Below are 57,450 nucleotides of genomic sequence, written 5' to 3'. Positions count from 1 at the left end.
GATGTGCTTCTCCGTGAGGCCCTTGAGTTTCATCTCCGGCGGCAGCTTGGCGGCAAACTCGACAAGCCGATGGTCGAGGAATGGAAAACGGCCCTCGATACCGTGGGCCATCGCCATCCTGTCGCCCTGGCTCGATAGAATGTAGCCGGGCAACAGGAAACGGCTTTCGAGATACTGCGCCTGGTGCAGCGGGTGCCATCGGCCGAATTCCGGCGGCATCCGTTCGTTGAGTTCGGCAACGGCATCGTAGTCCTTCAGTTGCGCACGCAGGTCGCCGGAGAAGAACAGTTTCGTCGCAGCCGTCCCCTTGAAACGGGGGCGATGCGAGAAGAGCGGGTCGTCGAGCGGCTCGTCGCCGGCGCCGAAGAAGGCGGCGAGATATTCCGGCGACTGCTGCTTGAGGCCCGGCAGATAAGGATAGAGCTTGCGGAAGAGATGCGGCCGGATGCGCGAGCCCGGCTGGCGCCCGCAGAAACGGCGGACGCGCGCTTCCTTGAAGATGTCGTAGCCGGCGAAGACCTCGTCGGCCCCCTCGCCGGTCAGCACGACCTTCAGCCCGGCCTCCCGCACCAGCCCCGACAATTGGTAGAGCGGGGCCGGCGCCGTGCGGATGATCGGTCTTTCGGTGAAGCGGATGACGTCTGGAAAGACCTTGGCGATGTCGCCCTCGCGGCAGGCGATCGCATTGTGCTCGGTCCCGAGCGCCGCGGCCATTTCCAGCTGAAATGCGCTTTCGTCATGCTCGGCACTGTCGAAGGTGACGGAGAAGGTGCGAAGCCCCTGCGGTGCGATGCCGGCCGCAAGGGCCGACACGATCGAGGAATCGAGGCCGCCGGAGAGATAGGCGCCGACCGGTACGTCGGCCCGCATGCGGATGCGGGTCGCGTCCATCAGGAGCGCCCGCAACTCCTCGGCAGCACGTCGTTCGTCCACATGGCCGGGCGGCTGGCTCCGGTCCGGATATTGAAGCTGCCAGTAGGGCCGCGTCGTGACGCCACGCCGATCGACGATCATCAGGTGGGCCGGCTCGAGTTCGAGGATATTGCGGAAGGGCGTGCGGGGTGCGATCGGTGCCCAGAGGGTGAAGATCTGGTCGAGCGCGATCGGATCGATCTCCGCCTCGACGCCTGGCACCTTGAGAAGCGCCTTGATCTCGGAGGCGAAGTATAACGTGTTCCCCTGCATCGTATAGAAGAGCGGCCGCACCCCCATGCGGTCGCGCGCGAGCATCATCCGTTGGCGGCGGGCATCCCAGATGGCGAAAGCGAAATCGCCATTGAGCAACGACAAACATTCCTCGCCCATCTCGTCATAGAGATGGAGAATGACCTCGGTATCGCTCGAGGTGCGGAACCGGCGCCCCCTGGCGCGCAGCTGCTCCCTGAGCTCCACATAGTTGAAGATTTCACCGTTGAAGGCGATCGTCAGCTCGCCGCTCGCATCCGACATCGGCTGCTGCCCGTCGCCGAGCCCGACGATGGAGAGCCGCACATGGCCGAGACCGGCTTCGGGAACGGTGAAAATACCCTGCTCGTCCGGCCCCCGATGCGCGATCGCGGCCGTCATCGTCTCGAGAAGCGCCCTTCCGTCCCGTATCGAGCCAAAATAGCCGCTGAAGCCACACATGCAAAAATCGCTCTCACCGCCCCGCAATCGGGCTGAATGTATAGACCGAATGCCACGAGCAAGAGTTAACCCGCGTAAGGTTTCTCCGATGATGGTAAATTATTCAGAATCAGGAATATCGAAGGCGAGACTAATGGAGTAGTAGTAAGCAACAAGGCTCTCTGTGCGTTCAATTACTATTTTACGAAAATTTTATTGAATCTATACTTGTTGTCAGGCGCCAAGCTGACGACACCAAGGGTTTCGGCTGAGTCCGGTAAATTGCCGCGGAAGACGTGGTTTCCTCTTTGTTAAGAAAATCAGTTCAATCTTGAGGTTCGAAGCGCAATATCGCTCGGAGCGCATGATGAGCTACGACTGGACCGGCGAACGCACGCGCCGGATGAAAATGATGAGATATGGCATCGCCATCGTGCTGACGGTTGGCCTGATCCTCGGCGCCGCATCCTGGACTGTCCATTCCCTATAGAACTTTCCGCGCCGGCGATGCGGCGAGCGCCGCTGCTTGGACACGTCCCCTCTGCCTGATGTAACCTGTAGCTCGAATTGAGTAAATTTTAAACCTTGACGAGTGGCCGCGCCAGGAGTGGAATCCGAGCGAGGCGCAGTGCCTGAGGCCGTCGATCTCGCTGTTCCCCGCGCGGCGGCCTCACCAGCTCGAGGGGCGATAGGTGGACCCCGCCGCATAACCGATCAGCAGCTGCGCGGTTCACCTATTTGGCTGGCATCGTCGCCACTGGCGTAGGTCCACGCCTATCCGCCGTATCCGGAGATGGCATCGGAACTACAATTGCCTTTGCGTGTTTCGGGACACGGCGCAAGGAGGTCATATGCAGCCAAGATTCATGTCGACGGAGGCGTTCCTTCGCATCGAGAAGGAATGGCAGCGCGTACGGCGCGCGGTGCACCAGCTGGAGATCGAGACCAAGCGGCCCGAGGGGCAGAGTGTCAAAGACATCGCCGACTCCGATCTCGCCGACTTGCGATCAGGCCGGATTAAATCTTCGTAACCTATTGAAATAACACTGGACGCGGCCCCCGCTTATTCTCAATGCTGGTTGCGCTATCGGCGGCCATGGGGCCCCGATGCTCTTTGTGGACGAGATCACGACGATCCCGAGCCCACGAAAAGGAGCGCAATTGATGTCTGGCCGGGTCGTCATCGCTGCGGTTGCTGTGGGCTGTACGCTGGCTGGTATTGCCATGGCGCCGCTCGTGACGAGAATCGCGGGGATCGACCTGCTCGATACGGCCGCCGACGCCCATGTGGGCCGCCTCTCCGGCGAAAACAGCGGCAAGGCGACCCGCGGCTCCGGCCCGCAGCCCGTCGCAGTTGAAATTGCCGACGTCGAGCAGCAGGACTTCCCCGTCGTCATCAGCACCTTCGCCAATGTTCAGGCGCCGGATACGGTTGAAGTGAACGCACGCATTTCGAGCCAGATCGCCGGCATTCACGTGAAAGACGGCGACAGGGTCAAGGCGGGGGATCTCCTGTTCTCCCTCGACGACCGCGCCCTGCAGGCCGACCTCAGCCGCGACGAGGCGATACTGGCGAAGGACACGGCGCTCCTTGCCGACGCCACGGTCGAGCTCGACAGGGCCAAAACGCTACGCGACGACAACACAGGCACGCAGCAGGCCTATGACAGTGCCCTCTCGGCGCAGCAATCCGCCAAGGCCACGGTCGCAGCCGATCAGGCGACAGTCGAAGCGGACAAGGTGTCGATCGACCTGACGCGGATTCGCGCCCCGATCGGTGGGCGTCTCGGCGCCGTCCAGGTGACGGTCGGCGATCTCGTCGGCGCCACCGGCAGCGCTTCCACGACAAGCCTGGTCACCATTACCGCCATCGATCCGATCGAGGTCGCCTTTCATTTGCCCGAGAACCATCTGCAGGCGCTCAAGGCTCGGCTCGAATCCGGCGCCCCGCCCCACGTCACCGCGCGGCTCAGCGGCACTCAGGAGACCATCGGCACGGGCGTGCTCGACTTCATCGATTCCGCCGTCGATACGGCGACCGCGACGGTGTTGATGCGCGCCCGCTTCTCCAATGCCGAAGAGAAGCTTTGGCCGGGTCAATATGTTGACGTCGATATCGAGGCAAAGACCCTCACGAATGCGCCCGTCATTCCCGCCGTCGCGGTCCAGGTCAGCCAGAAAGGCGACTTCGTCTATCGGCTGAACGCCGATGATACGGTCGAGCTCCGTCCGGTGGTCGTCGCCGCCAACGACGGGCAGGAGGCAGCGATCAGTTCGGGGCTCGCGGCCGGCGACAGGGTCGTGACGGAAGGACAGTTGCATCTCAAGGCCGGCGACAAGGCGCGCGTCGTCCGACAGAGCGGATGCGCCCACGATGTTCGCGCCGCCGCTCTATCTGTTTGTTTTTGCCGCATTTGTGCGGCGTCAGGTGATTCCACCTGACTGCAAAATGCTGTAGCTGTCAGGTCATGGGAAACGGTCATGTCGATTTCCGAATTCTGCATTCGCCGTCCCGTCGCAACGCTGTTGATGTCGCTTGCGCTCGTCTTCGCCGGGCTCTTCGCCTATGCGGCACTGCCCGTTGCGGCGCTGCCGCGCACCGAATTTCCGGTGATCAATGTCTCCGCGACCCTGCCCGGCGCATCGCCCGAGACGATGGCGACCTCGGTCGCAACCCCGCTCATCAAGCAATTCAATACCATTGCGGGGATCGACAGCATATCGACGAACAATTCCCTCGGCGCGACGTCGATCTCCATCCAGTTCGCGCTCGACCGCGATATCGAGGCGGCGGCGGCCGACGTCCAGGCGGCGATTACCCGTACGCTGCGAACCCTGCCGCAGGACATGCCTTCCCCGCCGAGCTTCCGCAAGGTCAACCCGGCCGATGCGCCGGTGCTGCTTCTGGCCTTGAAGAGCGATACCGTGCCGCTCACCAAGCTCGATGCCTTTGCCCAGCAGGTGATCTCGCCGTCGCTTTCGACCCTCGAAGGCGTTGCGGAAGTCTCGATCTTCGGCAGCCAGCAATTTGCCGTGCGCATCGAGATCGATCCCGACGCCCTTGCCGCGCGCGGCATCTCGCTCACGCAGCTGCAGACCGCGATCGCCGCGGCAAACGACAATTCGCCGCTCGGCACGGTGCAGTCGACCGGGCGGCAGGTGACCATCGTCGCCGACACGCAATTGGAGAATGCCGCCGCCTTCTCGAAGGTGATCATCAAGACTGCGGACGGCAAGGCAGTCCGACTTGGCGACGTGACCAAGGTGATCGACTCGGTCGCCAACACCCAGACCGCAAGCTGGCATGACGGCGCGCGGGCGATCATCCTCGCCATCCAGCGCCAGCCGGATGCCAATACGGTGGCGGTCGTCGACAAGGTCAAGGCGATGCTGCCGACGTTCCGCCAGTCCCTGCCGGCGGGAGCGTCGCTGGAGACGCTCAACGACCGCTCCGTCTCCGTCCGGGGCGCCGTCGACGACGTCGAATTCACGCTGGGCCTGACGATCGCACTGGTGATCCTGGTGATCTTCATCTTCGTGCGCCGCCTGTGGGCAACGCTCATTCCGGCGCTCGCCGTGCCGATCTCGATCATCGCCACGTTCGCGGTCATGTATGCCCTCGGCTTCTCGATCGACAACATTTCCCTGTTGGCGCTGACGCTCTCCGTCGGCCTCGTCGTCGACGATGCCATCGTCATGCTGGAGAACATCGTCCGGTATATGGAGGAGAAGGGACAGGGCGCCTTCGAGGCAGCGATCGCCGCCTCGCGCGAAATCGGCTTCACCATCATCGCGATTTCGCTCTCTCTGGTCGCAGTCTTCATTCCGGTTCTGTTGATGGGCGGCGTGATCGGCAAAATCTTCAACGAGTTCGCCATCGTCGTCACCATTTCCATCCTCGCCTCCGCTTTCGTGTCCCTGACGCTGACGCCGATGCTGGCAGCGCGCCTGCCCGATAAATCCGCCGACGCCGACGACAGGCATGGCCTCGACGCGCGGCTCGAGCGCGGTTTCGAAGCACTCCTGCGTGGATACGAGCGGCTGCTGACCTTGTGCATCCGCGCTCGACTTGCGGTCCTCGTCCTGTTCCTGGCGAGCATCGGCGTGACCGCCTATCAGGCCGGCGCCACGCCGAAGGGATTCTTTCCGCAGGAAGATATCGGCCAGCTTCAGGTGACGACGCAGGCGCGAACGGACATTTCCTTCGCCGCCATGTCGGCGCTGCAGGCCAAGGTCGAAGACGTCTTCGCCCGCTCGCCCTATGTGGCGCATGTGGCAAGCTCGATCGGCTCGGGCGGGGCAGGCTCCTCCGCGCTGAACTCTGGCAGGCTCTTCGTCGAATTGAAGCCGAAGAACGCGCGGCCGGCGCTCCCTCAGGTGCTTTCCGAATTGCGTGTGGCACTCGCGAGTATCGCCGGCATCAGGGCTTATATCACGCCGGTGCAGAACCTCTCGGTCGGCGCGCGCAGCTCCGCCAGCCAGTATCAGCTTGTCGTCCAAAGCCTCGACCCGGCGGCCATGAACCAGTGGGCGGACAAGCTGACGGAGGCGATGCGCGACGACCGCGCCTTCTTCACCGATGTCAGCACAGACCTCGAGAACAATGCCCCGCAGGCACGTTTCGTCGTCGACCGCGACAAGGCCGCGGCACTCGGCATTTCGACGGACGTGCTGCGCTCGACGCTCTATGGTGGCTTCGGCTCGGAGCAGATCTCGACCATCTACACTTCCGGCGACAGCTACAAGGTCATCATGGAGGTCGATCCGGCAAGACGCTGGTCCGCCGCCACGCTTGCCGAACTGCAGGTGCCGACGGCCGACAACAGGCTGGTGCCGCTCGGCACCTTCGCGCGGGTCGATACGGTCGCCGGGCCGCTGACGGTCAACCAGCTCGGACAATTGCCGGCCGTGACGATCTCCTACAACCTGCCGGCCGGTGTGGCGCTCGGCAACAGCGTCGACGAAATCGGCCGCCTGAAGGCCGAGATCGGCATGCCGTCGGATGTGACGACCCGCTTCTACGGCACGGCGCAGCTTTTCCAGGATGCCGTCGCCAACCAGGCCTGGCTGATCCTCGGCGCGATCCTGACGATCTATATCGTGCTCGGCATTCTCTACGAGAGCTTCATTCATCCGCTGACGATCCTGTCCGGTCTGCCATCGGCAGCGTCCGGAGCGCTCATCGCGATCAGCCTTGGCGGCTTCGACCTGTCGATCATCGCCGTCATCGGGCTGTTGATGCTGATCGGCATCGTCAAGAAAAATGCGATCATGATGATCGACGTGGCGCTCTCACTGCAGCGCGAGGGCCTGCCCGCCGAGCAGGCGATCCACCGGGCGTGCCTGATGCGGTTCCGGCCGATCCTGATGACGTCCCTCGCCGCGCTCATGGGCACGCTGCCGGTCGCACTCGGCAGCGGCGCCAGCGCAGAACTGCGCCAGCCGCTGGGCGTCGCAGTCGTCGGCGGCCTGCTCGTCTCGCAGCCGCTGACGCTCTTCGTGACGCCGGTGATCTACCTCTACATGGAAGGCCTCGCCCGCGGCGTCAAGCAACTGTTCGGCAGGCGAACGCCGCGTCAGGCCGTGGTTCGGTGATCACGGCAGTCCATAGGTGGCGTGAGACAGGGCCCGTTCGATGCCGCGCAGTTCCGCCAATCCCTTCAGCCGCCCGATCGCCGGGTAGCCGGGCTGGGCGCCGCGGGTGAGATCGTCGAGGATCTCCTGGCCGTGATCCGGCCGCATCGGGATCTGGTGATCCGCCCGTCCGGCGGCGCGCCGGCGCTTCTCCTCGGTGAGCAGTTCGGCGATCACCGCCACCATGTCGGTGTGGCCTTCCAGATGCTCGTCCTCATAGAAGGAGCACGGTGTCCGTTCCTCCTCGCGGCGAACATTGCGCAGATGGATGAAATGGATGCGCGGCGCGAACTGGCGTACCATCGCCGGAAGGTCGTTGGCGGCCTGGGCACCGAGCGAGCCGGTGCAGAAGGTGACGCCGTTCGCCGGACTGTCGACCTCCTTGAGCATGAAGGCATAGTCCTCGGCGGTCGAGAGAATGCGCGGCAGGCCGAGCAGCGGCCATGGCGGATCGTCCGGATGGGCGCAGATATTGATGCCGACGCGTTCGGCAACCGGCGTCACCTCGGCAAGAAAATCGACGAGGTGGCGCTGCAGCCTGTCGCGGCCGATACCGGCATAGGTCTGCAGATGGTCGCGAAGCTGCACCAGGCTGTAACCATCGGCAGAGCCTGGAAGCCCGGCGCCGATATTGCGGGAGAGACTTGAGCGCCGCTCCTCGGTCATCTCGCGAAACCGTCGTTCCGCCGCCTCACGCGTCTCCGCGTCGTAGTCTTCGGCAGCCCCCGGCCGCTGCAGCAGATAGAGGTCGAAGGCAACGAAGTCGATCCGGTCAAAGCGCATGGCCTTGGCGCCGTGACGTGCGGTCCAGCGCAGATCGGTGCGCGTCCAGTCGAGCACCGGCATGAAATTGTAGCACACCGTGCGGATGCCGGCCGCGGCAAGGCGGCGCAATGTCTCCTGCCAGTTCAAAACGTGCTCGCGCCAGTCGCCGGTCTGCGTCTTGATTCTCTCCGAAACCGGAACGCTTTCGACCACCTCCCATTCCAGACCGCCGTCACGGACCTCGCTCTGCCGCTTCTCGATCTCCTCAAGCGGCCAGACGTCGCCGGTCGGGATGTGATGCAGCGCGCTGACGATGCCGTGCGCGCCGGCCTGCGCCGCGTCCTCAACGCTGACCCGGTCCACCGGTCCGAACCACCGCCACGTATGTCGCATGTCAACTCCTTCCAGGCGGGGCGAAAAGGCCGCCCGTATCCCGCTTCTCAAATTATCTCGGACGTGAATGTCAGCTGCACCTTGCAGGCAGCCGAACGGTCGCCCGCCTGCTCGAAAGCGATCACCGCATCCTCAATCGGAAACGCATGCGAAATGATCGGCCGAACGTCGATCCGACGTTCGCCGATCAGTTCGACGGCACGGGCGAATTCATCGTCGAACCGCTGCGACCCGATCCACCGCAGCTCCTTGCCGACCAGCGCGTTGAGCGGCAGGGTGATGTCGCCGGTCACGCCGACCTGGACGATCAGGCCGCGGGGTCTGACCGCTGCGATCGCGCCGCGTAGCGCCGGTTCGGCGGCGGAGCACTCGAAGACGACGTCGAACTCGCCCTTGTCGACCTCATACCCGGCGAGGCCCTGCGGATCGTTGCGGATATTGACCGCACGCATCGCGCCCATGGCCTTGGCCCGCTCGAGTGCCGCGTCGGCGAGGTCGGTCACGACGATCGCTTCCGCACCCGCGTGGCGGGCGGCCGCGACGACGAGTGCGCCGATCGGCCCGGCACCGGTGACGAGCACCTGCTTGCCGGTGAGGTCCCCCGCCTGCGCAACTGCATGGAGACAGACCGCCAGCGGTTCGGCGCAGGCCGCTTCGCCGGCGCTGACGAGCGTTCCCGCCGCGAAACACTGGGCGGCCGGAACGACGAGCCAGTCGCGGAACATGCCCTGCGTATGGGGCAGGCGCATGGCGCTGCCCATGAACTGCATGTTCAGGCAGTGAATGTTGAGCCCTTCCCGGCAAAAGCGGCAGGTGCCGCAGGGCTGGCTCGGGTTCACCACCACCAGTTCGCCGAGTGCCAACCCGGAGACCCCTGCGCCGAGTGCCGCGACATGTCCAGCGGCTTCATGGCCGGGTATGATCGGCTCCTGCACCCGGACGGGGCCGAAGCCGCCGTCCTGGTAGTAGTGGAGATCCGACCCGCAGATGCCGCCGGCCGCCATCTTCAAAAGGACCTCGCCTTCGCCGGGCTCGGCCACATCCGTCATTTCCAGCCGCAGGTCGCGTCCGCCGTAAAGCCGGGCGACTCGCGCTTGCCTGACTGCTCCTGCCATCATCGGATCAACCCGACCGCGCTCGGCAGCCATAGCGTCACCGCCGGAACGAAGGTGATCAGGATGAGCGCGATGAAGAGCGGCAAAAGCCAGGGCAGGATCGCCATGGTCGTCCGCTCGACCGAGAGCTTGGCCACCCTGGACAGCACGAAAAGCACCATGCCGAGCGGCGGGTGAAGCAGGCCGATCATCAGGTTGAGGGTCATGATCAGACCGAAATGCACCGGATCGATGCCGAACTGGGCCGTCAGCGGCAAGAGGATCGGCACGAGAATGGTGATCGCAGCAATGGTGTCCAGGAAGCAGCCGACGAAAAGCATGAGGATGTTCACCAGGATCAGGAACACCCACTTGTTGTCGGTGATCGTCAAGATCGCGCCGGAGAGCAACTGTGCGGCCTGACTGACCGTCAGCAGCCAGGCGAAGATCGAGGCGGCCGTGACGATGAACAGCACCGAGGCGGTCGTCTCGATCGTATCGAAGGTCGCCCGCGCCAGCGTCGACATCGTCATTGTCCGATAGCGGACCAGGCCCAGGAACAGCGACCAGAGGACGGCGGCGACGGCCGCTTCCGTCGGCGTGAACCAGCCCATCGTCATGCCGCCGATCAGGATCACCGGCGTCATCAGCGCCATGACCGCGGAGAAATCGAAATACCAGTCGAGCGCGAGCAGCACGACGAGCGCGATGCCGACAGCGACGTTCATCGACAGGCCCACCGACATCAGGAGATAGATCAGGATCGGCACGGACAGCACGACGACGATCTCGAGCGAAGCCGAAAGCAATCGCTTGATTTCGAAGGGCGTATCCGACCCCCAGCCGCGCCGGTAAGCGAAAATGGCGACCGTCACCATCATCAGCACCGTCATCACCACGCCCGGCACGATGCCGGCCATGAACAGCGCGCCGATCGAAACGTTTGCCATCATGCCGTAGATGACGAAGGGGAGCGACGGCGGAAAGATCGGCCCGAGCGTCGCCGATGCGGCGGTGACGCCGACGGCCGTTTCCACCGGATAGCCGTGATCCTTCATCGCCTTGATCTCGATCGTGCCGATGCCGGCGGCGTCGGCGAGCGCCGTGCCCGACATGCCGGAAAAGATCACCGAGCCGATGATGTTGACTTGCGCCAGTCCGCCCTTCATCCAGCCGACGAGCGCGACGGCGAAGGAATAGATGCGGCCGGTGACGCCGGCGGAGTTCATCAGGTTGCCGGCGAGGATGAAGAACGGCACCGCCAAGAGCGGAAAGCTCTCGACGCCGGCGATCATCCGTTGCGCCGCGATGATGTCGGGCGCGACGTTGTAGAACACCAGATAGAGGACCGACGCGACGGCCATCGAGATGGCGACGGGAACGCCGACCACCATCAATATCAGAAACGAACCAACGAGCAGGAGCATGGATCAGTCCTCGACCTTCTGGAATTCCTCGGGCTTTTCGAGAACCGAATAGCCGCGGCGTTGATTGGCGATGAAGACCTGGACTGAGCGGACAAGCATCATGACGAAACCGGCCAGGACGCTGTAGAAGACGATGTTGCGCGGCAGGTCGACGGTCACCATGCGTTCATGGGCGACGATCGCCACATACCGCCACATCAGCCAGCAGGCATAGGCAAAGAAACCGATGCGCACGAGATCGACGAAAATCGCCATCGCCCGCGCCACCGGTCGCGGGAAATAGTGGTAGAGCACGTCGACCTGGATGTGCCGGGAGACGCGCACGCACATGACGGAGCCGAGGAACACCACGCCGATCAGGCAGTTGGTGGCGATCTCCTCCGTCCAAGCGTAGGAATCGTTGAGGACGTAGCGGGTGAAGAACTGCAGGAACACGCATCCCGTCATCACCCAGAAGACGGCGAGCGTCACCCAGTCCTCGAAGGCATAGCTGGAAATATCCGCGGCGGGCGGAGCCTCGTCGAAGGAATGGGCGATTTCCTCCGGCGTCACTTGCAGATGGACTTCCTGTGACATGGCGATCATCCGGCATTTAAGAAACGGAATGTCGGCCCGCCATGCAGCGAGCCGACAAAGGCGGTTCACTTGACGGCGCGAATAGCCTCCCAGTCCTCCTTCTTGTAGCCGAAGTCCTCGAGGGCGACCTTCTCCATGACGGTCGACTCGAAATCGGCCTTGTCGACTTCGGCCACATCGAGACCGCGCTCCTTGAAGGTCGAGACGAGCGCCTTCTCGCGCTCCTCGATGATCTTGGTGGCGCGCTCCGCGGCCTCCTGCATCACCTCGGTGAAAATCTGCTTGTCGGCGTCGGAGAGCTGCGACCACAGGTTCTTCGAAACGACCGTATTCAGATGGTCGACGATATGGCCGGTCAGCACGATGTGCTTCTGCACTTCGAAGAACTTCTTCGCCTCGATCGTCGTCAGCGGATTTTCCTGGGCCTCGACCGTGCCGTTCTGAAGCGCGAGATAGACTTCGGCGAAGGCGATCGGCGTCGTATTGGCGCCGCAGGCGCGCGGCATGGCGAGATAGGCCGGGACGTCGGGGACGCGCATCTTCAGCCCCTGCATGTCCGCGCATTTGGCAATCGGCTTGTTCGACGTGGTGTGGCGCGTGCCGTAATAGGTGACCGCCGTGATGTGGTTGCCGGAAGCTTCCTCATAGCCCGCCGCCAGGCGCTTGAAGACGTCGCTCTTGGTGTAGGCGATCAGATGGGCGGGATCGCGGAACGTGTAGGGGAAATAGGTGACGCCGATCGGCGCATATTCACGCGCGGCAAAGCTCGAACCGGAAATGATGATATCGACAGTGCCGAGCTTCAGGCCCTGGTTCAGATCCGCTTCCTTACCGAGCTGCGAGGCCGGAAAGACATCGACCTTGTAACGCCCGTCGGTGCGCTTGCCGATCTCCTCGGCCGCCCAGACGGATTCGGTGTGGAACGGCTCCGAGGTTTCGTAGACATGCGCCCATTTCAGCGCCGTCTGAGCCTGCGCGGTCAGGGCCGAGCCCAGGATGGCCGCGGTTGCGCCGAGTAGCGTTAACAGTCTGACTTTCATCTTCTTTCTCCTCCCAAAGTGAAGTCACTGCATGCTTTACTGACTGCTGCTTCCGGCACGCCTCCATGCGGCCGGTATCGTGCTGTCGGACGGCTCCTCCCCAAAGCTGGCCGACAGGCGAAGCTGAGATTGATCGAGATGGGCGCGCATCGCGGCCCGTGCGGCGGCCGGATCGCCAGCCGCGATCGCGTCACGGATGGCGCGATGTTCCTCCATCGCCGCCCGCCACGTGTCGGTGTTCTCGAAATAGCTGGCGAGCTTCTCGAAATAGGGCGTCATGCGCATGTCGTGGATGCTGCCGACGAAGCGGTTCAGCGTCTGGTTGGCGATTATGCTCGAGACGATGACATGGAACTCGCGATCGATCGCCAGCGCCTGGCGCCGATCCTCAAGCGCGGCGGCCATGCGCGCCAGGTTGTCGTCGAGGATTTCTATATGTTCGGGCCGCGCCAGCCGCGCCGCCTCCTCGGCGATCGCACATTCGACCACCGCCCGCGCCCTCAACAATTCGAACGGTCCTTCGAAGTCCTCCGGCGGCACATCGGCTGCCGGCACGTTGCGCGCCGTGACATAGATGCCCGACCCCATGCGGATATCGATGAAGCCTTCGACTTCGAGCACGATCAATGCTTCCCGAACGGTCGGGCGGGAAACGCCCAGCTTCTGCGCAAGCTCCCGCTCGGCCGGAAGCCGCGAACCGGGCACCAATTCGCCCCGCTCGATCAGGCCTCGCATCTGGTCCGCCACCTGCCGATACAGGCGGCGCGATTCCACGGCAGAGAACATCCGCATCCTCGTTGCGGGCCATCCGGTCGCGTTACGGCTGGTGGCCAGGTGGTCATACCAATTTCGACAGAATACGCGCAACGCTGCCGATGTCAACTACTACAGCTACCGCGCATCCCCACTGCCCGTGGAAGATCTCGCCGCTGCTGAAGCGCCAAAGGCCCGCGGCGCGGATCATGCGGACCGGCTTCCCGCGCGCACGCGCCCTTCCCTTGTTTGAGATAGGACAAAGACGGAAATCGCCGTCTCCTGTTCGAATAGTCCGGAACACCAATTCTCAGAGGGCCACCGATGACAGCAATCAACCTCGACAACATCGTCGCAACGATCGCAGCAGAGCTGCCGGGCGCCGCGGAAGTCTTCCGCCGGCATCGCATCAGTTTCTGTTATGGCGGCGACGTGCCGCTTTCAGAAGCCGCCGTCAAAGCCGGGCTTGCGCCATCGGCGCTGCTGGCGGAACTGGAGACCCTGGTGCAGGCGGCGGAGCGAGCCGCGCCGGAGGGGACCGCGGATCTCATTGCCCACCTCCTGGACAGATACCACCAGACGCACCGTCAGGAGCTTGCCTGGCTCATTCCGCTCGCCCAGAAGGTGGAGCGGGTGCACGGCGACCACCCGTCCGCGCCGATCGGGCTTTCGCAGGTGCTGGAGCGGCTCCGCGACGAGCTCGAAAGCCACATGATGAAGGAGCAGCAGGTCCTCTTCCCGATGATGCGGCGCGGTGGCAGCGCGATGATTGCCCATCCCAGCGCCCAGATGCGCCACGAACACGAAGAGGAACCGGAGTATCTGCGGGCTATCGAGCACGTAACCCATGGGCTGTCGCTGCCGCCGGGCGCCCGCGGCTCCTGGACCGCGCTCTACACGGGACTACGGAAGTTCACCGACGATCTGGTGACCCATATGCATCTCGAGAACGCCGTGCTATTTCCGCGCTTCGAGGCTCAGCCGCAAGCGGCCGATTGAGACACGTGGATCTGGTGGGCTGGAGATCCGTCTGGCAGGCGCCCTACCGGCCCCTGTTCTTTCTTGCGGGGCTATGGGCGCTTGTCGTGCCGATGGCCTGGCTGCTTCCCGAGGGAACCGGTCCCGACTCGGTCGCATGGCATCGCTATGAGCTGGTGTTCGGCATGGCTGGCGCTGCGGGTGGAGGCTATCTGCTGACCGCCCTGCCCGCCTGGACGAAGCGCGGTCCCGTTTCTCCGGCCGTGACCGTGGTTGCCGCTTGCCTCTGGTGTGCCGCCCGATTGACGAGCGCGCTCTCGAGCGATCTGCCGTTTCCCGCTGTTGCGATCGGGGCCTCCACCTATTTCGCCTGGTTGACGGCGATTCTCGCTCATGGGGTGCTCTCCTCGGCCGCCTGGCACCGCTTTTGGGCGCCGCTCGGTACCGCGGCGCTTGGCGTAAACGCTTCGCTGTTTCTCGCGAAGGTCCCAAGCACGGCAAGCATGCCGCTGCCATACGTCGTTCTGATCATCCTGATCGGCGGGCGTGCCGCACCCGCCTTCACCCGTCGCTGGCTCGCCGGGACACGCCCCGGAGACGCCGTTCGCGATCGGCCAGCCCTGTCTTGCCTTGCGATCGCCGGTGTCCTTTGTTCCAGATTCCTAGACGTTGCTGCATGGCAGCATGTGGCCTCGGGCCTTGTGCTCGTTCTGTCGGCTGCCCTGCTGGTGCTGCAGATGTGTGGCTGGCATAGCTTCAGGACCCGCCACTACCCGGCGCTGTTCATCCTCCACCTGGCCTTCGCCTGGACACCGGCCGGGCTTGCTCTGAGCGGCCTTGCGACCCTGTTTCCCGACCTAATCCCGCCTACCGCCGCCCTGCATGCGCTGACCATGGGTGCTATGGGAGCAATGATGGCAGCCTTGATGATGCGATCGGCAATGGTTCGCAGCTGCGAGCGCCTGGTGCTTACGCCGACCATGGCTTGGGCCTTCGCGCTCGTGTCGCTGGCCGCGCTGCTGCGCGTCTGCGCCAATTGGACAGGCGGGACGAACTTCGATCCCATCGGCGCGGCCGCCGCGTGCTGGATGACGGCCTGGGCGCTCTTCCTGGCGGCCTATTGGCCGGCCCTGCGCGGCCCCGTACCAAGACCCGTGTTCAGCGCCGCTATCGGCAACCGGACCGCGCCTCGACCGGAGGCCGGCCGGCATCAAGAAGGCAGATAGTCAACGCAGTCAAAATGGGGATTTCGTGCTGAATCCGTCCGAGCTTGCCGCCCGGTTCGGACTGTCGGACGATGACTTCCGCCGGAACATCCGAAGGGGCCTGATCAGAAGCACGGTCGAGCGTGGCGAGGCCGAGGACGCAGGCACCTGCCGTCTCAGCGTGAAATTCGGAATCCGGATGTGGCGCGCCGTCCTCGACGCCGAGGGCCGGATCGCCACCGAGGAGATGGCCTTCCTTCGCACGAGCCTGTGACCACCATCTGTGCCGCGCGCTCCCAGTTGCCGGAGCCGCTGGTCTGGTGGACGGCATGGGCACGGGCCCTGGCCGGATCATCGTCGCCATGATCGGCGCGTTCCTCCTTGCCGACCGTGATCCTGACCATGGGCGACATCCAGGAGACCATCGATCTTGACGAACGGCCTTCGTAAGGATCGAACTTCAAGAACCGCGTGAATTGCTTCTGCCGAGTGGGGCAAACTCTCGCTACGGCGCCGACCGGCGTCAGCAGATGATCACGTCCGTCATCGCTTCACGGATGCGCTGATGAATTCGAACGAGGCGGCGACATCGCGCGCGAAGGTCGGGCTCGCTGGAATCGACGGGCTGGTGCATTCGAAAGAGAACGCGCCCTCGTAACCTGCATCGAGAAAGTTCTCGATCTGCGCGATTGTGCCGCAACGATCCTTGCGATCAACGAATACACGGTGGGCATCGAGCCTTCCGTCCAAGGCAGGGGCCGGATCGGAAATCCCCGAGATATGGACGATCGCTGTGTATTCCGGGAAGATGGGACCATCCCCGGCGATCGCATGCTGAAACGTATCGTGCACCAGCTTGAATTTCGTCGGCCCGCCCATCGCCTCGATCGCGTCGACCAGTTCTGCCTTGTCCTTGAGAGAGGAAGTGGCGAATCCTATGGGCTCGATGAGCGCGACGACCTTACGCCCGTCGAGCATTGGCAGCACCTCGCGCATCGCGTGCCGCAGCGCTTGTTGGCGCACCCCATCTTCCGTTGCACGACCATCGACACGCGGGATCAGGCTGATCGTTTCCGCCCCGCTTTCATCGGCGGCGTCGATCAGTGACTGAACGGCGTTCGCCCGCTCATCCGACCAGTCATTGAACGGATAGACCTCGCTAAGGCCGAGCAGCCGCAGGCCCCTTTCTCTCGCCATGGATCCTGCACGAGGCGCGGAAATCCCGTCAAACAGTGGACGACCGAGATCGTTTCGCGGCTCGACGCCCACGCAGCCGAGCTCTTTCGCCAGGTCCAGAAAGTCCTCGTAGGACAGGTGCCGGGCGGTCTTCTGATTGAGTGCGCGATTGATCATTTTGCATCGCGCTCCATGATCCATGTCACCTCGGGCGCCAGCACGAAGCGCCACTTGCGCAACGGCCCGGCCATGACGTTGAGATAGTACATCTCGAATCCGTAGGGCGCGCCGCAGGGGTGGTGTCCGCGCGGTACCAGCACGACGTCGTGGTCTTTTACCGGCATGGTTTCGTCGAGGAGGCCGTCGTCGGTATAGACGCGCTGGATGCCGAAGCCGGAGGCCGGGCTGATCCGATGATAATAAGTCTCTTCAAGATAGGTGATGCGAGGGTAATCGTCCTCGTCGTGGCGATGACTGGGGTAGCTCGACCAGTGACCTGCGGGCGTGAAGACCTCGGTGACCAGCAGACTGTCGCAATAATCCTCGTTCTCCATGGCGATATTGTTGATGTAGCGCGTGTTCGTGCCCTTGCCGCGTTCCGTAAGAACGATGCCGTCGGGCCCGATCCGGCGTGCCTTGTGTCCGCCCTTCCCCGGAGCGGAGCAAACCGCAATGGTGCAGTCGGTCTGCGCAAAGGCTTCCCAAGTCTCACCGTTGGGCACGTAGAGGCAATGGGGCGGGGTCTTCTCGAAGACGTCCATCCGCTCGCCCAGTACGCCCCAATCCTGGCCAGCGGCGGTCACGGCGGCCTTGCCCTCGACGATCACGAGAATGACCTCGCAGTCAGCGGTAGCTTCGGCCGCGCGTTCGCCCTTGCGCAGCCGATACAGTGAAAAGCCGACATAACGCCAACCGGCATCGGTTGGGGTGATCTGATGGATCTTTCCATGCGTGCCATAGGGTTTGCGCAGCAGGTCGGTCATTTCTCGTCCTCGGGTTCGGCCATCCAGATCAATCGAAAACGCGTTGGTTCGCGGCATTGCGGTTGTAGTGTTCGCGCGCCGTCTCGAGCCGTTCGGGACCGCCCGCTTGCGGCACGGCGACATCCCACCAGGACCCGCCGGCACCGGTGCCGGGCACGGCGTCCGTGTCGATCACGATGACACTGGGAACGTTGCGGCCACGTGCTTCGACGATCTTCGCCTCGAGTTCTGCGATGCTGGCGACCTTTTCCGCGTGGGCCCCCATCGAACGGGCATGCCAGACGAAATCGATCTCCGGCTGCACCTCGATATTGGAGTCCTTGTACATGTTGTTGAATTCCGCCCCGCCGCATTCGATCTGCAGCCGGTTGATGCACCCGTAGCCGCGGTTGTCGGTGAGCACCACGGTGAACGGAACGCGGCGTATGACGGCGGTCGTCAATTCGGAATTCGCCATCATGTAGGAGCCGTCGCCGACGAAGCAGACGACCTCCTTGCCCGGTGAGGCGAGCTTGATGCCCATCGCGCCCGCCACCTCATAGCCCATGCACGAATAGCCATATTCCATGTGGTAACCGTCCTTGGCGGACTGCCAGAGCACCTGCAGCGCGCCCGGCATGGTCCCGGCGGCACACATGACCACTGTGTTGTCCCGCGCCACCCGCTGCACCGCACCAATCACCTGCGCGTCGGTGGGCAAGTCGTTGCTGGGCGTGTCCTGCGGCGCCGCGGTGACCCGCTTCACCGTCTCGTGCCAGGCGAGCCGCGACTTGCCATCGAAAGCGGGAGCCTTGTGATCGCCCAACAGTACCGAGATCTTCTCCAAGGTCACCCGCGCATCGCCCACACACGGCGTGGCGCCATGCTTGGCGGCGTCATAGCCGTGCAGATTGATCGAGACGAGTTTGCGCCTGCCGTTCCTGAACAGCGCCCAGGACCCCGTGGTGAAGTCCTGAAAGCGCGTGCCGACGCCGATGACGAGGTCGGCCTGTTCGCACAGGCGGTTGGCGCATTCTGAGCCGGTAACGCCGGGCGAGCCGAAGTTGAAACCATTCTCCCAGGAATTCGCGCCCTTGCCGGCCTGCGTTTCGACAAAGGGAATATTGTGCCGCTCAGAGAAGCGGGCCAGCACGTCCTCCGCGCCCGAATAAAGCACGCCGCCACCCGACACGATCACCGGGCTCGCCGCCGCCCGGATCATCCCGGCAATTTCAGCCAGTTCGCGCGGATCGGCCTCCGGCCGGCGGATGTGCCATGTCTTCCGATCGAAGAAACTTTCCGGATAATCGTAGGCTTCCGCCTGCACGTCCTGGCAGAAGGCAAGGCACACCGGCCCGCAATTGGCGGGATCGGTCATGACGGCGAGGGCGCGCGGCAGTGCGGTCAGCAGATGCTCGGGCCGGGCGATGCGGTCGAAATAGCGGACCACCGGCCGGAAGGCGTCATTGGCGCTGACCGTACCGTCGTCGAAATCCTCGATCTGCTGCAGCACCGGATCGGGACGGCGGTTGGCAAAGACATCGCCTGGGATAAACAAGACCGGCAGGCGGTTGACATGCGCCAGCGCCGCCGCCGTCACCATATTGGTCGCACCGGGCCCGATGGAAGACGTCACGGCGTGGGCACGCCGCCGCCGTCTCGTCTTGGCAAAGGCGATCGCCGCGTGCGCCATGGTCTGCTCGTTCTGGCCGCGCCAGGTCGGCAGCTTGTCGCCGATCCCATGCAGCGCCTCGCCAAGCCCTGCGACGTTGCCGTGCCCGAAAATCGCCCACACACCCTCGATGAATCGTTCGCCGTCCTCGGTCATCTGCAGCGAAAGCCAGCGCACCATCGCCTGCGCGGCGGTCAGTCTTACCGTCTTCGTCATGCCACTTTCTCCCGCGCCGTGCGCCGCGCCTCGTCCCAGATTTCGCAAAGTCGTGCATAGCGCCTGGCCATTTCGGTGACGGCGGCGTCATCGCCGATCTCGCATTTCATCCAGGCCCGCGCCACGTCGCCAAAGATCGTCCTGCCCACGGCAAAGCCCTTGACCAGCTCGAAGCCGGCGGCAACCTCGAAGCTTGCCGCAAGCTCGGCCTCGGGCGCATCGAGCCCCAACACCACGACGCCGCGCGTATGAGGATCGTGTTCCCCTATCGCCGATATCGCATTGTCCCATGCGCGCCGCGTCCGCATCGGCTCGAGCTTCCACCAATCGGGATAGATGCCCGCATCGTAGAATTGGCGGATGAGCGTGGCCGTCGTCTCGTCATCGACCTTGCCGACCTTGGAGGGGATGATCTCCAGCAGAAACTCCAGATTGTTGCGCCTCGATGCTTCGAACAGGCGCTTGACCGTCGCCTCCTGATCCGCGCGCCTGGCGGCGTCATCGTCCGGGTGGCAGAAACACAGCACCTTGACGACATTCTCTCGCGCCCATTCGGAGAGTCCGCCATAATCCGAGCCCAGTTCCGGCTCGAGCGACAGCGGACGTGATCCCGGCCATTCGCAGGGGCGCCCGATCCACAGGCCCGTGCCGGACGCGGCATGGAGCGCCTTACGGCCGATGCGGTTGTCGCACAGGATGCCGTAGCCCGGCCGCCCGTCTTGAACCTGCAAGGCCGCCGCGAGGCAGAGCTCCTTGAACGCCCCGCCCTTTTCGAGCGTATAGCCCGCCATTTCCTCGAGCTGCAGACGGTGATCAAAGGCGAAGACGCGGCATTCGGACCAGTCACTGCCGTGATTGCGGTGGCGGTTGGTCGACCAGTGGATTTGCTCGAGCTCTCGATCATTGCGCAGATCGGGCCGCTTGATTCCGCGCTCGAGGAAGAACTCCAGTTCCTCCAGCGACGGATAGGCCGGTGTGCAGCCGTGGCGAGACACGGCAAAGGCGCCGCAGGCGTTGGCGTATTTGAGGGCCGTCGGCCAGTCTGCGTCTTCGAGCCAGCCTTTCAGGAGCCCGGCGAAGAAGCCGTCGCCGGCCCCCAGCACATTGAACACGTCGATCGGGAAGCCGGGCCCCGTCTGCCCTTCGTCCAGACTGGCCGGAATGGCCCCTTCGAAAGCCACCGCTCCCATCGCACCACGTTTACAGATCAGCGTCGCGCTGGAGACGGCGCGCACGGCGCGCAGGGCCTTGAGCGTTTCTGTCGATCCGCCAGCGATATGAAATTCCTCTTCGGTTCCGACGATCAGATCGAACAGATGCAGGTTCGATTGCAGCTTTGCCGTCACCTTGGTACTTTCCACGAAGCGGCTTTCACCCGCGCCGTGCCCGGCCACGCCCCACAGATTCGGGCGGTAGTCGATGTCGAGCGCGGTGCGCAGTCCGTGCTTGCGGGCGAGATCCAGCGCCTTCAGGACGGCCGCCTCGGTTCGAGGATGGCTCAGATGGGTTCCCGTCACCACGACCGCGCGGGCCGAAGCGATATAGTCCTCATCGATGTCGTCCTCGGAGAGTGCCATGTCGGCGCAGTTCTCGCGATAGAAGATCAGGGGGAATTGCTCTTGATCGCGGATACCCAGAAGGACGAGTGCCGTCAGTCTTTCCGGGTCGGTCAACACGCCACCCACGTCGACCCCCTCGCGGACGAGCTGATCCCGGATGAAACGCCCCATATGCTCGTCACCCACCCGCGTGATGAGTCCCGATTTCAAGCCCAGCCGGGCCGCACCGGAGGCGATGTTGGTGGGCGAGCCGCCGATATATTTGTTGAACGATCCCATGTCCTCCAGGCGCCCGCCAACCTGCGCGCCATAGAGATCGACCGAGGACCGGCCGATGGTGATCACGTCGAGTGTCTTCATTTCAAAACTCCTTGCGCACCAGAAACCGCCGCGGGCGAGGAAAGACCGGCTGGCGGCCAAATCGTCGAGAATGCTGCCGGTCTTGCGCGGGTCTCGTCCTCATGCGGCATGGCCGGGCCGCGCGGGGCGGCCCGGACCAAGTTCAGCGGCTGATGGTCGCCTGCAGCGCGTCGATCGAGGACTGGATGCCGGCCTCGGTAGACATGGTGAAGTCTTCCATCTCGAGGCTGACCCAACCGTTGTAGCCGACCATGCGGACGACCGAGAAGAATTCCTTCCACCACTGCAGGTCATGGCCCGCGCCGACGGCGACGTAGTTCCACGTGCGGTTGGCGACATCGGTGACATCCTTCAATTCGAGAAGGCCGTTCACATCCGCAAGCCCCCGCTCGATGCGGGTATCCTTGCCGTGGCAATGGTGGATAGCATCGCCGAGCGCACGCGCGGAGGCGATCGGGTCGGCGCCCATCCACATCAAGTGCGACGGATCGAGGTTCATGCCGACCGTCGGGCCAACCTCGTCGCGCAGACGAAAAAGCGTCTCGGGATTCCACACGAGCATGGCCGAGAAGTTTTCGAGCGCGTATTTTTCGACGCCGGCTTCCTTGCCCAGCTTCACCAGATCGTGCCAGAGCGGGAAAGCGCGGTCTTCCCACTGGTAGCGATCGCGCTCCGGCATCTCGTCGGGCCAGCTCTTGGTGTAGACCAGCCAGTTTGGCACCATGTCGCCCGGCGCAGCTTCCGGCAGACCGGACATGGTCACGATGGTCTTGACGCCGATTTCACCCGCAAGGCGAATGGTGTCCTCCATCTCCTTGCGGTGACGCTTGCCCATCGCACCCGGATCGAGCGGATTTGCCGAGCAGTTGAGTGCCGCGATTTCGAGGCCACGCGCCTCGATCTCTTTCAGCTTCGTTCTCAACAGCGCCTTGTCGGCCAGGAGCTCGTCGGCCCGGAAATGCGGCCCGCGGGACCAACCGCCGCCGGTCATCTCGATGCCTTCGACACCGAGTTTGACGCATTTGTCGAGCATATCGGTGAAGGAGAGATTTCCCATCACATCGGTGCAGATCGATAGTTTCATGTGTCTCTATCCAAAAAAAGGGGGCGCCCGAAAGCGCCCCAGTCAGGGAGGAACTTATCGGAAATCAACCCAGGCGGAGCCGGCGTCGGCCGAGCGAACGCAATTCTCCAGCCAGCGGACGCCTTCGGTGCCGGCCTTGATGCCGGGATAGTGGTGCGTCTTCAGGAAGACCTCGTCGCCGCGCTTCTTCGCGTCGATTGCTTGCGCGATCCAGAGGTAGATGTTCGACCAGCTGTCGCCGAGGCCTTCGGTATGCAGCGCGCCCATGCGGTCGACGGCGAGACTCTCTTCCTCGAGATAGGGCATGCCGTGATGCAGCGTGCGGTTCGGTTCGCCCTGAACCTCATAGATCAACTGGTCGGGATGGCTGTCGCTCCATTCGACGGAGGCCCTGGAGCCGACGAAACGGTAGCGCTGCGAGCCCATGTTCCCCGCATTGACCGACGACACCCAGAGACGGCCCCGCGCCCCGTTGTCGTAGTGCATCAGCACCGTGGCATGATCTTCAAGCGGCGCACGGGTCAGGATGAATGCCTTGCGGTCGCAGAGCAACTTGTCGATCTTCAGGTGCGGCAGCACGACTTCGGAGAGGTAGTAGAGATGCGTGCCGATATCCCCGAGGACAAAGGTCGGCCCGGCCGTTTTCGGGTTCGTGCGCCATTTCACGGCTTCGCCGGCGCCCACATCGTCCCCCGAGTTGAAGCCGTGGGTATATTGCATGTCGACGATGCGGATATCGCCGAGCATGCCCTTCTTGACCATAGCGGCCATCTGGTGAACCAGCGGGTGGCCGGTGAAGCCGTAGGTCACACCGACGATCAGGCCCTTTTCCGCGGCAAGCTTTTCGACCTCCTCGCATTCGGCCACGGTGAAGAACAGCGGCTTTTCGCAGATGACGTGCAGCCCGGCCTCGAGGCAGGCCTTGGTGATCTCGTAATGGGTGAAGTTCGGGGTCGCGATCGAGACGACTTCGACGCCATCTTTGCGTGCCGTTTCCCTGGCGATCAGTTCGTTGTAGTCGGCATAGCAGCGGTCCGCCTCAACGCCGAGTTTCGCGCCGAAGTCGCGGCCGCGCTCGGCGTCGAGATCGAAGGCGCCGGCCACCAGCCGATAGGTGCCGTCACGCAGCGCGCCGGTGCGATGCTTGTAGCCAACCTGGCCGGTGCGGCCGCCGCCGACCATGGCCCAGCGCAGCGGCCGTTCGATAAGTCTTTCTCCATTCAGCATTATTTGACCTTTCGGGAATGTTGTCTTTTTGGGGAGTCGCCCGGGAACGTCAGTTGCCGGGGGCCTCCAAAGTCGTGTCGTAAAGCGAGGGGCGATTACGCATGCGGACCGGCTCGAGCGCGCCGCTTTCCACTGCTCTCAGCGCCGCGTCGGCGACCAGCGTGGCGGCATAGCCGTCCCAGGTGGAGGGCCCGGTCGCCGTCCCCCGCGCAGCCGCGGCAATCCACTCGCGAAATTCCTGGTCATAGGCTTCGATGAAGCGCTCGCGCCAATCCGCGGGGATCGCTTGGCGGATGCCGTTCGCATCCGAAATCACGGTTGCCGGTCGGTTCGGAAGTGCGGCTACCCCCGCCTCGCAGCTTACCTCGCCGCGGATATCGTAGCCGTAGGCGATGTTGACCGAGATCTCGACATCGACCAGCGCCCCCGAACCCATGTGCAGCAGCACTACCACCGGATCGCGCAAGTCCTTGCCACGGCGTGAGCGCCGAGGCACGCGGACCTCGACCCCCGTCACCTCGTCGTTTAGAAGCCAGCGCGAAATATCGGCGTCATGGACGAGCGTGTCGTTGAGCGGCATGTCCGAGGTATAGAGCCCCTCGGGAACGGCCGCATTGCGGTGCGTCGAATGGTACATCAGCGGCGCACCAAGCATGCCGGAGTCCAGCGTTGCCTTGAGGCGGCGGTAGTCCGCATCGAAGCGGCGCATGAAGCCCACCTGTACCAGGCGTCGGCCGAACGCCACCTCGGCCTCCATGACCCTCAGAGCCGCGGCCGCGGTCGTGACCAGCGGCTTTTCGCAGAAGACCGGTTTGCCGGCGGCGATGCAGTCGAGGAGCTGCTCCTCATGGGCGGGGCCCCAGGAGCAGACGACCACCGCCTCGACCGTCTCGCAGCGGATGAGCTCGCCCGCCGTGGCAAAGACCGTCGCCCCCTCAGGCGCGACCGCGGCAGCGCGAGCGCCCTCGATATCGCTCACTGCGACCACCTCGACGCCCGACAGAACCTGGGTCAGACGGCGGATGTGATCCTGGCCGATCATGCCCGTGCCGATGACACCGACCTTGAGGGTCATTTTGCCCCCCAGTACTTGTCGATGTAACGCTGCATCTCGGTGCGCATGAACGTACCGGAGTGGTCCGCCTTGTCCTCCCAGGCGAAGACGCAGGCGGTCATGATGCCGTCGAAGCCCACTTCGGCGAGGGTGGCGAAGAAATCGTCCCAAGGAACCTCGCCCTGGCCAATGTTCAGGTGTTGATGCACGCGGGCCTGAGCGCCCGGAGGATTGAGAATGTAACGCAGGCCTGAAGAGGCCTTGTGGTTGAACGTGTCGCCCACGTGGACGTGGGCGAGAACATCTGCGGCCTCCCGCAGCATCGCCTTCGTGTCGTCCCCGAAATAGAACGTATGCGGTGCGCAGTAGAGGAACTTGACGTTCTTCGAATTGACCGTGCGGATGATGTCGAGGGCGGGCTGCAGCGTCTCGCACCAATCTTCCGGATGGGGCTCGACGTTAAGCCTGATGCCTTCGCGCTCGAAGATCGGGACGAGCTCTTCCATCGATCGCCACCAGGCTTCTTCGCAGGCTTCGATCATCGAGCCGGTGTGGCAGCAGTAGCAGGAACCCTTGTCCGGGTGCGGACCGCGCCCGAACTCCGAGTTCATCGTATCCACGCCCAGTTCGACGCAGATCTCGATTGCCCGCTTCCAATGTTTCACCGCGGACTGGCGCTCGGTCTCGTCATTGGAGGCCCAACGATACATCGGGAGCAGCGAGGCGATCCCGACATTAGCGTCGGAAAGCGCCTTCTTGAACGACTTCACCCGATCGGGGAAGACGCGGGGCGCCTTGAACCATTCCAGAAAGTCCGCCCGCGGGCTGAGCTCGATCCACTCATAGCCGAGCTCCGCCACTTTCGAGGGGAGTTTCTCCAGCGAGAGATGGCGATGCATGAAGGGGTCGATCGCGATTTTCATTTTAACCTCCAGATTCCGGACGCAACTCTACCTCCAGCTCCGACGACGACCTTTTTCAGCCGCCTCCGAAGCTGCGCGTGTTGCGCAATTTTCGTTTGTGGTGCCGTCAGCGACTACTGGGCTGGCGGCGGTGGCTGCCCTTCGTGGGCATCCATGTAACTCTCGATCTGAGCCTCGAGATCAGCCATGGTTTCCCCACCCGCCATCAGGTCGGTGATCTCCTCACGGGTCTTCTCGCCCCTTCGGAAATCGGCAGCGATGGCTCCGCGGATCAGGACTGCGAAATGGTCCCCGACGGTCATGGCGTGCATGACCTGATGGGTGATGAAAACCACTGCCAGGCCCCGCCGCTTCGCCTCGTTGACGATACGGAGCACATGGGCGGCCTGCTTGACGCCGAGCGCGGCGGTTGGTTCGTCCAGGATCAATACCCGGGCTCCGAAATGTACCGCTCTTGCAATCGCAAGCGACTGGCGTTCGCCGCCTGAAAGCCCCCCGACTAGTCGATCGCCATCGTCGATGCGGGTGATGCCGAAGTCCTGCACGGCCTTGACGGCAATCTCGTTGGCCGTCTTGCGGTCATAGACCTTGAACGGGCCCCAGCCCTTGGTCGGTTCGACGCCGACGAAGAAGGAACGGCCGATCGACATCAGCGGAAAGGTGCCGCCGAATTGATGCACCGTGGAGATACCCATTTCCTGGGCTTCTCGCGGGCCGCTGAACTCGACCGGGTTGCCGTCCATCAGGATCGTGCCGCGCGTCGGTTTGTGCACGCCCGCAAGGGTCTTGATGAGGGTCGATTTGCCGGCGCCGTTGTCGCCGAGCAGGCAGAGCACCTCGCCCGCCCGGACCTTGAGCGAAATGTTATGCAGGACGTCGATCGGCCCGAAGCTCTTGTCGACATTTTGGAGTTCAAGGATCGGAGTATTGTCAGACATGATCGAACCCTCACTTCTTTTTCTTCGGCGCGTAGCTCAATGCCATCTGCCGGAAGGTATTGTTCATCAGAACTGCAGCCATGAGCATCACGCCGATAATGAGGTTGGACCAGTTGCGGTCGATGTCGGTGAAATAGATGCCCTGGTTGACGACAGCGAAGGTCAGCGCACCGAGGAATATCCCGACGACCGAACCGAAGCCGCCAGTGAGCAGCACGCCACCCACGACGATCGAGACGATCGTGTTGAAGATATAGTTCATGCCGCCCGAGACCTGTGCGGAGTTGAACTGGATCGCCCCGCACATGCCGACGAAGGAAGCGGCCGTGCTCGATAGAACGAAGAGAGCAATCTTGAGCCTCTTGGTCGGGATCCCGGCATTGCGGGCGCTGACCTCGTCTCCGCCCATCGCAAAGATCCAGTTGCCGTAGCGCGTCGCATGAAGCACGAAAGCGAAGACGATCGTCAACGCGAACCACCACAGGATAATCACCTGGAACTTGCCGAGGATGAGTTGGCCGAAGACCGCCTTGGCCCAGGTCGGCGCCTCCAGCGGAACCGAGGCGGCCCCGGTCAGAATGACGGATCCTGCGAGGACGAGACCCTGCACCGCAACCAGCGTACCTAGCGTGATGATCAGCGAGGGCACGCTCGTGCGCACCGCCAGGAAGCCATTCGCCAGCCCCACCAGAACGCCCAGGCCGAGCGCGCCGAGCATGCCGACTACGATCGGCAAGTCATAATAACCCGACAGAATGGCGATCGACATCGATCCCGCCGGGATCATTGCGCCGATCGAAATGTCAAGCTCGCCAGCGATCATCAGAAGGCCGACCGGCAAGGCGACGATACCGAGATTGGCCGCGAAATTGACCCAGCTCGCCGCGCCGAAAAGCGTACCGAGGCTCACGCCGCCGAAGGCTACATAGAAGGTAATCACGGCGACGAAGCTCAGCACGGCTCCAAATTCCGGGCGGCGTAGAATTTGTCCGAGGGATAAGCTGTTCATTTCCGCGCCCTCATTTCTTCTTCGTTGCATAGGACATCGCCAGGACCCGGAACTTGTCGTTCATCATCACGGCGAGCAGCAGGAGCGCGCCGATGATCACACTGCCAAGGTTCGGATCGATGCCCGTGAAATAGATGTCCTGATTGACGATCGCGAAGGTGAGCGTACCCAAGACGATGCCCACCACCGACCCTGCGCCTCCGGTCAGGAGCACACCGCCAATGACCACGCACATGATCGAATTGAAGATGAACGATTGCCCCGCGAGCACCTGCGCACTTTGGTAGACAAGCACCTGGCTGACGCCGACGAAGGCCGCAGAGAAACCCGACAACATGTAGAGTGCGATGGTCAGTCTTTCCGTCGGAATACCGGCGTTGCGGGCCGAGATCTTGTCGCCACCCAGAGCAAAGATCCAGTTGCCCAGAGTCGAGACGTGCAGCAGATAGAAGAACGCCGCAACGAACAGGAGCCACCAGAAGATCGTCACCTGAAACATGCCGCCGACGAAATCGCCGAGGATCGCCTTGACGGTCGGACTTGGTACGAGCGACACGCCGGTGCTGCCGGCGATGAGCACGGTGAAGCCCAGGGTCAGTCCCATGACGCCGAACATGGAGCCGATGGTGACAATCAAGGATGGCACCCCGGTGCGGTTGACCAGGTAGCCGTTGAAAAATCCAACGATGAGCCCGACACCCAGACCGGCGAAAATGCCGACAAATTCGGGAAGGCCGTAATGGCCGGAAATAATGGCGACCGTCAGGGATGATGCCGGAATCACCGCGCCGATCGAGAGATCCATTTCCCCGGCGATCATCAAGAGGCCCACCGGGAGCGCGACGAGACCTATCTCGGCGGCAATGTTGAGCCAGCTGGCATAGCCCGCAGGGGACAGGAAAGCTTGGCCGCCCACCAGAGCGAAGAAGACGAACACCGCGATCAAGCCCAGCAACGAACCTGCTTCAGGGCGACGAGTAAGCTGACCGATGGTCGCTTTGATATGGTGGCCACCTGAAGGAACCGAGGAGGCCTGAACCGTATTTGTCGTGTTCATTTTGATACCACCAATGAAGCCGCAAGACCGATGACGACCGGCACTATTGGAAGATTGGAAGCTACCTGCCTCAAACGGCAGGCAGCTTCGCGAGGTTCAGCCGAAGCTCAGCGGGCGCCCGCCTTCACACCCTCCAGGGTGGCATCGACGTTCGATTTGTCGATCACGCCTGGGCCGGTCAGGATTTCCCGGGTCGGCACCGTAAGGCCGTAATTGACTTTGCCGTTCAGGATCGAGACCGCGAGGTAACCCTGCAGATAGCCCTGCTGGTCGACCGCGCAGAGCTGGGTGCCGCTTTTGATGTTGTTCAGGATCGTTTCATCCATGTTCATGCCGCAGACCTGCACCTGGCCCTGCTTGCCGGCCTGCGTCACCCCATTGACCGCCGAGTTCGTGTCGACGTTGCCGATAGCGAACACGGCCTTGATGTCCGGGTTCTGTAGAAGGTGCGCCTTGAGGGCCTGCGCCACGGCCGTGGCCGAACCGAAGGACGTTGCCGGCAGCGGCAGTGCGGAGCCGACGCCGCCACCCTCGGTGACCCCGTCGATCATGCCCTTGCAGAAGGCTTCGATGTTCGCCGCACCAGGCAAGGTGTTGAGACAGACCGCATTCTTCAGGTCATGCTCGGCGAAGTAGGTGCCGGCAGCCTTGCCGGACAGGTAGTCGTTGGATCCGATATAGTTCATCGCACCCAGGCGGTCGGCAGCTTCGATGCCGCCGGCGTTGTAAATGACCAGCGGAATGCCGGCGTCGACGACCGCCTTGAATGCGGGATCCATGGCCTCCGGCACCCAGTTCGGGCCTACGATCGCATCGGCGCCCTGATCAATGGCCTGGCGTATCAGTTCCGCCGCGTCGACACCGAGGTTGTCGTAGTTCTGCGGCCCGAGCCAGGTTACCGACCCACCCTGCGCCTCCACGACTTTGCCGGCGTCCTCGGCACCCTTCTTCACGATCGACCAGAACGGGTCGTCCGGCTTGCCGCCGACGACAAAGATATTTGCGGCCATGACCGACGATGCGCCGATGGCAATAGCAGTACCTGCCAGCAGCCCGCGCAGGGCATGCTTCGAAAAATTCATCAGATTGTCCTCCCTAGAGTTTGCGATCGCGAGGCCACCTCCCAAGGGCGCTTCTCGAATTCGCTGGAATGTTTGTACCAAATGGCTCAGCCCGTTGGAATAGTTGTTGCAGAATTTGAAAATTTTTGTATCATTTAGTCTCATTCCAATTTGGTGTGAAATATGCCATGAAAAAGCGCCCGACCATTGCCGATCTCGCCGAGGCGTCCGGCGTCAGCGTTTCGACGATCAACCGAATCCTTGGTGGCTCGGGTTCGGTGCGCGCGGATACAATCGAGAGAGTGCAGAACGCTGCGGAAGAGATCGGATTTTACGGGATAGGCGTGATCGAGGATCGTAAGAGGCGCGCGCTGCCGACCTACCGTTTCGGTTTTCTCCTTCAGCAATCGACGCGCGAACTGTACCGGCTGTTCGGCGCGAAGATCATCGAGGCGGCGGCAAGACGACAGTATGAGAAGATTGAGCCCCTGGTGGATTTCGTCGATCTTCTCGAGCCCCAGAATATCGCCGACCGCCTGGAAGTGCTCGGCAGACGCTGTGACGCGGTTGCCATCATCGCCGGCGACCACCCTCTGATAAGCCAGACGATCCACTCGCTCAAAGTCCGCGGCAAACCCGTCATCGCCTATGTCACCGACCAATCCGCGCCGGATCGGGCAGGCTATGTCGGAACCGACAATTGGAAGCTTGGCCGGACCGCAGCCTGGTTTCTCGCGCAGACGACCGGCACCCCGGGTCGCGTCGCGGTCTTCATCGGAAATCACCGCTATCAGTGTCAGGATGTCTCGGACGCAAGCTTCCGGTCCTATATGCGGGAACACGCGCCGCATCTAAGGGTGGACGACAGCCGGCCGACCCACGAAGAGCCGCAGGAAGCCTATCGGATCGTGACCGAATTGCTCTCCGGCCTCGACGACCTCCGAGGCATCTATATCGCCGGGGGCGGCATCTCCGGCGTTTTACGCGCGCTGCGCGAAGCCCCGGACGAGAAGCGAAACAAGGTCAGGATCGTCTGCCGCGACATTGGCCCCGAAACCCGCAAAGGATTGACCGAAGGGCTGATCACCGCCGCTCTCTGCCATCCCCTCGACCGGAGCTCGGACGAATTGATCGCGACCATGGTCGCCTCGCTGGAGCACCGTAACAGCACGACGATCCTGCAACGCGTGGTTCCGTTCGAGATCATTACCCCCGAAAGCGTATAGCCGTCAGCCGGTTCGGCACGGCGATCGCCAGGATCGAGAGGCGGCGCTCCTTCTCGCCTGCCCTCTTAGGACTAGGAGCGATGAACTGGCCCCGTCGTCGTCCTCGTCGTTTTTTGATGCCTTCAAACTGACAACAGCCCTTGACCTTCCCATCGTTGGAAGCCTCATGTTGTCGGCAGACATATTGCAAGGACTATCAGTATGGCATCTCCGAGTGCTGCCGCAACCCGACGTGCAGAGCATACGCAAAGGGTCAGTCTTTCCGTGGGGGGGATGAACTGCGCCTCCTGCGTAGCACGTGTCGAGAAAGCAATCACCGCCGTGCCGGGCGTGGTATCAGCGTCCGTCAATCTGGCTACGGAGCGCGCCGACGTTCGCTTCGATCAGACGACGAAGCCGTTCGACATCATCAGGGCGATCGAGAATGTCGGCTACGGAGCGGTCGAAGACACGCTCGAACTTGGCATCGAGGGAATGAGCTGCGCGTCCTGCGTGGGGCGTGTCGAGAAGGTGCTGAAGACCGTTCCCGGTGTTGTCGAGGCCCACGTCAATCTTGCGAGCGAGCGAGCCTCGATCCGTCTGGTCAGGGGGCTTGCGACCACGGATATGCTGTTGGAGGCGGTTCGCAGCGCCGGTTACGAGGCACATCAGCTTGGCGATGACCGGGACGTCGACCGCGAGGCAGGAAGGCGCGACGAGGAACTCAGGCACCTGCAGCGGGACTTCCTGATCGCCGCCCTGCTGGCGTTTCCTGTCTTCGTCCTCGAAATGGGGTCGCACCTGGTGCCGGCGATCCATGATTTCGTGATGACCCGTATCGGCATGGAGCAGAGCTGGTACCTGCAGTTCGCTCTCGCGACGATCGTTCTCTTTGGCCCCGGCCGTCGCTTCTTCGCAAAGGGCGTGCCGGCGCTGCTGCGCGCCGCTCCCGACATGAATTCGCTTGTAGCGATCGGCACGGTCGCCGCCTGGGGTTATTCCGTCGTGGTGACCTTCGCGTCAGGGCTTCTGCCGGCCGGGACGGCCAATGTCTATTACGAAGCGGCAGCGGTGATCGTCACGCTGATCCTGCTCGGACGGCTGCTCGAAGCGCGCGCTAAGGGCCGCACGTCTGAGGCGATCAAGCATCTGATGGGGCTGCAGCCAAAGACGGCGCGCGTCCGGCGCGGTGACGAGACGCTGGAGATTCCGATTGCCGAGGTGCGCGCCGGCGACCTGGTGCTGGTGCGTCCCGGCGAGAAGGTTGCCGTCGACGGCTTGGTCGTCGAGGGTGATTCCCATGTCGATGAATCGATGATCACCGGCGAGCCCCTGCCGGTTGCAAAGACGAGTGGGTCGGACGTCGTCGGCAGCACGATCAACAGGACCGGCGCCTTCACCTTCCGCGCCACCAAGGTCGGTGCCAACACGGTCCTTGCCCAGATCATCCGGATGGTCGAGCAGGCGCAAGGCGCGAAACTGCCGATCCAGGCGCTCGTCGATCGCGTCACCGCCTGGTTCGTACCGGTCGTCATGGCAGTCGCCTTGGCGACTTTCCTGGTCTGGCTCACCTTCGGACCGGACCCGGCCCTGACATTCGCCCTCATCAACGGCGTTGCGGTGCTGATCATCGCCTGCCCCTGTGCCATGGGCCTTGCCACGCCGACGTCGATTATGGTGGGCATGGGGCGCGCCGCCGAAATGAGCGTCCTGTTCCGCAAGGGGGATGCCTTGCAGACCTTGCGCAGCGCCGAAATCATCGCGGTCGACAAGACCGGAACGCTGACGAAGGGGCGGCCGGAACTGACCGACCTCGAGACCGCCCCGGACTTCGATCGCAATACCGTACTGGCTCTTGTCGCCACCGCAGAAGCCCGCTCCGAGCACCCGATCGCCGAGGCGATCGTTTCCGCCGCCAAAGCAGCGCGCCTCGCAATGAGCGAGCCCGACACGTTCGAAGCGATTACGGGCTTCGGCACCAGAGCCGAGGTCGCCGGAAGAACGGTCCACGTCGGCGCCGACCGACTGATGACGCGCCTCGGGCTCGACGTCTCGCACTTTGCCTCGGACGCCGCCCGGCTCGGCGACGAAGGCAAGAGCCCGCTCTACGCCGCAATCGACGGAAAACTGGCTGCGATCATTGCGGTTGCCGATCCGTTGAAGGAGACGACGCCACAGGCGATCCGGGACTTGCACGATCTCGGCCTGAAGATCGCGATCATCACCGGCGACAACCGCCGGACCGCGGAAGCCATTGCGCGCAAGCTCGGCATCGACGAGGTTCTCGCCGAGGTGTTGCCGGACGGCAAGGTCGCGGCGGTAAGGCGCCTGCAGGCAGATGGCCGCAACGTCGCCTTCGTCGGGGACGGGATCAACGACGCACCGGCGCTTGCCGCCGCCGACGTCGGCATTGCGATCGGCACGGGAACGGACATCGCAATCGAAAGCGCCGACGTGGTCTTGATGTCCGGCGACCTCGTCGGTGTGCCGAAGGCGATTGCACTTTCCAAGGCGACGATCCGCAACATCGGGGAGAACCTGTTCTGGGCCTTTGCCTATAACGTGGTGCTGATTCCGGTCGCCGCCGGGGCGCTCTATCCCGGCTATGGCGTGCTGCTTTCGCCGGTCTTTGCCGCCGGGGCAATGGCACTTTCCAGCGTCTTCGTGGTCGGCAATGCGTTGCGCCTCAAACGACTCGGAGGTCTCGAGCGACAGGAAAACGGGGAGCGTTGAGCAGGCTCTGTTGGCACCCGCTCAGGGGAAGTCCTATATTTCGGTGTATCCGCCGCTAGTTGAACGAGGATGTCATGAATATCGGCGATCTGGCGCACGCGTCGGGCGTCTCGGCGAAGATGATCCGCTACTACGAAAAGATCGGTCTCATCCCGGCAGCCGACAGAAGCCAATCCGGCTATCGCAATTACGGCGCCAACGATGTCCATACGCTGCGCTTCATCCGGCGGGCGCGCGATCTCGGCTTTACCGTCGAGCAGATGGCAGACCTGCTGGCGCTGTGGCGCGACCGTTCCCGTGCCAGCAGCGAGGTCAAGAAAATCGCGCTCGATCAAGTGGCGATGCTCGACCGCAAGGCGGAGGAGCTGAAGGCGATGAGCCGGACCCTCAAGCACCTCGCCGCCCATTGTCACGGCGATACGCGGCCGGATTGCCCGATCATCGACGATCTTGCCGATGCCGGAAGCGTCCCGGAGAAGCCGCTTGAGCCTGCCCGGTTCGGCCGCGGCGGCGTCGAACCGGTGCGGGGCGTGCGGCGATCTGGTGTATCGACACGCTGAGCGTCCCGGCGTCTAATTTCATGCTCCGGCGGCGGATTACGCTGCGGAACAGCGCCAGGAAAGGAGTGCTCCCCATGACCATCCAACGCAGAGATTTCCTGGCCGGCGCTCTGGCAGGCGCCTTTCTCGTTTTACTTCGGTCCCCGGACGCGCTCGCAACTGCCGGGCGCATGGTGATCTACAAGGACCCGCTCTGCGGCTGCTGTGAAAGCTGGGCGGCAGCCATGAGGGCGGCAGGCTTCGCGGTCGAAGTCCACCACGAGAGCGACATGACGGCGATCAAGCGCCGCTTCGCCGTTCCGGCGGACATGGAGGCCTGTCACACGGCCGTGCTCGACGGCTATCTGCTTGAAGGGCACGTGCCGCTCGAGGCGATCCGGAAGCTGATCGCGGAGCGTCCGGACATCGTTGGCCTCGCCGTACCCGGCATGCCAGCGGGTTCGCTTGGGATGGGAGACGACCCGCAAGCCGCCTATGAAGTTTATGCGCTAAGCAGGATACCCGGCGCAGCGCCGACGGTTTTCCATAGCGTTCGCCCGCCGGCGTAAGACCGCCGTCCTTCGCGGCTCACTTCGCCAGGAAGAGCAGATCGAAGCCTTTGAGTTCGCGCCGAGCGATCGACTTGCGCAGAGCCGCCCAGATCGCCGACGGGTTCTCCAGGCGAAATCCGCGAAAGCTTCGGATGAGCCGAACGGTCGCTGACATGGTCCGGATCGCGCGCAGCAGCGAGGGACCGGAAAGCGAGGCCGCCAGGATCTGCGGGTGTACGGCGAGCAAGACGCCCGCCGTCCTCTTCCGGTCGATTGTCCGGAATTGGTCGAGCGCCTTGTATTCGTAGCCTTCGATGTCGATCTTGAAGCAGAGACGCTCGGTCTTCGCCATCGCCTGGAGCTTCGGGATCGTTATGGTTTCGGCGGCAATCGCCATGCCCGTGTCGTCGGCGATCAGCGCCGAGGTTTCCGAACTGCCGAAGCCGCCGCCGACGGAGTTGAGCACTAGGCGCTCGTCCTGCGAGAGTGCTGCGTTGACGAGCGTCACCTCGCCGGCGTTGTCGGCCCGCATCTGCGTCAGGATGCCGAAACATACCGGGTCGGGCTCGACGACAATGACATTGTTTGCGGTCTGGGCCGCCCAATAGGGCGTAACGCCGATCCAGCCACCAATGTCGATGAAGGTCGTCTTTTCGTCGACCAAGCGAGCGATGTTTCGAAAGGTGCCGGGCTCCCACTGCCCTGCTTGCAGGCGGGCGAAAAAGCGTTTCTTTTCCGGCTTGTCGGGGAAGTAAACGGTCTTGTCGAAATAGGTTATGGCGCGCATCGCGCCTCTCTACTGCATGATTCCGAAAATCGGAACCGGAATAAATTCACGCGGCCGCCACAGCGCGGCGAACCGGCAATCGTGAACGTCTGAACCCTATGCCTCCACCCGCTGGGCGCGGCTGCGGGCTTCGGTGAGTTCGGAGGTCGTTTGGCTGAGACGGTCGGCGAGGACACGCATGATCTCCACGGCCATTTCGGGAAAATCGGCCAGCAGTTTCAGGAAATCGTCCTTGCGAATGCGCAGGGCCTCGAGCGAAGTGGTCGTCTTGATGGTTGCAGTGCGCGGCGTGTTGCAGAGGATGGCGATCTCGCCGACGATCGAATTCTGCTCCACCTCGGCAACCTTCAACTGCCCCGTGGGCGTCGAGACCAGCACGTCTGCCTTTCCGGAAAGGATGACATAGGCTGCGTCGCCGATATCGCCTTGGTGGAACAGGTCTTCGCCGGCGCTGTACATCACCCGGTCGGAGGTGAAAGCGAGAAGTTTGAGTTTCGCAGGCGGCAGGCCGGAAAAAAGCGTAATCCGGCGCAACATTTCCACTTCGTCTTTTAGGAGCATATCAGTCCGCTTCTCCGAATGTGTCGCGGTCGCGAAGACGTCCGTTCCCGACCGGCCGGGAAATTACGCCTGCCACCCTATGCTAATATTACATCAAGACGCCAGTTCCTTGTAGTCGCTGTCTTTTGACGGCGTTTCCACGGTTTCCTCATGCACCAACCGGCCGTTCTCGAAATGCACCACCCGGTCGAAGAGTTCCGAAAGAGCCGGATTGGAAAGCACCCAGACGATCGCCGGATTGCGGTTCTCGTCATGCAGGAAGGCGAAGACGTTACGGGTGATCTGGTCCTGCGTGCGCTGATCGAGTGCCAGCAGCGGCTGATTGACGATATAGAAATCGGAAAGCCGGATCAGGGCACGTGCCAGGTTGAGCTTCTGGCGCTGGCCGGCGGTCAGTCGCTTGCCACCGGCGCCGACATCGAAATCGAGCCCGAAGGCGAGCACCTTGTTGTAGAGGCCGAGCGATTCGAAGAGATCGCGGACGATCGCCCGAATCTTGTCCGACCCGTCCGTGTGCTTATGGCCGATACGGCCGAAGAGCACGTTGTCGAGGATGCTGGACGAAGCCATGTAGCGGTTCGGCTGGTAGTGCTCGATGATGCCAGCGAGATCGGCAGGCAGGCCGTCGCTGAATTCTCGCCGCGCCTCGACGATCTTCTGCATCAGGTCGTCCGTCAGGAGACCGAAGCGATGCCGCGGCTCGATATAGCCGAAGCATAGCCGGATGATCCGGATCGCGTCCTCCTCCGAGACTTCGTCGAGCGGCCGGCCCCTGAGCCTCTGAAGCAGTGCCTCATAGGCCGGAATTTCCTCACTGGTCATGAAGGTAAGCTGCTGGAAGAACGGGTGATCCGGCGGCAGGTCGCGGAACAGTTCGACGACGTTTTCGGCGATTTCGAGCCCCATGCCGTAGAAAGTCTCGTGAAGGCCGGCCCGCTTCAGGACGGTCTTGAAGAAGGGGTGGCTCTCCAGCGCCAACTCCCATCTCGCCCTGTCGGTCACAGTGCCGAAGAGCAGGTTTTCGCCAACGGTTGCTTCGACATTGTAGGAGCCCGGCTCGAAGAAAACGACCAGATCGCTGAGTTTCTCGGCCTCGAGGCGCCGCCGGAGCGCGGCACGCATCTCGACGATTTCACTGGCAAATGCCTCGTGCTCGACGGCATTGATCGTCGAGCGGACGGCCAGGGCCGAAATGTCGTTCGTCAGGAGCACGACGTCGAGCACAGCCCTGATCTTCCCGAAGAGATCTTTCGGCCCCGTTGCCCCCGCAGCTCCGTAGTCGATCCAATCGCTGTTGAGGTCGAATGAGGGGTTGCCGGCAAGCTTCGCCTCGAGCAGTTCCCATCGGCGATGGGCCGCCTTGTCGCCCTCGTAAACCACCTCGGTCAGCGGCGCATGCTTGAGGCCATAGAGCAGATTGTCGCCGAGACTGCCCTGGAAGGCGTAGACCTCGGAGGAGGCATAGGAAATCCGTCGCCCGATGACCGCTTCCGGCAGCTCGTGAATATCCTCGTCACCGACGACGATCCTGCCGCTCGCCGGCCAGGCCAGGCGGCCGAGGGCCTCGGCCAGGGCCTCTCCGCCACCGCCGGTGCCGCCGGTAATGGCCACGGTCTCGCCCGGGCGGACCTGGAAGGAGACATGCTCGATCAGCTTGGCGCCGCCATCGTCGGCTATCGTGAGGTTGACGGCAGCAAGTGCGCCGGAGAGCGTCGGAGGCGCAGCTACGGAAATCTCCTGTACTTTCGGGTCGATCAAGGGCTCGACGCTGAACTGTTCCACGACCTGTGTGTATTTGACCTGGACATCCTGACGCGCCTGATCCCAGTCGATCAGTTCCTTCAGCGGTCCCGGCAGATCCTTGTAGGCACCGATCACCGCGACGAGCTGGCCGATGTCGAGGCGTCCCTGCAGAGCGAAATAGCCGCCGATCGAATAGAACAGGAAAGGCGTGACCTGGGCGAGGAAGTTGTTCAGGAACTTCACCAGGAACTTCCACTGGTAAAGATCGTAACGGATCTTGAAGATCCGGCCGAGGCGCGCGGCGATGTCGGCGCGTTCGTAGTTGGACGTGTCATGCCCGCGGATCGTGCCGATACCGTCGACGATTTCGCTGACCCGCCCGGAGAGCTCGCGGGCGGTCAGTTGCCGTTCGCGCCCGAGCACCAGCAGCCGCCGGCGCATGCGCGGAATGATCACCGCCTGGACCGCGACGATGACCGCGGCGATGATGCCAAGCCAGAAGCTCTGGATCAGGATGAAGATCAGCGCCGTCAGCGCCTGGCCGCCGAGAAGCGCCGGCTGCACGAAGGCATCGCCGGTGAAGCCGCCCATGGGCTCGACTTCATCCTTGATCATCGTCGAGATTTCCGCCGGCTTCACACGCTTCAAGTGGTGCGGCGGGAAGCGCAGGACACGGTCGACGAGCTCAAAACGGATGCGCCGGAGCAGCCGCTCACCGAGCCGGCCTTTGTAGGTGTTGATATAGAACTTGAAGAGCCCGTTGATGATCACCAAGAAGAGAAAGACGAGGCTGAGCGCCAACAGCGTCCCCTGCCGGCCAAGCTCGATTCCCGAAAAAAGGTTGACCTCGCCAATGAGTGGCAGGCTGAAGGCGATCGGCATGAAGAGCTGCGTTGCCCCGGGCGTTTCGAATCCCTGCCCCTGGATCGGCCCGTTGACGATCTGCTTCGGCAGGTCGAAGGACATGAAATAGGGGATCATCGACAGCGCAACGATCAGAAGGATCCAGAGCTGCGCCTTTCGTGTATGAGTCCAGATGTAGCGGGAAAGACGTGGTTCCATGGGCGGGTAATGAGACCTAATCTAAAATTCGGGATCGCAGGGCCGCTCCGGAGGCGGACGCTAGCCGCAAATGGTTTCTCTCCACCAGATCTTCAATGGCGTGCGCTTCTTCCGGGAACTCGTGACTGCCTGCCATGAGAGCAGAGGCATACTCCATGTCAAGCGCTTGGCTGGCAAGCAAGCTCCTTCCACCGGATATCGAACCGAGTTGCAACCTCCCAGCCGCGGCTCCGTGGCGCGGCTTGCGCTTGCCGGACCCTGAGCTTACAACACCCGGATGACGCATGCCAGCCACCCGCCCCACAGTTCGCACGATTGGCCCGAGAGCGGTTATGACCTCGCGCGCGGGTTGGCCGCTTATACCGGCAGCGTGCTCGTCGACGGCATAGCGAGCGTCATCGCCAAACATCCGCAAGCGAATATCGCCAATGCCTTCAACCACAAGCAGGTCCTGTGCAAGCTCTGGGCCCGCAATGAACTCCTGAGGAATGCCGGTTCCGATTACGACAGGATCGTCGTTCTCGGCGGCTGGTACGGTGTTCTGCCGGCCATGCTGCTCGAGGATACGCGCTTCAATATCCAGGTGATCGACAGCTTCGACATCGATCCGGCAGTCGAAGACGTGGCCCGCACGCTGAATTCCGGTTTCGGCGACCGCTTTCGCGCCGTCACCGCGGACATGTACGGGATCGACTATCGCAGCTTGAAGGCTGACCTCGTGGTCAACACGAGTTGCGAACACATCGCCGACCTCGGCGCGTGGCTCGGCCTCCTTCCCTCCGGAACCCGCGTGGCTTTGCAGTCAAACGACTATTTCAGCGAGCCGAGCCACATAAACTGCGTTTCCTCGCTCGAGGAATTTGAAATCAAGGCGGGCCTTTCCCTCATCGATTTCGCCGGCGCGCTGCCTATGAAGAAATATACGCGCTTCATGCTGATCGGTGCGGTCTGACGCCTTCCAGCCGCGTCAGATGCTCCTCGAGAATTGTCGCGGTATTGTCGGCCCCGTCGAGATCGAGCGGCGGGATATCGGGTTTCGAACGGGCAAGCGACGCCTCCACCTGCTGGGCGAGTTCCCGCGCGCTAATTCCTTGCTCGGACAGGACGGCGGCGAGCCCGAGCCGCTCCAATCTCGTCGCCCGCGTGCTCTGCTCGGTTTCGCCCCCCGAGGTAAAGGGAATGAGCAGCGAGCTGCATCCGGCCCGCAATATGTCACAGACTGTGTTGTATCCGGCCTGTGAGACCGAAAGGCGCGCCCCGGCAAGGAGGCTTGCGAAATCCTGCCGGAAACGAAACAGGCTGGCGTTTTCCGGTGCCGCGGCGGCGAGTTCGTCGAAATCCGGCTGCGGCAGGTTTGGGCCGGTTACCAGACACCAGCGAAGCTCCGGCGGCAAAATCCTCGCCGCCCCGAGTGCCGCGCCGATCAGCTCCTTGCCGACCGCGCCGCCTCCCGCGGAAACCAGGATATCGAATGTCTCGGCAGGCTCGGCCGGCGGTGGCGGGGCGACGAGACCGGTATAGGCCACCCGGTCAGCGATCTCGCCCGCGAGCGGGAAAGTCTCCTCGAGCCGCGCGAAAGCCGGGTCGCCGTGAAGGAGCACGAGGTCGAAGTGCTTCTTGACCAGCTCGACCGTCTCCTCGGCGCGCCCTGGCTTTATCCGCTCCTGCAGGATGTCGCGGAGCGACGTCGCGACCAGCGGGCGGCGGTCCATCGCTTCGATTGCGTCGAGCAGGGGCAGGAGCTCGAAGCGCATCTGCCGGCGGCCGAATGGGAAAGCCTCGATGATGACGACATCCGGCTGCGAGAGGCGAAACGCCTCCAGCAGCTGTTGCTTGCGACGCTCCTGATAGGCGGCCGTGACCGGATTGCCCTCGGCGTCGGCGAGGCCGGAGAAGCCCTTGTCGCCCGCCGTCACCGGCGGCAGCGCGACCGTCCTCACTCCCTCGCCAGGGAAGCCGGGGACAGGCGAGCCGCCGGTCACCATCGTCACGTCGAAGTCGCGCGCGAACAGTGCCTTTGCGATGCGGCTGGCCCTTGCCAGATGCCCGATCCCGAGCAGGTGCTGAACATAGAAAAAAACGCGGCGCTTGCTCAAGGAGCCCTTCTCCATTCGCTTTCGAAAAGCCCGCTCAACTGGTCGACGCTCGAGTGATGATCGAACTCGGCCCGCACGCGCCGTTCCGCCGCGGCGCCCAGCCTCGTGCGCAAAGCCGGATCGCGGATGAGCCGCTCCAGCGCAGATGCGAGCGTGGCGGGATCCTCAGGCGGCACAACGATCCCGTTCGCATCATTGTCAAGCAGTTCCGGAATGCCGGATACCGATGTCGAGACACAGGCAAGCCGCTGGCTCGAAGCCTCGACCAGCACATTCGGCAGTCCATCGCGATCGCCATCGACCGCGACCCGGCAGGCGAGTGCAAAAATGTCGCTCTCACGGTAGCGTGCGAGCACGTCCTTCTGATCGAGCGCGCCGTGCCAGCTCACACGTGGCGCAAGGCCGAGATGGTCGGCGAACGACCGAAGGTCCTTCGTCAGGTCGCCTGCGCCGATATGCTCGAAGCGCCAATTGAGGTCGGGGGGTAGCAGCGACAGCGCCTTGAGCAGAACGTCATAACCCTTCTTGGCGACGGCGCGCCCGACGCTGACGATGCGCACCGGATCGTTGGGGTCGGAACCGTTGCGGCGCGAATGGTCGCCTTCGAAGCTCGGGAAGCGATCAAGGTCGAGACCGTGATAGCTCAGATGCACCCGGGACTTCTCGGCCGTCAGGCTCTTGAGATGCTCGAAGCCGTTGCGCGTGCAGGTCACCGTCCAGCGCGCCCGGCCGAGCTTTTCCGAAAGCTCCCAGTCGGAAGAGGTCCAGATGTCCTTGGCGTGCGCCGAGCAGCTCCAGGGAACGCCGGCCATGATGCTCGCATAGGCCGTCACCGAGGCCGGCGTGTGGATGAAATGGGCATGCAGCCAGCGCGCCCCGGCAGGCCACTCGGCGACGAGCACCAGCGCCTGGCCGAAACGACGAAAGCGGTTGCGCGTCCAGTCGCGACGGAGATCCTGGAGGAAGGGCACCAGAGCGTGCCAGAATCCGGGCTTTGGCAGCGATTTCAACAGCGATCGGAACACCCGCCAGGGCTCGTCATGCAGGTATTCCGGCAGATAGAACACCTTGGCGCGGATCTCGTCATGAACCGGATGACGCTTCGCGTCGGTCGGGCGCCGCAGGGCGACGAGCACGAGATCGTGCCCTGCCCTTTCGAGCCCTAGCAATTCTTGAGCAATGAACGTCTCGGAAAGGCGTGGATAGCCCTTCAGGACAACGGCGATCTTTCGAGTTTGCGACACGGGTATTTCAGCTTGTCTGCTTGACGATGCTCAGATGTTCCTTCGATCTGTGATCGAGCCACTCTCCGACAATCCCGGAGATATGGACAAGGCCTTCGAGCCTCAGGCCGTTCCTGTTACACGACGGCGCTGCACGCTGCGGCAGGGACTTGAGTGCCGCTGCAAAGCGCAGCGGATCTTCTGCCTCGTGGGGCAGCAGCATGTCGACAAGGCCGAGTTCGGACGCGCGCCGCGCCCGGATCAGTTGCTCCTCCCGGGGCTGCAGCCGCGGCACGATCAGCGCCGGCTTATCGAAGGAGAGAATCTCGCAATAGGTGTTGTAGCCGCCCATCGATACGACGGCGCGGGCACCGGCGACCAGTTCCTCCATGCGATTGTCGAACTCGATGATCTTGATGAAAGGGATACCACCGCCCTTCCGGATCAGCTTGTTGCGCTGCTTGGCGGGCATATAGGGACCAAGGACGACAAGCGCATTGTGCGTCAGGCTCGGGTCCTGCTGGTAGGCGTGGATGACGTTATGAATGAGCTCGGCGCCATCGCCACCGCCTCCTGTGGTCACCAGAATATAGTCGCCCTCCGGCCTGTGATCGGGCAATCCGCCATGCGGGACGCTTCTCTGCAGGAAGCCGACGAAATTCATGCGATCGCGCACCGCCGCGGGAACGTCGAGCCCCACCAGCGGGTCGTAGAAATCGGGAGGGCCATAGACCCAGATCGAATCGTAGAACTGCTCGATCTTGCGCATCGTGTCGCGGCGTTTCCACTCTTCCTCGAGCAGGTGCGGCGCATCCATGATCTCCCTAAGACCGAGAACCAATCTGGTCCCGTGCGTCTTCAGGTAGGTCAGCGTGTCCTCGACCTCGCCGCGGAGCCCCATCGGCTCCTTATCGACGATGAAGATGTCCGGCTTGAAGGTCTCGGCGGTCGAGCGAATGATCGACTGACGCATCTTCAGCGTCTCATGCAGGTCGATGTGGCGGTCGAGCGACGTGTATTCGCCATTCCTCAGCTTGATGACGCTGGGGATCTTCACGAAATCGACGCGGGCCCGGTAGTCGAAGGCGCCGGCAATGGTCGCCCCGGACACGATCAAGACCTGCAGGCCGCTATAGTCCTCAACGAGAGCATGTGCGATGGCGCGACAGCGCCTCAGATGACCGAGGCCGAACGTATCGTGGCTGTACATGAGAATCCGGGCGTCTTCGAAGCGCCGTATCATACGAAGAACCTTTCTCTCACTCGTGAAAACGCCAAGTCCGCTGCAGCCCGTGCCTGAATCGAGCGGCCATACCGGAGCTATTTGTAAGGATCTGCAGCGTCGCGCAACCCGTCTCCCAGGAAGTTGAACGCCAATATCACAAGAATGACTGGTATAGTCGGAAATAGCAGCCAGGGATAGAAGGCAATCACGCTGACGCTCTTTGCCTCGGTCAGCAGAATGCCCCAGCTGGTGATCGGCGGGCGGAGCCCGAGGCCAAGGAAGCTGAGAGCCGTCTCACCGAGAATCATGCCGGGAATGGAGATCGTCGCCGTCGCGATGAGGTGCGACATGAAGCCCGGCACGAGATGTCGGCCGATGATGCGGCTGCTTCTTGCCCCCATCAACTGAGCGGCGAGCACGTAATCCTCTTCCCTGAGAGCAAGCAGCTTGGAGCGGACGGCGCGTGCCAGACCGGTCCAATCGAGAAGGCCAAGGATGACGGTTATGCCGAGATAGATGAGGATCGGGCTCCATGTCGCCGGCATGATCGCCGCCAGCGAGAGCCAGAGCGGAATGCTCGGTATCGACTGCAGGACCTCTATCAACCGCTGCACGACAAGATCGAACACCCCGCCGTGATACCCGGCCAGGCCGCCGATGACGATGCCGAGGACAAAGCTGACGGTAATGCCGAGGAGACCGATCGTCAGCGAAATCCGCGCTCCGTAGATGATGCGCGACAGCACGTCGCGTCCCAGTCTGTCGCTGCCGAGCAGGAAGAGCTGGCCATTCTCGGCCGGGCAAACGAGGTGTAGATTGCTTTCGAAAAGCCCCCAGAAGCGATAGCCGTCGCCGCGGCAGAAGAAGCGGATCGGCTGGATCTCGGCCGGGTTATCGGTGTAGTTCCGCTTCAGCGTATCCATGTCGAGCTGCATCGTCCGTCCGTAGACGAACGGCCCGACGAAGGAGCCCTCGTGGAAGAAATGCACCCGCTGCGGCGGCGTGTAGATGAAATCCATGTTGCGCGTGTGCAGGTTGTAGGGCGCCAGGAACTCGCAGATGAGAATCATCCCGTAGAGCACTGCCAGGAAGATGCCGGACACCAGCGCAACCTTGTGCCGCTTGAACTTCCACCACATCAGCCGCAGCTGCGACGCCTGATTGATGCGTACCTGCTCCTCCGACATCACCTCGACGGAATAGGGATCGAAGGGGGCGGTCGACACGTAATGCGGTAGCGGTTCGCCGGGGGCAGGAATCGGTGACGTCACTTGGTGCTCCTGCCTTGCAGGCGAATTCTGGGATCGAGAACGGCGAGCGCGAGGTCGGAAATCAGGACGCCGATGACGGTGAGGAACGCCAGGAACATCAGGAACGACCCGGCGAGATACATGTCCTGACTTTGCAGCGCCTTGATCAGCATCGGCCCGGTGGTCTCGAGCGACAGCACGATCGCGGTGATTTCAGCCCCGGAAATGATCGCCGGCAGGATCGAGCCGATGTCGGAGATGAAGAAGTTGAGCGCCATGCGCAGCGGATATTTGACGAGGGTCCGCGTCGGCGAAAGGCCCTTCGCCCGGGCGGTCACGACATATTGCTTCTGCAATTCGTCGAGCAGGTTCGCCCTCAACCGCCGGATCATCCCGGCCGTACCCGCCGCGCCGATTATGATCACCGGGATCCACATGTGCTCGAGCATCGACTTCGCCTTCTCCCAACTCATTGGCTCGGAAAGGTATTTCTGGTCCATCAGATGGCCGATGGACGTTCCGAACCAGATATTGGCGAAATACATGAGGATCAGCGCCAGCATGAAGTTCGGGATGGCGATGCCGATGAGGCCTATGAGCGAGAGACCGTAGTCGCCCCAGCTGTATTGATTGGTCGCCGCATAGATGCCGATCGGGAAGGCGATGACCCAGGTAACTATGATGGTGAGAAATGAAACGAGGATCGTCAGCCACAGCCGGTCCCCGACAACCTCGCTCACCGGCAACTCGTATTCGAAGGAATAGCCGAAATCGCCCTGCAGCATGCCGCCGACCCAATAGAAGTAGCGCAGCAGCGGTGGCTGGTCGAAGCCGTATTGCTGCCGCAGCGACTCTATCTCCTCCATGTCGACGCCTTCACCCTGCGCCCTGATCTCGGCGATATAGCTCTCGAAATAGTCGCCGGGCGGCAGTTCGATGATGGTGAAGACCAGCGCCGAGATGATGAGCAAGGTCGGCACCATAACCGCGATGCGCCAGAGGATGTACCGCAGCATCTCAGCTTTCCTGTTCCAGCCAGAAGGTATCGGCCTTGTAGACGCCGAAATAGCTCGTCGGATCGAAGCCCCACAGCGCCTCGTCCGGCATGTTGCGCAGCTTCGTCGAAACGAGAATCGGCTGCAGCGACGCGTTGACGAGGCCGATAGAGAAGACCTGGTCCGTATAGATGGACAGCATCTGCCTCCATATGTCGGCCCGCTCCGCATCGTCGGCGGAATGCCGCCAGCGCTTGAGCAGATCGAGCAGCTTTACCACCGGCTCCAGGTCAGGTGCCTCGCCCATTTCGCCGTGCGAAATATAGTTCAGGCCCCAGACCGGCCATTGCAGCTGGTCGTCGGCGGTCGGCGCGAGCTGGCCGGGGTTCATGTCCGCCGTCGGCACGCCGTTGTCGATACCGAACCACATGGACATGATGATCTCGCCGCCGACCGCTCGGCTGCGGAACGTGTCGCGCTGCGACGTGCGGATGAAGAGCGAGATGCCGACCTTCTGCCAATAGTCGGTGATGAGCTGCAGCACATCCGTGTCGAGCGTGCTTTCGCCGGGCGTTTCCACAACAATCTGTGCCCGCCGGCCATCGGGAAGGATGCGGATGCCGTCGCTGTCGCGTTTTGCAAGCCCGGCCTGATCGAGCAGGGCGTTGGCTTGGTCGGGATCGTGGGCGATCCAGGCGCTCGCGAATTCCGGACGGAACAGCGGACTTTCCGGCAGGACCGTATCGGCGCTCTCCTTGGTCAGCCCGTAGAAGGCCGCCATGTTGATCTCGCGCCGGTCGATCGCCAGCGACAGCGCCCGGCGGACCCGCACGTCTCTCAAGAGCGGCCGCCAGATCGGATCGGCGCAATTGAGGTTCGGAAGCAGCGCCAGGCGCGAGCCGGAGGTCTTCTTCCACAACTTGACCTTCACCGGATAACGCTTCTCGGCATCCTTGAGGTATGTATAGTCGACGAAGTCGATGCCCGCCGCCTGCAGGTCGCTTTCGCCCGTTCCGGTCTTCGCCGGGATGAGCGCCGACGAACTGACGCTCAGCACGAATTTGTCGATATACGGCAGTTGCAGGCCGTTCTCGTCGACGCGATGGAAGAACGGATTCCGCTCGAAGATGAATTGCTCGGCCGGCAGCGGCGTCGTGTTGCGCCACGGGTCGAGGGTTGGCAGATCCGGGTTTTCCGGTCTGTAGGAGCGCGCCATGCGCTGGTGGAGCTGGTGCCATTTCTTGACCCGCTCCTCCTTCATCAGCGCCTTCAGCTTGTCCTCTTCCTGGTATTTCTTGTGAAACTGCTTGAGGTATGCCGACGGCATGGCGATAACCAGCGGCTGCGGCGCCGCCAGCTTCTGCAGGAAATCCGGATTGGGCATCGGCCAGGAATAGCGCAGCGTGCGCTCGTCGAGGATCTCGAACTTCGCCGCCTGCCCGTCCATGACCAGCGCCGTAGGCAGACCGGCCGGCGACAGGTCCTCGTTGAGCAGCACGTCCTCGAAGCAGTAGCGGAAGTCCTCGGCGGTCAGCGGCGTGCCGTCCGACCACTTGTGCCCCTCGCGCAGATGGAAGGTGAAGATCCGGTCCTCGACCGTCTCGTAGCGCTCCAGGACGTCCGGGTGGAGGTTGAGCGCCTCGTCATAGCCGACCAGCCGGGCATAGCCGTAGATCGTCATGAGGCGAATGTCCTTGGCGCTGCCGATCAGGCTGCGGATCGTCCCGCCATGCCGGCCAGCCTGTCGCCCCATCGCCGCGACGTTGATCACCCGCGGCGTTTTCGGCAGCCTTTCGTCGAGAGGCGGAAGCTTGCCTTCCGCGACAAGCGGCGCCAGGGCGTCGACCCCGCCCGCGGCGGCGAGGAGGACCTTCGGCAGAGCAGTTGAAGCGAGGATGGCAAGCGCTGTTCTTCGGGTGATCACGGGCGTAACTCCCTTGCATCCGCCGATTTCCTGGCAAGCACATAGTGACCGCCGCCAAGATCGGCCGGAAAGAGAGCGTTCTCCTCGCCGCCGTCCGAGAATTGCGCTCCCCATTGACGCTGGTCCGAGCCCCCGCTCGCCTGGAGCGAATCGAAGTCGAGTTTTCGATCCAGATCGGGATAGGGCACGGCCGCCAGCAACGATTTCGTATAGGGATGAACCGGATTGCGCATCAGCACTTCGCGCGGAGCGAGCTCGACAATCCGCCCCGCACACATGACCGCGATGCGGTCCGCCATGTAGTCCACCACCGCGAGGTTGTGGGAGATGAACAGCATCGTCAGGCCGAGTTCCTTCTGCAAATCCTTGAGCAGGTTGAGAATCTGCGCCTGGACGGAAACGTCGAGGGCCGAAACGGGCTCGTCACAGATCAGGAGCTGCGGAACGAGCGCAAGCGCCCGGGCGATCCCGATGCGCTGCCTCTGGCCGCCGGAAAAACTGTGCGGATAGCGATTGATGAAACGCTGGTCGAGGCCGACCGCCTGCAAGAGGGAACGGACGGTTTCGATCCGCGATTTCGGGTTGCCGCGCCCGTGGATCTCGAGCGGTTCGCTGAGAATATTCTTGACCGTCATGCGCGGCGACAGCGACGAGACCGGATCCTGGAAAACCATCTGGATCTTGGCGCGGAGCGCCTTGAGTTCGGCGCCGTCGAGCTCAAGGACGTCGACGGCACCCTCGCCGTCGTCGAAGGTGACCGAGCCCTGATCCGGCGTCACGGCGCGCATCAGGATCTTGCTGATCGTCGTCTTGCCGCAGCCGCTCTCGCCCACCAGTCCCAAACATTCGCCGCGGCGGATGTCGAAGCTCACATCGTCGACGGCGCGATGACGGGATGCGTCGCCGCTGCCGAACCAGCCCGACGATCGCGTCGAGAACGTCTTGCACAAATTGCGAACCGATACGAGGACGTCCGGTCCCGAGGCCTTTCTGACTTCCTGGCGTCCGAGAAGGGTTCCAGCCTTGACCGGCACTTCGCGAAGAGCCTTCAGCCGTTCGCCCGGCTTCATGTCGAAATGCGGCACGGCCGCCATCAGCCCCTTGAGATAGGGATGCTGCGGATTGCGGAAGATCGCATCGACCGGCCCCGCTTCGACGATATCGCCGTGATAGATGACGACGACCTCGTCTGCCATGTTGGCGACGACGCCAAGGTCATGCGTGATCAGCAGCATCGCCATGTTGAGCTTGGACTGCAGCTCGCGCAAAAGCTGCAGGATTTGCGCCTGCACCGTGACGTCGAGCGCCGTCGTCGGCTCGTCGGCGATCAGCAGTGCCGGACGGCAAATCAGCGCCATGGCGATCATCGCCCGCTGGCGCATGCCGCCGGACAGCTCGAAGGGGTACATGTCGTAGGCCCGCTTCGGGTTGGCGAAACCGACATCGCCGAGAAGCTCCTCGGTTCGCGCCCGCCGCTCCGCCTTGTCCGCGTCCGTGTGGATCTTCAGCACTTCGGAAATCTGGTTGCCGATCGTGTGGAGCGGCGACAGCGAGGTCATCGGTTCCTGGAAGATCTTGCTGATCCGCGCGCCGCGGATTTCCTGGATCTCGCCTCCGTCGGTTTCGAGCGAGAGCAGGTCGACCGGCTTTGCTCCGGCCGCCGTATCGTTGAAGAGGACGCGGCCGCCCACCTTGGCGACGCTCGGCAGGATGCCCATGATCGCCTGGCTGATCGCCGACTTGCCCGAACCGGACTCGCCGACGAGCGCCGTCACCTTTCCCGGCAAGATCCTGAAATTCGCCCCCCGAACGGCCTCCACCTGGCCGCCAAGCACGGAGAATGTGATCCGCAGACCCTCAACCCTTAGTAGGTCCGCTCCTGACGTCATTGCAACACCCGACCCTCATTGCCCCTCCTGCATGATCCCCTGCCGTCTCAGGCCGGGGCATTATGCAGCATCTTCAAGTCTCAAAGCGACCTGACCAGCCCCGCAGCGCTCTACGGCGCCGCGTCGCAAAAGGACGCCGCAGCACTATGAATTGCTGCATGTCCTTATCCTTAAATCGCCTGTGATTAAGGAAACATGCAGTAGCGTTCGCCACTGTCGAAACAGTAGCTTAGCTTCCGCAGGCTGTCCAGCACGCCACTGGACGGGGTGGGAGAAGGGTCGAGAAGGGGCCGCGCCTCACGGAAAGGGGCAAACGCCGTCCGTCAGGACATCGGCACAGCGCGCTGAACGGCGGAAGTCGTCGTAATAGAGCGTCCAGTCGGTGGTGTCGGCGGCGCGATAGGGGCCGAACTTGAAATACTGGTTCTCTCCGAGCCCCTTGTCGGCGTGGCCGATATGGCCCTTGACCGTTATGATCGGCTTACCGTTGGCAAACAGCTCGATGTGCCCCGACCCGTCCGGTCCCGGTTTGGTGAAGATTGCGAAATCGATCCAGCCGGAATTCGGCTCGGGAAGCGGATTGCCGTGATCCGTAACCGTCACCGCCTTCGTGCAGGAATTGAAAATGTCGCCGTCCTTGGTCGTCCAGTTCGGGTCCGTGGCGACCAGGATGCGCACCTGGTTGACGTCCGGGCGCGCCCAGGCCGGCACCTCGCCCGGCCCGCAACGGGCCGGCGTGCCCTTCGGTCCCGTGGATGCTGGCGGCTGATAGTTGGTCTCCACGGTGGCGAAGAGCTTTCCGAGGTCCATGCGCAGCGCCAGAAATGGACTGAAATCTCCATCGGCGCCGGGATCGATCTCGCGCTTCCATTGCGCAATCAGATAACGATGGTCGCCGCTCGGGATGGGGTCTTCGAACTTGACCGCGAAACCGTACCAGACGCCCTGGTCATAGGGCACGCGCAGGGCCGTCTTTTCCCAGATTTCCGCCCGTTCGCTGCAGCCGTCGTTCATTGTCGGGCAATGCGGCACGACGCTGAGCTTCAGCCCGCCATTGCCCGACCGCTTGACCGCCCCCTGAAACTCGACGGTGCCGGCGCTTTGCTCGAAATTCTCGCGATAGTAGAGGCCGCCCTCCGGGGCAAAGTCCTTGCCTTCGAAGCCATCGATCAGAATCTGCTCGAGAGGCGGTTGTTGCTGCAGGGCTTGAGCATTTGCGATGCCCGGCGCAAGAAGGGTGGCGGCCAGCAAAGCTACGCGAAACATATGTATCCCTCACTGGAGCATCTTGTCGATCAGGCCGCGCGGCCCCGGCGGCCCGATCTTGTTGCGATAGAGCAGCATGACATGCTCGGCTTCCGAAAGTCCATCCGCCTGATCGTCTGCATGCTCCTGCGCGATGGCGGTAAGCGCCGCATCCTTGGGATAGAGCACCGTGAACTTCTGGCGCACGCCGCGCAACCGCTCCTGCCCGAGCGTCGACCAATCGCCGCCGCAATAGTTGACGAAGGCTTCGCTCGCCACGACGTTGTGACCGTATTTCTTCGTCAGGCTCTGCAGCCGCTGCACCTCGTTGACGGCCGAACCGAAAGCCGAAAAGGTCAACCGATCCCGCAATCCGACATTGCCGAACATGACGTTGCCGACGTGCAGGCCGACACCGTAGCCGATCGGGTCGCGTCCCTGCCTCCTGCGTTCCGTGTTGAGGGCGGTAACGCGGGCGCGGGCCGCGCCAACGGCGGCGAAGGCTTCGCGGCTCGCAAGCTCGGAAGGTTCCTTGTGCCGGCCGCAAGGATAAACGGCGATGAAGCCATCGCCGACGAAGCTCAGGATCTGCCCGCCATGCCGATTGAACGGGGTCGCGATCGCGTCGAAGAAACCATTGAGCGTTTCGATATAGGCCTGGCGGCCTTCCCTCTCCGCAAGAACCGTCGAATCGCGCATGTCCGCCATGACGAGGACGGCACGAACCGTCTCGCCGTCACCCCGGCGGACTTGGCCGCTCAGGACCCGTCGTCCGGCATTGGCCCCGAGATAGGTGGTCAACATGTTGTCGGCGAGTTTGCCCAGCACGGCGACCTTGGCAGCGATCGCCAGATGGTTCTGCAGTCTCAGCAATGCGGCGATGACGTCATCGCTGAAGCCGCCGTGGCGATCCGTCGTCCAGGAGCCGACCATGCCATGCTCGGAGACGGCGCCGAGCGGCTGCATGAAGGCCATATAGTCGGTCGCGCCCTGCTCCTTGAGTTCATCGAAAATCGGGAATTCCGAAGGCTGGGCCGGATCGATGCGGCGCCGCACATGGTCGAGGTTGTTGCTGAGCAGATAATAGTAGGGACTGCGCAGGAAACGATCGGGATTGAGCGCCAATTCCTCGTGGCGAAGACCGCTTACCTCCACGCCCCGGCCGCGCCACCAGGTGAAGCCGAGCGCGTCGTAGAGCGGATGGAGCATCGAAAAGGACAAGTGAACGCGCATGAGCGGCAGGCCGGCTGCCGCAAGGCGCTCGCAGAAACCCCGCACGATGGTCTCGAGCGATTCGTCGCTCAGCGATGTCCGCATCAGCCAGTCCGCGACCTTGTCCAGGAGGATTTCGGACACGTTGTCGTTGATCACACTCATTCCACGTCCTCATTTGTCGCGATGGCGGATGTCGACAACACTCCCGCAGCGCCTGGCGAACAACATCGCCTGCCCGGCAGCATCGGCTGTGGCACCCGTCAGTAAAGAAAGGCTCCGGCCGCATCTGACGGCCGCGGCGCGCAGCGATCGGATCGCCACGATATCGTCTTGCAGATATTCACCGCCGGGCCCGATTTCCAGAGACGTTCGCAATTTTTAATCGTGAAGGAATGCTACACGGAACGGGCCCTTCAATTGCACCCTGTAATTGTCGGGGTTACCGATCGGACGCTGCCTGCTGCGTCCTGGCCCGCGCTTGACTTCGCGCCGCTTTGTCGCCAACAAAACCGAACCCGCTCGCGCGGCCGCCCGCCGAAAAAGCGGCGTGTCCGCCAACAATTGGAAATGATCTTGACCTCCGTTCATCACGACAGGCTGCTTGAATCGATCAGCGCGCGCACCGCCCGGATCGGCATCATCGGCCTCGGCTATGTCGGCCTGCCGCTTGCCATCGCGGTTGCCCGCTCGGGGTTTCCGGTCACCGGCTTCGACATAGACCCGGCAAAGATCGTCGCGCTCGACGGCGGCCGTTCCTATATCGAGGCCGTCTCGGACGATGCGCTGAACCGAGAGGCCGCGGCCGGGCGGTTTCGCTCGACGACGGACTTCAGCGAACTCGGGCGTTGCGACGTGATTGTCATCTGCGTGCCGACACCGCTCACCCGGCATCGCGATCCCGATCTTTCCTTCGTCGAAAAGACCTCCCGCTCGATCGCGGCCTGCCTGCGGCCGGGCCAGCTCGTCGTGCTCGAGTCGACCACCTATCCTGGCACGACGGACGGCGTCGTCCGCTCGATTTTGGAGGAGACAGGCCTGAAATCGGGTGAGGACTTCTTCCTGGGCTTCTCACCTGAGCGGGAAGACCCCGGCAACCGGACCTTCGAAACGACGAGCATCCCGAAGGTCGTCGCCGGCGACGGACCGCTTGCGGCAGCGTTGATGGAGCAGTTCTATGCCGCCGTCGTCGAGACCGTCGTGCCGGTCTCCTCGAACGCGACGGCCGAGGCGGTAAAACTGACCGAGAACATCTTCCGGGCCGTCAACATCGCCCTCGTCAACGAACTCAAGGTCGTCTACGAGGCGATGGGCATCGACATATGGGAGGTCATCGAGGCCGCAAAGACAAAGCCGTTCGGCTACATGCCGTTCTATCCGGGTCCAGGGCTTGGCGGCCACTGCATCCCGATCGACCCCTTCTACCTCACATGGAAGTCGCGCGAATACGAACTGCCGACCCGCTTCATCGAACTCGCCGGCGAAATCAACTCGGCCATGCCGCGCCACGTGGTGACGCGGCTTGCCGAGGCACTCGACCTCAGACAAGGCAAGGCGCTCAGCCGTTCGAGCGTGCTGATCATCGGCCTCGCCTACAAAAAGAACGTGCCGGACATTCGCGAAAGCCCCTCGCTCAGGCTGATCGAGCTCATCGAGGAACGCGGCGGCAAAGCCGCCTTCTACGATCCGCATGTTGAGGAAATCCCCTCGACCCGCGAGCACGCTGCACTCAAGGGACGCCGGTCGATCGCCTTCGATGAAAAGACCGTGCGCAATTTCGACGCCGTGCTCATCGCGACCGACCACGACGCCGTCGACTACGCCGCGCTTCTTGATTGGACGTCGCTTGTCGTCGATACGCGCAATGTCTTTGCGCGTCGCGGACTGACGGCGGACCACATCGTCAAGGCATGATCGCCGATCAGGCGATCGCCCCGCGAACCGGCCCCGAATGGGTCGCCTTGAGGTTTTTCGCCGCCATCGCGTAGCCGCCGGCCGCGCCGTCGATGAAGTGCATGTGGTCGCGGCTCATCGGCGATGGAACGATGCAGGTCATCAGCGCAGACTCCTGCTGGTGCAGCCCGTAACGGCAAATACCCGCCGCGACGCCCTGTTTCAACCGCTCCTCGATGCGGCGCAGCCGATCGATGCCGACGTCGATCGTCATCTTCAACCCGTCGTCGAACTTGCGGAAATCGGAATTGCTGGCGAGGTCATGCGCGTATCGTGTGACATCGAACGGCCCGAAATTCACTCCGAACCTGAAGCAGAGAAAAAGCAGGAGGCTCTGCACGGCGACGAGGGGCCAGACCAGCAGCCGGCGAGCCGCCGAAGCCCTTGCGCGCGCTTCCATCGTCACCCCCCGCATCGATAGGTGAGGCTCAGGACCGGCCTCCGGAACGGGGTGGCCGCCCCGCTCCTCCCCCTCGGCCAGCGCCACGACGTCCGCGATCAGCGCCTGGAACTCCGGACCGTTGCCGAGCCCGGCGGGAACAGCGATGATCGAGACGATCGCCCCGTGCCGGGAGGCGATCGGGTTCCAGCGACAGGACAATCCGGTGAGGTCCGGCCTCGTTCCGGGTGCCGCGGCGTCGATCTGGTAGCGCCCCGCCTTCATCTCCGCTTCCGCCCAGCTTGCGCCGCCGCCGGAAAACATCGCGTAGGAAACGTCCTCGCTCGCCTTGAAGCGGGCGACGCGCATATCGAGTCCGCTGGCGCGAATATCGGCGACCGGAACGAGCGCGGCCCGTAAATCGAGGCCAAGCTCTTCCGCCACCCAGGTCCTGGCGGCGGCGAGAGCCGTGCGGGCTTTCGGCGCCAGGGCCGCGGGTATGGCGGCCAGCGCCCCATCGCCTCCGAAGACGAAAGGCAGATTTGTTTCCTCCAGCGCGTTCATCAAGGCCGAGATCACACTGGCGCCGGCCATGTTGACGCTTTTGTAGCGCCCCTCCGCAATCGCCCCGGTCGAATCGACGATGTCGGCAACCGCCAGCGCCCACCCCTCAGGCAATGGCCGGTAGTTGGCCTCGTCGGCAACGCCTTCGAAGGCTTCGAAAAGTGGCAGGCTCTCGTAAAACTGCGTGTCCGCCAGTTGCGCCATGGATGCCTGACCCCCTTCGCCACGCGAATGGCAATTGCTACCGATTTTCAAGACTGACGGGAACGCCACAATCCTCAATCGCTGAAGACAACCCTTAAACCAGGTTAGGCCCGGCGGTAAGCTTTCAATGATGGCACTCCATCTGTGGCCGGCCGACAGGCATTCCGCATCCTTCAGCGTCCTACCTACGTTCAGCGGGCAAAAGATTGCTGTATCCCTTTGAATTGCTGCATGTTTCTTGCCCCAATATCGGCTCCAGTCCACGGAGACATGCAGTCAAGCGCTACTCATTGTTCCCATAAGTCGTAGCCGATTTGAGGATGAGAACATGCAGCACGTCAAAGTGCAGCAGCGACCTTTGCGCATCTCATGGGCGCGCGGCGCTCTATTGGCATTGCAGGACCCTCATGATTTGTGCTTGTCTAATCAGCGCGCCCGGGCAAAATGCCCGAGGCGGGCAGGATGAAACCGAAACGGAATGCAGGACGACACCTTTCGAGTGAAGTTTTGGGGCGTAAGGGGCAGTTTGCCGGTCTCCGGTGAGCAGTTCCTGCGCTACGGAGGCAATACGCCCTGCATCGAAGTCCGTTGTGGCGCCGAGGTGCTGATCTTCGACGCCGGCTCGGGATTGCGTGAGGCCGGTCTGTCTTTGATGTCCGAAGGCGTCTCCGAGTTCGACGTTTTTTTCACCCACACCCACTACGACCACATTATCGGGCTGCCTTATTTCAAGCCGATCTACCGCTGCAGTTCGGCGGTCCGTTTCTGGTCCGGCCATCTCCACGGCCAGATGTCGACGGCGGAGATGATCAATGCGTTCATGCGGCCACCGTGGTTTCCGGTGAGCACGGGCATCTGTCAGGCAAGCCTCGACACGATCGATTTCCGTCCGGGCGAGACCCTGTCGCCGCGAAAGGACGTTTCGGTCCGCACGATGAGCCTTGTCCATCCGGGCGGCTGCGTCGGCTACAGGATCGACTGGGGCGGCCGCGCCGTCGCGCTCATCTATGATACCGAGCACGAGCCGGGCATTCTCGACCCTGCCCTCCTCGATTTCATCGCCGGCGCCGACCTCCTGGTCTATGACTGCACCTATCTCGAATCGGAGATGGACGCCTATCGCGGCTTCGGTCATTCGACCGGGATACACGGCTCGCGCCTCGCCATGGCCGCCGGCGTTCCGCGCCTGGCCATGTTCCATCACGATCCGTCGCGCACCGACGCGGCACTTGCGGCGATGGAGCAGGAAGTGCAGGCATTCTTCGCGGGCGCCTTTGCCGCCCGGGACGGTCAGGTCATTGACCTATGAGATCGGAAACCCTCCGCCAGCGGCAGGCCGGGTGAGTGGCGGTTATCTCGAACAACTTGGACAGAAACGCCCATACGTTCTCGTCATGGACGAGGTGATGCGTGAGGATGCCGACGGAGCCGCCGGCCTTGGCCACTTGCTCCAGCCTGCCAAGAATGTCCCGAACGATCTGCGCATGATCGCGGCAGCCGCGCGTTCCGTGCCAGTCAATGACGTCCACATGCGTGTTTATGATCTGTAACCCCGGTCGAAGGAGAGCGGCAGTCTTGCCACCTGCCTCCGGTCCGAAGACCGAAAGCGCTCTGAAGCCGATGGCGCCGAGCCCGGCGACGACTTCGCTATCGATCCTGTTCCACGGCGGGACGAGCAACGGCACGAAGGAGGCTGGAAAGATGGCTTTGAGACGAGCATAGCCGGTGCGCAACTCTTCGGTGACCGTCCCGCCCGGGCGATGGCCGCCGAGTTCCTGGCGCTTTTCTCCCGCCGGCGCATGGTTTTCGTGCGACCAGCCGTGAACCGCGATGTTGACGTCGCGGTGGCCGGCGAGACAGCGCTCAAGACGCTCGTCGGTATGCGCCGGGATCACCGCCAGGGTCAGCGGCACCGAAAACCGATCCGTCAGTTCGAGCAATCGATGCAGCGCCGCCGTCGGTTCGATCGCATCGTCGTCGCGCAACCAGAAATCGGCGCTTTGGCCGGCTTCCTGCATTTGATCGAGCCTGTCGATGAGCGCTTGCCAGATAGCCCCCGTATTCATGCCGCCCTCCTCACAAACGCGTCAAAAATCGCCCCCAGACGCTGGGCCGCGGCTGCCAGCGAGCGCTCCTCGAGCACGAAGCGGCGCGCCCGCTGCCCGAACTCGGCGCGTAGCGCATCATCGCCGAGAAAGCGCCGGATCGCTTCTGCGAAAAGCGGGATGTCACCCGCCGCCGTCAACAGCCCGGTCTCCCCATTTCTGACAACTTCAGGTACGCCGGCGGTCGCCTGCGCCACGACCGGCAGCCCGGCGGCCTGCGCCTCCAGGTAGGAAAGG

General features: G+C 63.0%; 48 protein-coding genes (2 of these 48 cut by a window edge). 14 read left to right on the top strand and 34 right to left on the bottom strand.

The genetic code is table 11. The features are described from left to right. Positions 1–1,626 carry the 5' portion of an asparagine synthase (glutamine-hydrolyzing) gene (asnB, locus tag RHIBR816_RS0113520; RefSeq protein ID WP_018237089.1) on the bottom strand. 312 nt of this gene lie to the left of the window's left edge, so only the first 1,626 of its 1,938 coding nucleotides appear in the window; its start codon is at positions 1,624–1,626; its stop codon lies off the left edge, out of view. A 346-nt stretch (positions 1,627–1,972) separates the two neighbouring features. On the opposite strand from asnB, the gene RHIBR816_RS38875 reads away from it, so the two are divergent. The 4 genes from RHIBR816_RS38875 to RHIBR816_RS34110 all read left to right on the top strand — a co-directional run bounded on the left by RHIBR816_RS38875 (position 1,973) and on the right by RHIBR816_RS34110 (position 7,200). Then, on the top strand, positions 1,973–2,095 hold the full coding sequence (locus RHIBR816_RS38875) for a hypothetical protein (RefSeq protein ID WP_084811259.1): 123 nt from the start codon (positions 1,973–1,975) through the stop codon (positions 2,093–2,095). A 376-nt stretch (positions 2,096–2,471) separates the two neighbouring features. After that, entirely contained in the window at positions 2,472–2,636 is a 165-nt protein-coding gene (locus RHIBR816_RS37955) for a hypothetical protein (protein ID WP_198294142.1), read from the top strand. Positions 2,637–2,769: 133 nt separating this feature from the next. Next, positions 2,770–4,047: an efflux RND transporter periplasmic adaptor subunit gene (locus RHIBR816_RS0113505; RefSeq protein ID WP_018237086.1), complete on the top strand. Its 1,278-nt coding sequence runs from the start codon at positions 2,770–2,772 to the stop codon at positions 4,045–4,047. Between the two features lie 39 nt (positions 4,048–4,086). Then, on the top strand, positions 4,087–7,200 hold the full coding sequence (locus RHIBR816_RS34110) for an efflux RND transporter permease subunit (RefSeq protein ID WP_018237085.1): 3,114 nt from the start codon (positions 4,087–4,089) through the stop codon (positions 7,198–7,200). Here RHIBR816_RS34110 and uxuA read toward each other — a convergent pair whose 3' ends face one another. From uxuA to RHIBR816_RS0113470, 6 genes are all read right to left on the bottom strand, one after another. Continuing rightward, entirely contained in the window at positions 7,201–8,397 is a 1,197-nt protein-coding gene (gene uxuA, locus RHIBR816_RS0113495; protein ID WP_018237084.1) for a mannonate dehydratase, read from the bottom strand. It abuts the gene before it with no gap. Between the two features lie 47 nt (positions 8,398–8,444). Then, positions 8,445–9,515 (bottom strand): L-idonate 5-dehydrogenase, encoded by a 1,071-nt coding sequence (locus tag RHIBR816_RS0113490; RefSeq protein ID WP_371259053.1) that lies wholly within the window; start codon positions 9,513–9,515, stop codon positions 8,445–8,447. Next, entirely contained in the window at positions 9,512–10,918 is a 1,407-nt protein-coding gene (locus RHIBR816_RS0113485) for a TRAP transporter large permease (protein ID WP_018237082.1), read from the bottom strand. Before RHIBR816_RS0113485 ends, RHIBR816_RS0113490 begins: the two co-directional genes overlap by 4 nt. A gap of 3 nt (positions 10,919–10,921) precedes the next feature. Beyond that, positions 10,922–11,494: a TRAP transporter small permease gene (locus RHIBR816_RS0113480; RefSeq protein WP_026186960.1), complete on the bottom strand. Its 573-nt coding sequence runs from the start codon at positions 11,492–11,494 to the stop codon at positions 10,922–10,924. Between the two features lie 65 nt (positions 11,495–11,559). Then, complete coding sequence (locus RHIBR816_RS0113475; protein ID WP_018237080.1) at positions 11,560–12,534, bottom strand: sialic acid TRAP transporter substrate-binding protein SiaP; 975 nt, start codon at positions 12,532–12,534, stop codon at positions 11,560–11,562. 36 nt (positions 12,535–12,570) lie between these two features. Next, positions 12,571–13,320, bottom strand: a complete 750-nt coding sequence (locus RHIBR816_RS0113470; RefSeq protein WP_018237079.1) for a FadR/GntR family transcriptional regulator — start codon at positions 13,318–13,320, stop codon at positions 12,571–12,573. 291 nt (positions 13,321–13,611) lie between these two features. On the opposite strand from RHIBR816_RS0113470, the gene ric reads away from it, so the two are divergent. From ric to RHIBR816_RS0113450, 3 genes are read left to right on the top strand one after another with little or no spacing between them, the layout of a single operon-like run. Next, positions 13,612–14,286, top strand: coding sequence for an iron-sulfur cluster repair di-iron protein (gene ric, locus RHIBR816_RS0113460; protein WP_018237077.1), 675 nt, complete (start codon positions 13,612–13,614; stop codon positions 14,284–14,286). A 5-nt stretch (positions 14,287–14,291) separates the two neighbouring features. Then, positions 14,292–15,491, top strand: coding sequence for an NnrS family protein (locus RHIBR816_RS0113455; protein ID WP_018237076.1), 1,200 nt, complete (start codon positions 14,292–14,294; stop codon positions 15,489–15,491). Beyond that, positions 15,475–15,744: a DUF6522 family protein gene (locus RHIBR816_RS0113450; protein ID WP_034815311.1), complete on the top strand. Its 270-nt coding sequence runs from the start codon at positions 15,475–15,477 to the stop codon at positions 15,742–15,744. Before RHIBR816_RS0113455 ends, RHIBR816_RS0113450 begins: the two co-directional genes overlap by 17 nt. Before the next feature lie 269 nt (positions 15,745–16,013). Here the strand turns inward: RHIBR816_RS0113450 and RHIBR816_RS0113445 are convergent, their stop codons facing one another. The 12 genes from RHIBR816_RS0113445 to RHIBR816_RS0113390 all read right to left on the bottom strand — a co-directional run bounded on the left by RHIBR816_RS0113445 (position 16,014) and on the right by RHIBR816_RS0113390 (position 29,789). Further along, positions 16,014–16,823: a TIM barrel protein gene (locus RHIBR816_RS0113445; RefSeq protein WP_018237074.1), complete on the bottom strand. Its 810-nt coding sequence runs from the start codon at positions 16,821–16,823 to the stop codon at positions 16,014–16,016. Then, a complete protein-coding gene (iolB, locus tag RHIBR816_RS0113440; RefSeq protein ID WP_018237073.1) occupies positions 16,820–17,629 on the bottom strand; it encodes a 5-deoxy-glucuronate isomerase in 810 nt (269 codons plus the stop codon). The genes RHIBR816_RS0113445 and iolB overlap by 4 nt, the downstream gene beginning before the upstream one ends. Positions 17,630–17,657: 28 nt before the next feature. Continuing rightward, entirely contained in the window at positions 17,658–19,496 is a 1,839-nt protein-coding gene (gene iolD, locus RHIBR816_RS0113435; protein ID WP_018237072.1) for a 3D-(3,5/4)-trihydroxycyclohexane-1,2-dione acylhydrolase (decyclizing), read from the bottom strand. Beyond that, complete coding sequence (gene iolC, locus RHIBR816_RS0113430) at positions 19,493–21,415, bottom strand: 5-dehydro-2-deoxygluconokinase (RefSeq protein WP_018237071.1); 1,923 nt, start codon at positions 21,413–21,415, stop codon at positions 19,493–19,495. Before iolC ends, iolD begins: the two co-directional genes overlap by 4 nt. 142 nt (positions 21,416–21,557) lie before the next feature. Further along, positions 21,558–22,499, bottom strand: a complete 942-nt coding sequence (locus RHIBR816_RS0113425; RefSeq protein WP_026186959.1) for a sugar phosphate isomerase/epimerase — start codon at positions 22,497–22,499, stop codon at positions 21,558–21,560. A gap of 54 nt (positions 22,500–22,553) precedes the next feature. Beyond that, positions 22,554–23,726 (bottom strand): Gfo/Idh/MocA family protein, encoded by a 1,173-nt coding sequence (locus RHIBR816_RS0113420; protein ID WP_018237069.1) that lies wholly within the window; start codon positions 23,724–23,726, stop codon positions 22,554–22,556. Between the two features lie 49 nt (positions 23,727–23,775). Then, entirely contained in the window at positions 23,776–24,801 is a 1,026-nt protein-coding gene (locus tag RHIBR816_RS0113415) for a Gfo/Idh/MocA family oxidoreductase (protein ID WP_018237068.1), read from the bottom strand. Further along, entirely contained in the window at positions 24,798–25,703 is a 906-nt protein-coding gene (locus RHIBR816_RS0113410) for a sugar phosphate isomerase/epimerase family protein (RefSeq protein ID WP_018237067.1), read from the bottom strand. Before RHIBR816_RS0113410 ends, RHIBR816_RS0113415 begins: the two co-directional genes overlap by 4 nt. Before the next feature lie 113 nt (positions 25,704–25,816). Further along, positions 25,817–26,641, bottom strand: a complete 825-nt coding sequence (locus RHIBR816_RS0113405; RefSeq protein ID WP_018237066.1) for an ATP-binding cassette domain-containing protein — start codon at positions 26,639–26,641, stop codon at positions 25,817–25,819. Between the two features lie 10 nt (positions 26,642–26,651). Then, positions 26,652–27,650 carry an ABC transporter permease gene (locus tag RHIBR816_RS0113400; RefSeq protein ID WP_026186958.1) on the bottom strand — a complete coding sequence of 333 codons (999 nt, stop codon included), beginning with the start codon at positions 27,648–27,650 and terminating at the stop codon, positions 26,652–26,654. 10 nt (positions 27,651–27,660) lie between these two features. Beyond that, positions 27,661–28,707 carry an ABC transporter permease gene (locus RHIBR816_RS0113395; protein ID WP_026186957.1) on the bottom strand — a complete coding sequence of 349 codons (1,047 nt, stop codon included), beginning with the start codon at positions 28,705–28,707 and terminating at the stop codon, positions 27,661–27,663. 107 nt (positions 28,708–28,814) lie between these two features. Then, positions 28,815–29,789: a sugar ABC transporter substrate-binding protein gene (locus tag RHIBR816_RS0113390; RefSeq protein WP_018237063.1), complete on the bottom strand. Its 975-nt coding sequence runs from the start codon at positions 29,787–29,789 to the stop codon at positions 28,815–28,817. Positions 29,790–29,956: 167 nt separating this feature from the next. Between RHIBR816_RS0113390 and RHIBR816_RS0113385 the strand changes: the two genes are divergently transcribed. The 4 genes from RHIBR816_RS0113385 (at position 29,957) to RHIBR816_RS0113370 (ending at position 34,814) form a co-directional block, all read left to right on the top strand. Then, positions 29,957–30,994, top strand: a complete 1,038-nt coding sequence (locus tag RHIBR816_RS0113385) for a LacI family DNA-binding transcriptional regulator (RefSeq protein WP_018237062.1) — start codon at positions 29,957–29,959, stop codon at positions 30,992–30,994. 201 nt (positions 30,995–31,195) lie between these two features. After that, the gene (locus RHIBR816_RS0113380; protein WP_026186956.1) at positions 31,196–33,706 is read left to right on the top strand and encodes a heavy metal translocating P-type ATPase; all 2,511 of its coding nucleotides are present in this window, start codon (positions 31,196–31,198) and stop codon (positions 33,704–33,706) included. A gap of 74 nt (positions 33,707–33,780) precedes the next feature. After that, positions 33,781–34,266 carry a Cu(I)-responsive transcriptional regulator gene (gene cueR / locus RHIBR816_RS0113375; protein ID WP_018237060.1) on the top strand — a complete coding sequence of 162 codons (486 nt, stop codon included), beginning with the start codon at positions 33,781–33,783 and terminating at the stop codon, positions 34,264–34,266. Positions 34,267–34,340: 74 nt separating this feature from the next. Next, positions 34,341–34,814 (top strand): DUF411 domain-containing protein, encoded by a 474-nt coding sequence (locus RHIBR816_RS0113370; protein WP_018237059.1) that lies wholly within the window; start codon positions 34,341–34,343, stop codon positions 34,812–34,814. A gap of 19 nt (positions 34,815–34,833) precedes the next feature. On the opposite strand, the gene RHIBR816_RS0113365 is transcribed toward RHIBR816_RS0113370, so the two are convergent. The 3 genes from RHIBR816_RS0113365 to RHIBR816_RS0113355 all read right to left on the bottom strand — a co-directional run bounded on the left by RHIBR816_RS0113365 (position 34,834) and on the right by RHIBR816_RS0113355 (position 38,949). After that, positions 34,834–35,583, bottom strand: coding sequence for an FkbM family methyltransferase (locus RHIBR816_RS0113365; RefSeq protein ID WP_018237058.1), 750 nt, complete (start codon positions 35,581–35,583; stop codon positions 34,834–34,836). Between the two features lie 96 nt (positions 35,584–35,679). Continuing rightward, the gene (locus RHIBR816_RS0113360; protein ID WP_026186954.1) at positions 35,680–36,144 is read right to left on the bottom strand and encodes a cyclic nucleotide-binding domain-containing protein; all 465 of its coding nucleotides are present in this window, start codon (positions 36,142–36,144) and stop codon (positions 35,680–35,682) included. Between the two features lie 93 nt (positions 36,145–36,237). Then, positions 36,238–38,949 (bottom strand): ABC transporter transmembrane domain-containing protein, encoded by a 2,712-nt coding sequence (locus tag RHIBR816_RS0113355; RefSeq protein ID WP_018237056.1) that lies wholly within the window; start codon positions 38,947–38,949, stop codon positions 36,238–36,240. Positions 38,950–39,226: 277 nt separating this feature from the next. On the opposite strand from RHIBR816_RS0113355, the gene RHIBR816_RS0113350 reads away from it, so the two are divergent. After that, positions 39,227–39,901: a hypothetical protein gene (locus RHIBR816_RS0113350; RefSeq protein WP_018237054.1), complete on the top strand. Its 675-nt coding sequence runs from the start codon at positions 39,227–39,229 to the stop codon at positions 39,899–39,901. Here the strand turns inward: RHIBR816_RS0113350 and RHIBR816_RS0113345 are convergent. The 9 genes from RHIBR816_RS0113345 to RHIBR816_RS0113305 all read right to left on the bottom strand — a co-directional run bounded on the left by RHIBR816_RS0113345 (position 39,879) and on the right by RHIBR816_RS0113305 (position 52,173). After that, positions 39,879–41,060, bottom strand: a complete 1,182-nt coding sequence (locus tag RHIBR816_RS0113345) for a glycosyltransferase family protein (protein WP_018237053.1) — start codon at positions 41,058–41,060, stop codon at positions 39,879–39,881. The two genes, RHIBR816_RS0113350 and RHIBR816_RS0113345, sit on opposite strands and share 23 nt — an antisense overlap. Continuing rightward, on the bottom strand, positions 41,042–42,289 hold the full coding sequence (locus RHIBR816_RS0113340) for a glycosyltransferase family 4 protein (protein WP_018237052.1): 1,248 nt from the start codon (positions 42,287–42,289) through the stop codon (positions 41,042–41,044). The genes RHIBR816_RS0113345 and RHIBR816_RS0113340 overlap by 19 nt, the downstream gene beginning before the upstream one ends. 7 nt (positions 42,290–42,296) lie before the next feature. Further along, complete coding sequence (locus RHIBR816_RS0113335) at positions 42,297–43,511, bottom strand: glycosyltransferase family protein (protein ID WP_018237051.1); 1,215 nt, start codon at positions 43,509–43,511, stop codon at positions 42,297–42,299. Positions 43,512–43,588: 77 nt separating this feature from the next. Beyond that, entirely contained in the window at positions 43,589–44,764 is a 1,176-nt protein-coding gene (locus RHIBR816_RS0113330; protein ID WP_018237050.1) for an ABC transporter permease, read from the bottom strand. Next, complete coding sequence (locus RHIBR816_RS0113325; protein ID WP_018237049.1) at positions 44,761–45,759, bottom strand: ABC transporter permease; 999 nt, start codon at positions 45,757–45,759, stop codon at positions 44,761–44,763. Before RHIBR816_RS0113325 ends, RHIBR816_RS0113330 begins: the two co-directional genes overlap by 4 nt. 1 nt (position 45,760) lies before the next feature. After that, positions 45,761–47,662, bottom strand: a complete 1,902-nt coding sequence (locus RHIBR816_RS0113320; protein ID WP_018237048.1) for an ABC transporter substrate-binding protein — start codon at positions 47,660–47,662, stop codon at positions 45,761–45,763. After that, positions 47,659–49,551 (bottom strand): ABC transporter ATP-binding protein, encoded by a 1,893-nt coding sequence (locus RHIBR816_RS0113315; RefSeq protein WP_026186953.1) that lies wholly within the window; start codon positions 49,549–49,551, stop codon positions 47,659–47,661. The genes RHIBR816_RS0113320 and RHIBR816_RS0113315 overlap by 4 nt, the downstream gene beginning before the upstream one ends. A 297-nt stretch (positions 49,552–49,848) precedes the next feature. Continuing rightward, positions 49,849–50,817 carry a polysaccharide lyase gene (locus tag RHIBR816_RS0113310; RefSeq protein WP_018237046.1) on the bottom strand — a complete coding sequence of 323 codons (969 nt, stop codon included), beginning with the start codon at positions 50,815–50,817 and terminating at the stop codon, positions 49,849–49,851. 9 nt (positions 50,818–50,826) lie between these two features. Next, the gene (locus RHIBR816_RS0113305) at positions 50,827–52,173 is read right to left on the bottom strand and encodes an adenylate/guanylate cyclase domain-containing protein (RefSeq protein ID WP_018237045.1); all 1,347 of its coding nucleotides are present in this window, start codon (positions 52,171–52,173) and stop codon (positions 50,827–50,829) included. A gap of 405 nt (positions 52,174–52,578) precedes the next feature. Between RHIBR816_RS0113305 and RHIBR816_RS0113300 the strand changes: the two genes are divergently transcribed. After that, positions 52,579–53,922 (top strand): nucleotide sugar dehydrogenase, encoded by a 1,344-nt coding sequence (locus RHIBR816_RS0113300; RefSeq protein WP_018237044.1) that lies wholly within the window; start codon positions 52,579–52,581, stop codon positions 53,920–53,922. A gap of 7 nt (positions 53,923–53,929) precedes the next feature. Here the strand turns inward: RHIBR816_RS0113300 and RHIBR816_RS0113295 are convergent, their stop codons facing one another. After that, entirely contained in the window at positions 53,930–55,108 is a 1,179-nt protein-coding gene (locus tag RHIBR816_RS0113295) for a DUF3095 domain-containing protein (protein WP_018237043.1), read from the bottom strand. Between the two features lie 478 nt (positions 55,109–55,586). Between RHIBR816_RS0113295 and RHIBR816_RS0113290 the strand changes: the two genes are divergently transcribed. After that, on the top strand, positions 55,587–56,417 hold the full coding sequence (locus RHIBR816_RS0113290; RefSeq protein WP_018237042.1) for an MBL fold metallo-hydrolase: 831 nt from the start codon (positions 55,587–55,589) through the stop codon (positions 56,415–56,417). Here the strand turns inward: RHIBR816_RS0113290 and RHIBR816_RS0113285 are convergent. Both RHIBR816_RS0113285 and RHIBR816_RS0113280 read right to left on the bottom strand, forming a co-directional pair. Further along, on the bottom strand, positions 56,404–57,174 hold the full coding sequence (locus RHIBR816_RS0113285) for a polysaccharide deacetylase family protein (protein WP_018237041.1): 771 nt from the start codon (positions 57,172–57,174) through the stop codon (positions 56,404–56,406). The genes RHIBR816_RS0113290 and RHIBR816_RS0113285 overlap by 14 nt on opposite strands. Next, a protein-coding gene (locus tag RHIBR816_RS0113280; RefSeq protein WP_018237040.1) for a glycosyltransferase family 4 protein crosses the window boundary here: on the bottom strand, positions 57,171–57,450 show its 3' portion. The gene runs 818 nt beyond the window's last position; 280 of the gene's 1,098 nt are visible here — the last part of the coding sequence; its start codon lies off the right edge, out of view; its stop codon occupies positions 57,171–57,173. The genes RHIBR816_RS0113285 and RHIBR816_RS0113280 overlap by 4 nt, the downstream gene beginning before the upstream one ends.

It is taken from the genome of Ensifer sp. BR816, assembly GCF_000378985.1.
Lineage (GTDB): Bacteria > Pseudomonadota > Alphaproteobacteria > Rhizobiales > Rhizobiaceae > Sinorhizobium.
The sequence above is the reverse complement of the archived record's forward strand: the minus strand, read 5'-3'. Positions and strand labels throughout refer to the sequence as shown.

What these genes read in the sequence shown, in the direction of transcription:
- uxuA (WP_018237084.1), bottom strand. Translation starts at nt 8,397, where the DNA reads ATGCGACATACGTGGCGGTGGTTCGGACCGGTGGACCGGGTCAGCGTT.
- RHIBR816_RS0113395 (WP_026186957.1), bottom strand. Translation starts at nt 28,707, where the DNA reads ATGAACACGACAAATACGGTTCAGGCCTCCTCGGTTCCTTCAGGTGGC.
- RHIBR816_RS0113315 (WP_026186953.1), bottom strand. Translation starts at nt 49,551, where the DNA reads ATGACGTCAGGAGCGGACCTACTAAGGGTTGAGGGTCTGCGGATCACA.
- iolD (WP_018237072.1), bottom strand. Translation starts at nt 19,496, where the DNA reads ATGACGAAGACGGTAAGACTGACCGCCGCGCAGGCGATGGTGCGCTGG.
- iolC (WP_018237071.1), bottom strand. Translation starts at nt 21,415, where the DNA reads ATGAAGACACTCGACGTGATCACCATCGGCCGGTCCTCGGTCGATCTC.
- RHIBR816_RS0113360 (WP_026186954.1), bottom strand. Translation starts at nt 36,144, where the DNA reads ATGCTCCTAAAAGACGAAGTGGAAATGTTGCGCCGGATTACGCTTTTT.
- RHIBR816_RS0113335 (WP_018237051.1), bottom strand. Translation starts at nt 43,511, where the DNA reads ATGATACGGCGCTTCGAAGACGCCCGGATTCTCATGTACAGCCACGAT.
- RHIBR816_RS34110 (WP_018237085.1), top strand. Translation starts at nt 4,087, where the DNA reads ATGTCGATTTCCGAATTCTGCATTCGCCGTCCCGTCGCAACGCTGTTG.
- RHIBR816_RS0113505 (WP_018237086.1), top strand. Translation starts at nt 2,770, where the DNA reads ATGTCTGGCCGGGTCGTCATCGCTGCGGTTGCTGTGGGCTGTACGCTG.
- RHIBR816_RS0113385 (WP_018237062.1), top strand. Translation starts at nt 29,957, where the DNA reads ATGAAAAAGCGCCCGACCATTGCCGATCTCGCCGAGGCGTCCGGCGTC.
- RHIBR816_RS0113420 (WP_018237069.1), bottom strand. Translation starts at nt 23,726, where the DNA reads ATGCTGAATGGAGAAAGACTTATCGAACGGCCGCTGCGCTGGGCCATG.
- RHIBR816_RS0113425 (WP_026186959.1), bottom strand. Translation starts at nt 22,499, where the DNA reads ATGAAACTATCGATCTGCACCGATGTGATGGGAAATCTCTCCTTCACC.
- iolB (WP_018237073.1), bottom strand. Translation starts at nt 17,629, where the DNA reads ATGACCGACCTGCTGCGCAAACCCTATGGCACGCATGGAAAGATCCAT.
- RHIBR816_RS0113475 (WP_018237080.1), bottom strand. Translation starts at nt 12,534, where the DNA reads ATGAAAGTCAGACTGTTAACGCTACTCGGCGCAACCGCGGCCATCCTG.
- RHIBR816_RS0113380 (WP_026186956.1), top strand. Translation starts at nt 31,196, where the DNA reads ATGGCATCTCCGAGTGCTGCCGCAACCCGACGTGCAGAGCATACGCAA.
- RHIBR816_RS0113400 (WP_026186958.1), bottom strand. Translation starts at nt 27,650, where the DNA reads ATGAACAGCTTATCCCTCGGACAAATTCTACGCCGCCCGGAATTTGGA.
- RHIBR816_RS0113490 (WP_371259053.1), bottom strand. Translation starts at nt 9,515, where the DNA reads ATGATGGCAGGAGCAGTCAGGCAAGCGCGAGTCGCCCGGCTTTACGGC.
- RHIBR816_RS0113390 (WP_018237063.1), bottom strand. Translation starts at nt 29,789, where the DNA reads ATGAATTTTTCGAAGCATGCCCTGCGCGGGCTGCTGGCAGGTACTGCT.
- RHIBR816_RS0113370 (WP_018237059.1), top strand. Translation starts at nt 34,341, where the DNA reads ATGACCATCCAACGCAGAGATTTCCTGGCCGGCGCTCTGGCAGGCGCC.
- ric (WP_018237077.1), top strand. Translation starts at nt 13,612, where the DNA reads ATGACAGCAATCAACCTCGACAACATCGTCGCAACGATCGCAGCAGAG.
- RHIBR816_RS0113310 (WP_018237046.1), bottom strand. Translation starts at nt 50,817, where the DNA reads ATGTTTCGCGTAGCTTTGCTGGCCGCCACCCTTCTTGCGCCGGGCATC.
- RHIBR816_RS0113410 (WP_018237067.1), bottom strand. Translation starts at nt 25,703, where the DNA reads ATGAAAATCGCGATCGACCCCTTCATGCATCGCCATCTCTCGCTGGAG.
- RHIBR816_RS0113285 (WP_018237041.1), bottom strand. Translation starts at nt 57,174, where the DNA reads ATGAATACGGGGGCTATCTGGCAAGCGCTCATCGACAGGCTCGATCAA.
- RHIBR816_RS37955 (WP_198294142.1), top strand. Translation starts at nt 2,472, where the DNA reads ATGTCGACGGAGGCGTTCCTTCGCATCGAGAAGGAATGGCAGCGCGTA.
- RHIBR816_RS0113350 (WP_018237054.1), top strand. Translation starts at nt 39,227, where the DNA reads ATGACGCATGCCAGCCACCCGCCCCACAGTTCGCACGATTGGCCCGAG.
- RHIBR816_RS0113445 (WP_018237074.1), bottom strand. Translation starts at nt 16,823, where the DNA reads ATGATCAATCGCGCACTCAATCAGAAGACCGCCCGGCACCTGTCCTAC.
- RHIBR816_RS0113480 (WP_026186960.1), bottom strand. Translation starts at nt 11,494, where the DNA reads ATGTCACAGGAAGTCCATCTGCAAGTGACGCCGGAGGAAATCGCCCAT.
- RHIBR816_RS0113355 (WP_018237056.1), bottom strand. Translation starts at nt 38,949, where the DNA reads ATGGAACCACGTCTTTCCCGCTACATCTGGACTCATACACGAAAGGCG.
- RHIBR816_RS0113485 (WP_018237082.1), bottom strand. Translation starts at nt 10,918, where the DNA reads ATGCTCCTGCTCGTTGGTTCGTTTCTGATATTGATGGTGGTCGGCGTT.
- RHIBR816_RS0113305 (WP_018237045.1), bottom strand. Translation starts at nt 52,173, where the DNA reads ATGAGTGTGATCAACGACAACGTGTCCGAAATCCTCCTGGACAAGGTC.
- RHIBR816_RS0113295 (WP_018237043.1), bottom strand. Translation starts at nt 55,108, where the DNA reads ATGGCGCAACTGGCGGACACGCAGTTTTACGAGAGCCTGCCACTTTTC.
- RHIBR816_RS0113470 (WP_018237079.1), bottom strand. Translation starts at nt 13,320, where the DNA reads ATGTTCTCTGCCGTGGAATCGCGCCGCCTGTATCGGCAGGTGGCGGAC.
- RHIBR816_RS38875 (WP_084811259.1), top strand. Translation starts at nt 1,973, where the DNA reads ATGAGCTACGACTGGACCGGCGAACGCACGCGCCGGATGAAAATGATG.
- RHIBR816_RS0113345 (WP_018237053.1), bottom strand. Translation starts at nt 41,060, where the DNA reads ATGGAGAAGGGCTCCTTGAGCAAGCGCCGCGTTTTTTTCTATGTTCAG.
- cueR (WP_018237060.1), top strand. Translation starts at nt 33,781, where the DNA reads ATGAATATCGGCGATCTGGCGCACGCGTCGGGCGTCTCGGCGAAGATG.
- RHIBR816_RS0113405 (WP_018237066.1), bottom strand. Translation starts at nt 26,641, where the DNA reads ATGTCTGACAATACTCCGATCCTTGAACTCCAAAATGTCGACAAGAGC.
- RHIBR816_RS0113325 (WP_018237049.1), bottom strand. Translation starts at nt 45,759, where the DNA reads ATGCTGCGGTACATCCTCTGGCGCATCGCGGTTATGGTGCCGACCTTG.
- RHIBR816_RS0113290 (WP_018237042.1), top strand. Translation starts at nt 55,587, where the DNA reads ATGCAGGACGACACCTTTCGAGTGAAGTTTTGGGGCGTAAGGGGCAGT.
- RHIBR816_RS0113365 (WP_018237058.1), bottom strand. Translation starts at nt 35,583, where the DNA reads ATGCGCGCCATAACCTATTTCGACAAGACCGTTTACTTCCCCGACAAG.
- RHIBR816_RS0113415 (WP_018237068.1), bottom strand. Translation starts at nt 24,801, where the DNA reads ATGACCCTCAAGGTCGGTGTCATCGGCACGGGCATGATCGGCCAGGAT.
- RHIBR816_RS0113300 (WP_018237044.1), top strand. Translation starts at nt 52,579, where the DNA reads ATGATCTTGACCTCCGTTCATCACGACAGGCTGCTTGAATCGATCAGC.